The sequence below is a fragment of the Photobacterium panuliri genome (assembly GCF_059920555.1).
Genome location: NZ_CP197193.1, coordinates 57,672 through 115,342 on the forward strand (window position 1 = coordinate 57,672; position 57,671 = coordinate 115,342).

Consider the following 57,671-nt stretch of genomic DNA (forward strand, 5'->3'; position numbering starts at 1 on the left):
AGAGTACCTAGAGAAGGCCGGCAAGAAGATGGGGCTCAATGTCCATGTCGAGAAGCAAGGAGCCAATGGTATCGAGGGGCGCTTGACCGCAGAGCAGTTAAACAATGCCGTGGCCGTGGTTTTCTCCGCTGAAGTGGCGATTAAGGAAGTGGAACGTTTTGCCGGTATTCCTCGGGTCGAAACACCGGTAGCAGAGCCGATCCGCCATGCTGAGCGTATTTTGAATGATGCACTGGAAGCCTCCAAGCGTGGGCGAAGCGCAGATCGCGTCGCGGCAACGGAGGACAAGCCGAAAAAAGTCCCGCTCAAAACCGAATTGAAACAAGCGCTATTAAGCGGCATTTCGTTTGCTGTGCCGTTGATCGTCGCAGGTGGTACCGTTTTGGCCGTTGCCGTTTTGCTGGCTCAAATATTTGATCTGCAGGAGCTGTACGCCACTGATGGTTCGTGGCTCAACATGTACCGAAAACTTGGCGGGGGGCTGCTTGGCACCTTGATGGTTCCGGTGTTGGCAGCCTATACGGCCTACTCGTTGGCCGACAAGCCGGCTTTGGGCCCGGGCTTTGCGGCGGGTCTTGCTGCCAATATGATTGGTTCGGGTTTCCTTGGCGGCGTTGTCGGTGGCCTGCTCGCCGGTTACGTGATGCGCTGGGTAAAGGAGAACGTTCGCCTGAGCCCTGCTTTTAACGGTTTCCTTACGTTCTATCTCTATCCGGTGATCGGTACTTTGGTGGTCGGTAGCCTGATGCTGTTTGTGATCGGTAAGCCGGTAGCGATGCTAAACCAAGGCCTGACAGATTGGCTTAATGGCTTGTCTGGCTCTAATGCCCTGTTGCTGGGGGCTATTATCGGTGTCTTCGTTTCGTTCGATCTTGGCGGTCCGGTTAACAAAGCGGCTTATGCGTTTTGCCTTGGCGCAATGGCCAATGGTGTATATGGCCCCTATGCCATCTTCGGTTCGGTAAAGATGGTTTCTGCCTTTACGGTGACAGCATCGACGATGTTGGCTCCGCGTCTGTTCAAGGATTTTGAGATTGAAACGGGCAAGTCAACGTGGCTGCTTGGTTTGGCAGGGATCACCGAAGGCGCAATTCCGATGGCAATTGAAGATCCTATCCGGGTGATTGGCTCTTTCTTGGCGGGCTCTATGGTGACAGGTGCCATTGTTGGAGCGGCGGGTATCGGACTGTCAACGCCGGGTGCAGGTATTTTCTCTATGTTCCTGTTGCATGACGCCGGTATTGGAAGCGTGATGGCGGCGGGTATCTGGCTGGGCGCAGCATTGATTGGAGCGGTAATTTCCACAGTAACGCTTATCGGTTGGCGGGCTCATGCTGCAAAAAAGGGTACGTTTAAAGTGACCGCTGAAGCGTAATCGCAGACAAGATTCAAACAACGATTATTAGATTTTACGTCACAGTATCGATTCCATCGACGTCTCGGTGACACCCTAGCTTTGCCGGGTGAAGTAGATTGCGCCCGGCAGTGACAAGACATTTATTAGGTACATCATTATGGCTATTTCTCGCGTTCATATTACTCCTCACATGCATTGGGACCGTGAGTGGTATTTCACTACCGAAGAATCCCGTATTTTGCTGGTGAACAACATGGAAGAAATCCTGACCCGGCTGGAGTCGGATCCGGATTACAAGTTTTATGTGCTGGATGGCCAAACGGCAGTGTTAGAAGATTATTTTGCCATTATGCCGCAAAACAAAGCGCGGGTTCGCGAACAAGTGCAGGCGGGCAAGTTGATCATTGGTCCTTGGTATTCGCAGACTGACACCATGCAGGTCTCTGGCGAGTCGATTGTTCGCAATATGATGTATGGAATGCGTGACTGTCTGAGCTTTGGCGAGCCGATGAAAATCGGTTACCTGCCTGATTCGTTTTCGATGAGTGCGCAATTGCCGATGATTTATAACGGCTTTGGCATTGATCGGGCGATGTTCTGGCGTGGTTGTTCTGAGCGTCATGGTACCGATAAAACAGAATTTGTCTGGCAGAGCAATGATGGCAGCGAGGTAACGGCTCAGGTATTGCCGTTGGGGTATGCCATTGGTAAATACTTGCCGCAAGACGAGGAGGGATTGCGTGATCGACTGGATAAATATTTCCCGGTATTGGAAAAGCCATCGGTGACCAAGGATATTTTGTTGCCGAATGGCCATGATCAGATGCCGATTCAGGAAAATATCTTCGAGGTCATGGACAAACTGCGCGAGATTTACCCTGAGCGTGAGTTTGTCATGAGCCGTTATGAGGAGGTCTTTGAGCGTATTGAGGCTATGCGTGATCACCTCGATACCGTTAAAGGCGAATTCAATGATGGCAAGTACATGCGAGTTCACCGCACGATTTCGTCAACCCGTATGGATATTAAGCTTATTCATGCTGAAGTTGAGAATAAGATCGTTAATATTCTTGAGCCGCTGGCATCTATTGCTTGGACGCTGGGTTTTGATTACCACCATGGCCTGATTGAGAAGATGTGGAAAGAGAGCATGAAGAACCATGCCCATGACTCCATCGGCTGCTGTTGCTCAGACAAGGTTCATGCCGAGATCCTTGGCCGTTACATTCTGGCTGATGATATGGCGACGAACCTGATTAACTTCTATAAGCGCAAGATTGTCGATCATATGCCGGACCGTGACGGCTGCGACAAATTAGCCCTGTTTAACCTATCGCCTTACGCCCGTGATGAGGTGGTAAATACGACAATTACGATTCGCGCCCAGTCGTTTAGCCTGTTCGACGAGCATGGCAGTGAAGTGGAGTATTTCATCCAGGATCAACGTGTGATTGACCCTGGTAAAATAGACCGCCAAATTGTTCATTACGGCAATTATGATCCTTTTGTTGAATACGATATCCAGATTAAGCATCCGGTTCCGGCGATGGGTTTCACCACCTTGCATATTGAAGGCCACCGCAAGGGGCTTCAGAAGGTTGCCGAACATAAAGAGTACCTGCTGGAAAATGAGTTTTATCGGATCAATGTGAATGATAACGGCACCTTGACTATTTTCGACAAGGAGACGCAGCAGACATTTGATCAGGTCTTGCGCTTGGAAGAGGGATCCGACGACGGTGATGAATATGATTACTCGCCGTCCCGCAAGGAATGGCTGATTTATTCTGACGAGTTTGTGGCACAGACAAACATCAAACATGAGGGATTCCAGTCAGTTGCCAGTATCAAGCTGCGGATGGATGTACCGAATAACCTGCAGGCACGTGAGGAGCGTACTAACCAGGATGGCTATGTCGATGTGGATTGTCAGGTTGTATTGAAAGCCGGCTCTCGCAGGATTGAAGTGCGGATGGTGCTGGACAACCAAGCTGATGACCACCGGGTGCGAGTTTTGGTTCCGACACCGTTTGTGTCTGAAACGGTTGTTGCCGATAACCAGTTTGGCTTGATCACACGCCCGGTTGATGACCCGGAAATGGCAAATTGGGAGCAGGATGGTTGGAAAGAAGCGCCAGTGCCTGTCTATCAGTTGATGAATTTCGCTGCGTTGGAAAATGGAACGGGCGGGATGGCTGTGATGAGTAACGGTTTGCGTGAGTTCGAGGTTATTTCCTCTAAGGATAATGGTGAGCGGGATACCTTGGCTTTGACATTGTTGCGTGGTGTAGGGGTACTGGGCAAGGAAGAACTGCTGCTGCGTCCTGGCCGTCCTTCGGGGATCAAGATCCCGACACCGGATTCACAGGTGCGCGGCAAGCTGGTTTGCGAATTTAGCCTGTATGGTTTTGCCGGTAGTCATATTGAAGCCAATGTGATGGCTGCAGCTCGAGATAACGTTACGCCAATCGCATGCTACAACAAGATCCCTTACAACGCGATGAAGCTCAATGTTGGGGAAAAGAATTTGCCGTTAACCTTCTCCTTGTTGGAAACGAATATGGAAGGGTCAGTGCTGAGCGTCCTTAAAAAGGCTGAAGACGAAGATGCCTTGATTATGCGAGTTTACAACCCGGATGAGCAGGGAGTTATTAGCGATGCTATCCGATTCTCTCGTCCTATTACGGAATGGGTTGAAACGGGAATGGATGAAATTGTGCGTCATGGGGATGAGTATAAACCGGGGGATTGTGGCGAGTTGCGAGCCTGTCAGGCCAAAACTTTCCGGGTGAGGTTTACGGATTAAGATAAAATTCCAACTATCATAGTAATAGTCATATTTGCTAACAAAAATAAACAGGCAAAGAGACTGTTTTTGAATCTAGACGCCACCGAATAGGGTGGCGTTTTTTTCTCTCAGAAAGGTGATGGTTAAATATTGAGCTGTGTATTTGTGTTATGAATAATGGTTGTATTGATCTTGGTTCAAAATATAGCAAGTTCAATGATGATATTTTTTTATCGAACTAATAAGAGCGTGATTGATTTATAGTCGATTTATTGGCACAGTCGAGATTAATTATTAGGGTTTTGTTTTTATAATTTTGATTTTAAAGATATATTTTTGGTTGCGATGACGTATCTTTGACAGTGGTTTGTATGATTATTACCAATGAGTGAGGGGCGGTAATAGAAAGGTTGTACATAGCTAACCGCTATGCGGCAGAGCTTATATTGCAAAACAGCATAAAAGGTTATACTTGGAAAGTTTAAAATGTTCTTTAAAGACAAGTATCCATTTAGCGTATGACACTATCATCCTGATATGTTGATTCGTTAGTTTATATTTCTTCATTATTCTTCATAACTGTTTTGAAATGAATTAGCGTTGCTGTGAAATGGTTATATAAACATTCACTGCGATAGTGCTGTGCTACGTGTTACTTGTCTTCGAATAATTACAATTTTCCTTGAATAAGAATAAAGCTCAACGTATGCATAAGAAGTTAATACTATCGACGCTGGTCACATTAGCCCTGGCCGGCTGTCAAGATGATAGCAACCATACATCAGGGCCTGATATTCCCGTTATCCCTGAATCAAATAACCATGCGCCAAGTATTTCATCCATTTCTGAGGTGAAATTGCTTGTGGGTGAAACAAAAGAGATACAGATCCAAGCTGCAGATAAAGACGGTGATGTATTGCAATATGCCTTGGATGGTAATCCTACCTGGGCGAAAATAAATCAAAGCGGCATGCTAACACTATCTCCGTCAGCGGAAGATAGCGGTACATATACATTTGCCATTACGGTATCTGACGGCAAAGTAGTTTCCAAAGCGAATGTTGTCGTTAAAGTTTCCATATCGATGACGCCAGTTGATCCGGATGCGGTAAATCACGCACCGGTGATCTCGCCGTTATCTAATGTGCATCTTGTTACGGGGCAAAGCCATAAGGTGCAAGTTAGCGCATCGGATAAAGATGGTGACGAGCTGACTTACGTATTGGAAGGAGACCAGAACTGGGCCTCTATTGACCAGAACGGAACACTTAAGTTATTCCCTCAGGCGAACAATACCGGTACTCACAGATTTACCGTTTCCGTATCGGACGGTTCAATGTCTGCCAATACTAGCATGTTGGTAACAGTATCCGACTCCACGATGCCAGACAATAACCATGCACCGGTGATCACGCCAATGCCTGACGTGGTGCTTAAAGCTGGAGAGACTGTTGAGCAACAAGTTACCGCAACAGATGCAGACAATGATCCACTAACCTTTACATTGAGTGGTAACCCAAGTTGGGTGGTAATCGACAACAAGGGTATGTTGACGCTGAAGCCGACTGAAGAGCATGTTGGTACGGTATCTTTTGTCGTTATCGTATCAGATGGTTATCTGTCGCAAGAAGCTACGGTGCGAGTAACCGTACAGCAGCCTATGCTGCCTGTATTCCCAATTCAAACCTACGAAGGTTCTTTGCTTTCTTCTGGCAAGGTGATCAGTGGTGACGTGTCCTGTAATGGCGAGTCACTGCAAAATGGCAAGTTCATGATCAAGCAAGGCACGCCATTTACCTGTGATTTTGGCGGCACGACGCTCGGTGAGTTTACCGCGCCGTTTCCTAACTATGATGAAGAATTTAAAGACGAAATCGTTCCAGCATCATTTGATTTAAAAGATCAAAAAGGCGAAAACGCGACCAAGGTATTGAGTAGCATTAGCACGTGTGATGATACTCAAGTGATCTGCTTGGATGAGTTCTATGAGCTGGATATTGCTGCAGTCTATAGCCAACTTGAGAACCAGAAGGAAGTTGATGACTTCTTGAAAGCTCAAGAGGCAAAAGCGACTGATGAAATCGGCAAAGCGCCGAGTTCACACGTCGACAACAATATCGTGCCAGCAGTATCGGGCGGCAGCAATGACCTCAACAGTGGGTTTGTTTCTTCTGCGGCTGAAGCAAGCCTTGCCTATAAACCAAGTGCTGAAGCCAAAGTACTGACCACCAGTGTATTGACTGACGCAAATGGTATGCCATTAAGCGGCATTAGCTTTTTCTCGGCGAACTCGGTCGGTGTAACCAACGAAAGTGGTGAATTTGAATACCTGTGGGGCGATAAGATTTCCTTCGGTATCGACACCTTTGAATTTGGCAGTGTTACGGGCAACAAGATCGATTTCAAACTAACGGATGTGACCGATAACCCTGTTGCTAAGGCTAACATCCAAGCGCTCTTGAACCGTTATGGGACGGACAACGGCAATACGTTGGTGATCAGTGACAAGGTGAAGAATACATTTGCCTTGTATCCTAACGTGATCAATGAGCTGATTAACCTCAATTTGCCAAATGGCGGTAAGCTGGAAGGAACGGAGTTCCTGCTGCCGGATGAATTTGAAGCGCAGTTTAGTCATGGTTTGACCGCCATTATTGATGCGGAGCTACGCAAACCGATGCGTTTACTTCGTTCGGCATCAAACGTCTTCAACCTTAATGATGGCGCGTATGTGACCAATTCGCTGAATGCGATTTTTAAAGGGGTGACCAGTTTCCACGTCTTTAATGATAACAGCAGCTTCTATGGTGCGACGGGGTATACCCGCGGTATGCGTGCGTTGAACCTGTCAAACGAAGCGTTCCCTGTGATGATGCCGCGTACCGACATCAACCGTGAACTGCCTTTCGGTGAAAAGCAGGCATGGACCCGTGAAGGCAAACCGTATTTGGCTGCATTCCCTGGCTTTGAAATGACGGAAATTCCTACCGTTTCAAAAGACAATGCGACCTATGGCTTCCCGTTTGTAACGGCGGGTCTGCTGGGTAAAGGTAAAGTTGTCTTTATGGGCAATAGTATGTACCCAAGTATTTTGTCTTGTCCTGAGAATTACTGGGCCGACAATCAGCTGCGTATTGATAGTGCCAATAAGTCGTGTACAACGGCGATTGATATGGTCAATGACCCGCAAGATGATCACGGCAGCATGAAGCGCTTCTTTGATAACTTGTTTGCATGGTTTGCCCCTGCGGCAGATGGCCTGCCAGTCAATGTGGCGACCAATATCGAGACCGCAACGGCAGCTCGTCGTCATTGGGGGAGCGGCCAGCCGTATGATTTCTTTATTAGTCCGGATTATGGCTTAGGTACAGTCACCCCGTTGGCGAAAGACGGTTTTGCTGGCTTGTCAGCGAAAGATACGCCAATTTTGATCCTACAAGCCTACCAGACCCGCACCTTGGGTGATGGTATGACGGTGCGCTTTATTGCGGACACCGAAAACCCGAACTTGAGCCAGGACGATATCACCGCATTGATCCGCTACATCAATGAAGGCGGTAATGTGCTGTTTATGGATGCCATTGACGGCAATGCCAACCCAGAGCCAATTGGCCGCTTGGCCGATGCCGTAGGTGTTTCATTGGGCGGCAGCAATGTCACGCCGACCAATCAGGCATTCTGTGGGTCTTCATACTATTGCCAGACTATGTATCCGAATTTGCATGTATCGAGTCAGTATGATTTGGTGGTACTTGAGCGTTTCCCTGATGTAAACGGCAAACCGCCATTTACTGTCGTTGAGGGGGAAAATGGTAAAGGTGTGGTTCAGTGGGCTCCGCCGGTCGATATGCCGGATCTGGAAGTGCCAAAATATGACTGGCCGCGTCTAGATGCAAACGGTAACCCTGTTCTGGATAAGAATGGCGTGCCAATTGTTGATAACAAGTACGCTCACCATTTCGTGAAGAGCGAAGCGGAGAAGCTTGAGAAAATCAAAGAGCTTCAAGAAGCGTTCCCGGGTACGCCTGTTTGTACCCACAGTTACGAGTATGAGTTTAACTGTATTGAAACGCGTAAAGGTGATGGTGTTCCGGTATTTGGTAACTACCACCGTGCGAATTTCGACCGCTATGAAATGAGCCCGGATGTGGTGACCAGCATGGTCAAGGCGGCCAACTTGGGCAGTAACGTGACGGCGTTGATGGAGCATGAGTTGTACTACCGTACTAAGGGTAAGCAAGGTACACGACTATCAACAGTAGAGTTGAACCAGACTTACGACAACTTGTCAGTATGGCTGTGGAACGATAACCAGTACGCTTACAACCCTCTGGTTCAAGATGAGCTTGGGTTTAAAACCTTGGTGGATATGCTGAACTGCTATACCAACAATGCGCATGGTGGCGGACTAACTTGTTCTGATGAGTTAGCGAGCAAGTTGATTGAGCATGGAATGATCCATAGTGAGGGTGAATTGGCAGGCCAAATGAACCCGAGTTACCCACTGAATTATATGGAAAAGCCACTGACTCGTATCATGCTTGGCCGTTCGTTCTGGGATCATGACATTGTGGTTGATACCACGAAGTATCCGGGTCGTACGAGTGGTTCGGGCACTGCAGGTTCAGCTGTGATTGAAACATCCGGTAAAGCGGTAACCTTCTCGGCCGGCAATAATCAGTCGACGGGTTTCTGGGCTCCTCAGTTGCAAGAAGTGACCGTGGATGGTGGCGTGAAGGCGACCATTACGGTGATGATGGCGGATGATCTGACCGGTAAGCCGCAGCATGAGACCCGCTTGAACCGTCCGCCGCGTATGCAGATGAGTTTTGCCCATGATGGTAGTTCAACGTCGTTCAAAGTACCGTACGGCGGCCTGATCACCATTAAACCGCATGAAGTAGCGGCTGGGGGGAGCACTCAGGTTACCTTTACACTTAGTGGTGTAGAGCGTGCGGCATGGTGGAAAGATGGTGCATGGATCCATTCACCAGCGGAGGCAACGGCCCCGATTGCAGAAGTGGATACCGGAACATTTATCTATACTACGGCAATCAATAACGTTCGAACGGCAGATTTGGCTAAGTTTAGCCAGGAGATGAACCGTTTTGCGAATGCTGCTAGTGATTTCTATGGGCGTGATGAGGTAACCGAGAATGGTATGCACCGTCGCTTTACTTACGATGGCCTAAAAGACTTCCGCCATCGTTTTGTGAACGATGTGCAGATCTCGATTGGTGCCGCTCACTCGGGTTATCCTGTGATGAACAGCTCCTTTAATGCTCAATCAACGACGATTCCGACCAATGCGGTGGATGATTGGTTGCTATGGCATGAGGTTGGGCATAACTTGGCAGCAGCGCCGTTTAGCGTGGCGGGTTCGACCGAAGTGACCAATAATATCCTTGCGCTATACATGCAAGAATTGGAAGGCCGAAATGACAATCCAGAAATGGATCGCATTAAATTTGATATTCAGAAGGCCCCACAATGGTTGAGTAGCAACAGTGGCCATGCATGGGCACATGGTGATGCGGGCATGCGTTTGGTGATGTTTGGTCAGTTGAAGGTATGGGCTGAAACCCACTTCAAGATCGATGACTGGTATACCGAAGCGGCTAGCAAACCAACCATCTATAACCAAGATGAAGGTTGGAACATGTTTAAGCTGATGCACCGTAAAGCACGTGGCGATGTACAGGGTGATAAAGGTGGTATTAACTACTGTAGCGCAAGTGATACGAAGCTTTCCGGCGAAGATTTGCTGATGGTATGTGCATCGTATGTATCGGGCTACGATTTGAGTGACTTCTTCACGCAGTGGAACGCCGGTGAGTCCAGTTCAACCAGCGCCGATGGCACGAAGACGTATTCAGGTGGTGTTGTTGAGAGCAGACTTGGTCTAAATATGCTTAATACTATGAAGCTACCAAAACCTGACTCAGGTCCGGAGTCGGTTAGCCAATTACGGTAATACTGTTTAACGTTCAATAATATGAACAGAGCAAAACGGGGTTCTTTGGAGCCCCGTTTTTTTGTATCTCAGGAATGGCATTTTTCGATCACGTCAGCATTACGCCATACGCTGAGCTTGCCGTTTCTGCCAGCGCGGGATGAAGGTGTTGCTGAGGTTGGCAAGAACAATCAGACTCAGCCCCAGTATTTTATCCAGACCGAAATCGGTATCGAAAAAAGCCAATTGCCAGATTAGCGCAAAGATAAGATTGGTGAAAATCAAGGGGGCAAGTTGTGAGCCTGTTTCGGCCAGCCGATAGGCCATGGATCTGAACATCTGGGTGCTGACAATGCTCAGGGTCAAGATAATCAGAAAGGCGATTGTCGCGGCTAGGTTATAAGGGCTATCAGGCAAGATGGTTGAGCCGCTACTGACGGTGTGGAATGTCGCGAAGGGCAGCAGGATGATGGCTGCCAGCATAAAACACCATCCGTTTAGGGCTGCGGGCGGGATGCCGGATTTTGCTCCCTGAAATAGGGTGACCTGCGACAAGGCATTGAATAAGCCCGCGGCAATACCGATAAACAATTCCGGCCGCAGTGAAAAACCTACAGGGCTTCCGGCTTGGAGAATGACACCAGTAAAAGTCAGGCAGAGGTTCAATAGCGTGAGGCAATGAAAGGGAGTTTTGTATAAGAGTTTTTCTAACAACGGGATAAAAAGTGGCCCGGTGCTAAATAGCACAACGCTCTCTACGAGTGTGAGATGACGAAGGGCGATGAGAAAACAGATTTGACTCCCCACAACGCATAGGGCTCGGATGACAATTGGGCGGGATGATGTTTTGTCAGGAAGGGCCCAGCCGCTGATCCTCAGCAGGCCTAGCATTATGGCTGCAGGGAGAAAAAAACGCAGGAAACCGAGCGTTTCTGTGGCAAAGCTCTCACTGAGTAGTTTTCCCATCAATCCATTGAGTGAGAGGCTGAATGTCGATACCAGCATAAATAGAGTCGGTCGAAGATTGCTGGGCTGGGGCATGGTGCATTATTCCTCATAGAGTGTTCGATATGGGCTGTCGCGTTAGCTGATTTTTTTCCGCTGTTTTACAGGTGTTAGTTGAGGTGCTGTGACATTATCAATGTCATCAGTGTAGGAAGCTTGAGCCTTGGAAAAAAGCGAGTAATACTGACTAAATATGTTAGAAAAACTTACAGGTTATCAAGGATGAGAAAGCTTGTTCCATTGAAGTCTATATATGCGTTCGTCGCGGTAGCCGAGATGGGTAGTATGACCGAGGCGGCTGCGGTGCTCAGTGTGAGTCATTCAGCGATAAGTCAATCAATAAAGATGCTGGAAACCCAGCTAGGTGTTGTTCTGTTCCGGCGGGTTGGTCGCCGTGTCGAGTTGAATAATGATGGTCGCCGGTATTACCGGAAGGTGGCGCCAGCTTTGACACAGATAGTCGAGGCCAGCGAGTCTTTGGCTCGGCGTCGCCATGGCAACCGTCTTACGCTAAATATGGTGAATACACTGGCGCTCCATTGGTGGATCCCCAGGGTTTCGGATTTTCAGCAGTATGCCCCGGATATAGATGTCCGTATATCTAACATTATCCATACCTTCGATCTTGAACTAGAGGGGGTGGACGTCGCTCTTTTGCATGGTGATGTGAATGATTGGCAAGATTATTATTGTGAGAAACTGGGCGACGATCAGTTGATTATGGTGTGTAGTCCCTATTTGCTTGAGGAGGCTGCACAACGTAATCCTCTATCCAATGGAAGCTCCCCTTCTCCAGATACCCTGTTGGCTCGTTATCCTGCTATTTTTGCGACCAATCCCCGCCGCCAAAATGATTGGCAGATATGGTGTGAGGCTTATCAGTTTCCGGTGCCAAGCCAGCAGAAAAATTTGTCATTTACCTCTTCGCTGCATGCGTTACAGGCGACAGTTCGCCGTTTGGGGGTGTTGATCACCCACAAGCAGTTTGTGCGGGATGATATTCAGCATGGGATGTTAGTACAGATCGGTGAAGCGGTTTTGAATCCTTATCAGGCATTTTATTTTGTTTGCCGGCCGGAAAAGCTTCGTGAAGAGAGCATCATCGCTTTGCGAAATTGGTTCCACCATCAATTTTCTGGTCAAGGATAGGTGCGGTGTGAGGGACTGAAACACATGATCAAAAAAGCCCTTACAACTGAGTAAGGGCTTGGTATTTATGTCTGGTGCAAGCAAACCTTATTTACAAGGTACTTCATTCCAGAACCAGTTGCTGGCTGTTGGTGATTCCCATACGCCAGGGTTGTTCTTGGCAACGAAGCATTTGCCGCCATTGGTAACCATATCGCCATTGCTGACTTTGGTCTGGCCTGCAACCCATTCAGTGACGCCTGCTGGTGGCTCTGGATTCACTGGCGGTTCAACCGGTGGTTCTACAGGCGGTTCCGGATTTACAGGTGGCTCAACGGGTGGTTCAGGGTTTACCGGTGGCTCAACTGGAGGGGTTGTCCCTGAAATTTGTTTCCACGGGCCGCCTTGGGTTGGCTCGTTGCCTTGAGTCCACCACTTGGCTTCGTAGTTGCCGCCTTTATAGCTGACTTTGTCACCACCGGTGTAAACTTTGGTCGCTTCCCAAGCTGGGAATTCACCTGGTTCAGGGTCTGGATCTGGGTTTGGACCAGGGCCAGGACCTGGGCCCGGTGGGACATCATCAACGACACGTACATCAGGCCAGCTGATTTGGGCATCGTAAACGTCAGTGACACATTTCTCGTAGTCGCCTTTTACCAATGCCGAGTAGGCTGTCTGGTAACCAACGAGCTTACACTCGAAAGATACGCCGCCAGGACGGTCGGAGTGGTATTTGTAATCGGCTTCCCAGTTGGTGTAAAGCACATCGGTTGCGCCGTTCAGGTTGAGGCTGCCGTAAGGCGTTTGTTGCCAACAGGTGTTGACTTCATCAGGCTCAATAGGGATCTGGTAGTGGCTCTGCAAACCTTCCCAGTAGCGAATACGGTTAACGGGTTGGCCTTTGTCTTTGTTTTGCTCGCCACACTCGATACCACCGTTGATCACGTTGATTGTGGTACCGAAGCCGAACCCAATACCTGCATCTTTTTCACGCTGTGATGGTGTCCAAGTACGGTCGATAACGTGCAGCATTGCTGGCTTTGGAGCCTGCGGAGTCAGGAAGAACCAGATTGCCGAAGCGAGGTTCAGCCAAGAGTCGGCCACTAAGCCCGGGTTATTCAGCAGTACGGTCGCATCGCCATCGTACATGGCTTCGGAGAATGCGCCGTAGTTGAAGTGGTAAGACAGCTGCTTGGCACCGCGGCCGAAGTAGCCTTGGCCGTCAGCACATGGCCACTTGCGGTTTTGCCAGTCGTTGCCGCCACAGCCGGTGGTATAGCCCGGTTGGCCTTCAGACCAGCCCATTTCACGAACGTGAACCAAGGCTTGCTGCCACTCTTCAAGCCCCTTAGGGTTGTCCCAATGGTTGTCTACGGCAATGTGGCCGCCTGTTTCTTGGGCAAAGTGGGCAAAGGCTGTGATGATAGACTTTTTACAGATGGCATCGGCATCTCGGCCATCGGTGTAATCGCCACAAAAAGCAGGGAACTTACCAATAGCACGCAGGAAGCGGGTATAAGTGTATTCCGGTGCTGCCATGTCGGTCAGGAATTTCCACTCGGTTTCAGGGAATACCTTTTCGGCGCGGATAACGTTAGACGGGTTCGAGGCTAAGCCTGGCAAAATGGCTTCGACTTTATTGTTTGGCAGTGTTTCCAATGCTTTTGCCCAGACCGCGTACATTGGATCGGCTGTTTTGGCTTTTTCTGCCGCTTCGATGTCGGCGCGAGGGATGATGTAGCCACCTGGATTCTCAGGGTCTGGCTGAATGTTCATCGCAAAGCTGTTGGCGGCAAGGGTGCAACCAACAACGGCGACTAGGCGTTTTAGTTTCATAAGAGTATTCCCTTAACGAGCATTTAAGACCTTTTTGATGTGCTACCACCTTCGTGGCTGACTAATGTTGACAACTAGAACTCTTTTCTTTTTCGGTTCTTAAAAAAAGTGTGTGTAAACGAAGCCAGTTGGCAGCGCACATCGTACGTTACCGCCTAAATATATAGCAATTTGCATTGGGTGATTGCTGGGACTAAGGTCACTTAAAATTCTGCCAAGTGGCTATTTTTCGTGGTAATTCGCTAAATAACCTCGGCGTTGTTTGCTCTGTTAGTTAAATATCTTGATATTTCGGGCGTTGGCGCTTGCGAGTGGAAAAGCGGGCTTTTTTAAGGAAATTGAATAAGTGCGAGGAGGTTCTTTTTGTTGTGGAAATCTTGACAAAAGGCGACATTGATTTTTTAACGGTGATTCCAATGTTTATCTTTACGGGTCGCTCGGAATAGGTGATTGAGCGTTATTGATACCTTTTGTAAAAAGAAAAATCGGAGTTGCTCCGTTATATCGGTGTAAATGTCGGTACCTGCCATAAACGATCATGCTGTCTCACCGAATGTGACCGCTTTTGTTTTTTTACCATATAAATATCGGAAAAAGAGGTATCTATTGACGTTGTCATGAATAATGTTTCACCGCAAATAGTGACAATTTTGCCAATAGGCAGAGGCTGGCTTGCTAGGTCAGGGAAGAAAACAAGGTATTGAGGTGTATGACAGTGCAGACTGAAAAACAAAAAATGATCACAGGCCAGATGTATCAAGCTTGGGATGAGGAGTTGGTGCAAGATCGGATGCGGGCAAAAAAATTGTGTTTTTCCCTCAACCAGACTTGCCCTACAGAGAGGCCTGCGCGTCAGGCGCTGATTAATGAACTGCTAACACAGCCTTGTGATGCTTGGGTCGAATCGCCATTTAACTGTGATTATGGTTACAACATCAAAGTGGGCAGCGGTTTTTATGCCAATCATGGCTGCACTATTTTGGATTGCGCGCCTATTACTATTGGCAATAATTGCTTGTTGGCCCCCGGGGTGGTGATTGCAACGGCAGGACATCCGTTGGATCCTGTTGAGCGGGCTTCTGGCGAGGAGTTCGCCAAGGCCATTACGATAGGTAATGATGTGTGGTTGGGGGCCAATGTCACTGTTTGTCCAGGTGTGACGATTGGTGACAATGTCGTGGTAGGGGCTGGTAGTGTCGTGACTAAAGACTTGCCGCCAAATACGGTGTGTGTTGGTGCTCCTGCTAAGGCTGTACGGGTATTGACGCCGGACTCAGATAAGTTATCACTTCTGTCTTCAGCCAGCGTAGCTATCTGAAAAATAAAAGAACTATGCAAAGAAGGGTGAAATTTAACCTAGTTTTTGATGTTGTTGAGGCGAATTATGCGACACATCACAAAATCGCTAGTGATTACAGTTTTATCCTTTAATTAACGGACTTTATAGAGATAATAAATCTACCTTGTTAGTTAATTCACGGTAGATATAACTATGCTAGAGCTTATTTTCCCATTTATTTTTCTAACCACAGTGGTGGGATTTAGCTTGTGGGGTTGGTGGCAGGCACTGCGGACTGTGTTTCATTTCTGAGTGATTGTTCGCTTGCCGTATAGTGTTACCACTTGAAGATGTCAGCCAGCCTTTAGGGCTGGCTTTTTGCTATTAGGCGCTTGGGTATACATCATTTGTTGGCGAATTTCTGTCTATATTGATCTGGCGTGCAGTGGGCGTGCTTTTTAAAAAGGGTAATGAAAGGGCTGGCTTGGTGGTATCCCAAGGTGAGGGCAATCTCTTTTACCGATACCCCGTGGCGAAGGAGGTGGAGCGAGTAGAGAAACTTGCGGCGTTGGCGCCATTCTGTATGGCTCATGCCTAATTTATCCTGACAATGACGGGCGAGGGTCCGTTCCGTCGTGTGCAATTCGTCGGCCCACTCTTTGAGTGTTTTGGTGGACGTTGGGTTACGTTCCAAATCGGCCAGAATAGGCCTTAGCATTTTGTCGTCACTGCTTGGCAAAAACTGTTCATGCTCTTTGGCTTGATATACCTGATCCAGCAGTACGCTGACGAGTCGTTGATCTTGCTCGGTTTCGGCGATGGTGAGTTGCCGTTGTTTGAGATTATTGATGATAGCTTCCATGATCGGGCTGACTTCAAGCAAGCAGGTATAGTGCGGTAGGCGATCAGCCAGAGGATGTACGATATTCATCGAGCAATAATTGAGGCTGCGGCGCATGTAGCTTTCGTGCTCGACACCAGCAGGAACCCATACCGCATACTGGGAGGGTGACAGAAAGCGTTTGTCTTGGGTTCTGAGTTCTAAAATACCGCCATTGATAATTTGTAATTGCCCCCAAGGATGGCTGTGGCTGGATGTTGTTGTTCCGGGAAGGAAAACCTCATGGCCGAAGAAAATATCGCCGGGAGGGTTGTTGTTATCAAACAGTGGGGTATAGGAGGATTTCATCGCGTAGTTATCGCCGGGGGATCGTGGCTGTTACGGTAAGCGTGATGCTATTGAAGTGCAAGTGAAAGATTGCCTAGCAAAAACGGTCAACATCAGGCTGGGTAAAGAGTGCAGCAAGGCGACTGGTTAATTTTGTCAGGTGTCTGTGAATTTTCATTCAGCGATATTGATAGAGTAATCATTGGCTGGATATGATGCGGATAAATGTTGGAGAGCATCATGACAAATTATAAAACGATCCCCGTATTGGTAGTGGCTGGTTTGCTGTCGGCTTGTGGTAGTGATACTGCGGACGATAGTGCCCCGAAGACAGCACAGGTCTCATTTAGTGTTTCAGACGCGCCGGTAGATTCGGCATCGGAGGTCGTGGTGGCCTTTGATAAAATTGAGTTGAAACATGAAAATGGCCAAACATATATCATTAATGTTGATCAAGACGAAGCAGGGAATAGTTACCAGCAAATTGATTTGCTGAAGTACCCCGGTACAGAGGCTGCGTTGATCATTACCGATGAAGAGTTGCCGGTTGGCACCTACAAGGAAATGATTGTCCATACAAAGCCAGGTGATATGAATTGGGTTGAGGATAATGGCCGCCATGATCTTAAAATTCCAAGTAATAAACTGAAGTTGGGTGGCTTTGTCGTCGACAGTGAAGCTGTGCAGAGTTTTACGATTGAATTTGATCTTCGTAAATCATTGGTGATGCGAGGAAATAGTAGCAATAACAATGGCTATAACCTGAAACCGCATGGTATCACTATTATCGATAATGGCTCTGCGGCTTCTCTTTGGGGGAATGTTGACCCTGCTTTGTTTACAGCTGGTGAAGGCTGTAGCGGTGATAGTGGTAATTTTGTTTACTTGTATGCGGGTCATGGCCATCAGGCCAGCACGTTAATCGATAATATTGATCCGTCTGATATTGAATACGATCAGTCTACGGTATTGCCAGAAGGTTATGTTGCACCATATGCTTCGGCAGGGGTTGAGCAGAATGGCCATTATGCCTTTGGCTATCTGCCTGCGGGTAATTACACCGCGGCCTTTACTTGTAATGCAGTATCGGACGACCCAGTGCAGTACGATAGCGGGATAAAGATTGTCAATCCGAATAATCAGCGTCATGAGATCACGCTTGATAAAACACAGGAAAAAATCTTTGATTTTACCGAGATCGTAAATTGATTGCTGTCTGGAGGAATCCGGTTGGTGGTGTATGAATAATCTGTACTGACTCATACACGACCTGACAATGTTGATTATGTAGTGTGACTTAATCATACAATCTGGACTCAGCATCACGTAACTTACTTTTGGACATTACTGAGTTATGAACCATACAGAGCCCTGATTTTTCGGATTACTTCTAGTATTGTAACCAAGCGACCAGCCTACATGTAGCAGGCCAAAATTCCCTTATTCACTACATTTTCCATCGTTTAACCACTACTCATTATTAACTGACTCTGACCCAATTTCTTCCTTTCGATTGCAGACAAGTAAGAACAATAATCAACCAAGCACATAATGTGGTAATAGTTATATTTGGTCAAACAGAAGTAACAAGGAATACTAAGAGTAAAAAATAGTTCCAGTTTATACGCCTTCGTACTGTCAATCCCAGATAGAAATGTCCGCTTTTAGGAGAAAAGAAATGGAGTCAACGTGAGTGCCTGGCGGTGAATTGGTCGAGTTCTAGAAGGAAAAGGCTCGCTAATGCGAGCCTTATATCTATCAATTGATAGGGACGACGAGCTTACCACTTCTTGCTAAAAGCACCTCGTCTTTAACAACAAATGCCTCTACGAAGTGATTCCCTTTATAAGAGGTTGTTTCTTCTTTGATTTTTCCACCGATTTCAAACCCACCTCGTAATTTACCTAATCTACTCGCTTCCTCTCCAGTGTTAGTAATTTGCCAATATACATCTGAGTCGGGAGGAATATCATCTGTAACCGTGAACTTAAGCGAATAGTTCTTACCAAAAATAATTTGTTGGACAGCTCTAGCGAACGGATTGACGCTATTTTTATTACGGTACTCAACATCTAAGTTGATACTACCAACGTTCTCCACTTCTTCCCATCGATGGTGCGCGCAGTGAGGAGGAATAGGGAAGTTAGGCTGACTTGCTTCGTCCAAAATTTCATCATAGGTAACTGCTGTGGCTGATTTCTTTGTAACAGAATGAAAACTATCTCCGAATACACGGCGCCATTTTTTAATAGATTCAGTTCGATCTGTTTCATCAAATGCATCTTCTATCCAAGTTCTATAATCGCCGATCTTTTTTTTGAAAATCTTATACTTTTCTTCATTCCAGTGACGAGTAAATGTTTCTTCGGTTCGTACTGGATTGACTATTTCTGGCATTGAATCGTAATAACTTAAATAATCATCCAAGCGGGTAAAAATTGTCTTTAAGGTGGTAGCAATATCTTTGAAGTGATCACTATTAGATTCGTAGTCTTGAACCATATTACAAATCAGAGTGGTTAAAAGTATTGATTTACATGAAAACGTAGTTTTTATGTCACGAAGATACTTGATAAGGCGAATACATTTAATTAGGTTGTTGTTACCTACCACTGAATTCTTGTTGGCGACCCACTTCTTGTATGATTCAGGGTCAGTAAGTTCAAACTCATTGGTGTGTCTATTCGCAATCAAATATTGTGTATGATTACCGAAAACGGTTTCTGTTACTCGTACAATACATGGAACAACATCGATGTGAAAATCACCTGAATAATCAAGATAAACACAACGAGTGTTGTAGTGAACCATATCTTTATAGATACTTGACCCCTTAAAAGCCTGATGAAGTTTTGTTATGTAATCTTTAGGCTCCCAACTATCATTTTCGTCCATAAAGAAGACTATATCAGCGTCAAACTCTTTGTTTTTAACTGGCTTGATAATCGTCCTATGTCCATATGACCCCTGAGGCGAAGTGCTCCTAAAAATACCTTTAAAATCAACGTGATCTTTTACATGCCTCTCAACAGCCGCCGAAGTGGTAGTAACCTTGTTAATTCGAGCTTGATTGAGATTGACCACTCCTGTTAGGAATTCAGTAAATATTTTTTGATGTCTCACATGGCTTCCTTACTTACTTAATTAAATAACTAATTTCTTGGTCTTTGTTTATTTGTAATGACCAAGGGTAACCAGCACCATCGAAGTGGTGTACGTTTATCTGTTGACTAAGGTGATTTTGATTAAACTCCGCCCCTATGCGCATGATGAGCGAGGCTTGAGCCATAAGGGTCAAATGAACTTCAGTAACGTAGGGGTACTTCTTAAGAAGGGTGTTATTTATTTCGGTTCTAAGGGAGGCAACAAAGTTTGATTGCTCTACATCTGAGAACATATTTCCAACTTTTCTACTTTCAACTCTATAAGCAATAGCGCGATCTAACTCTAGATCTTCAAAAAAGGTCTTTAAGTCATTATCAAAAGAGACTTCTATCGAAATGCCTAGCTTTGTTACCTGAGAATCTAGGACCTCCGGCTTTTTCATAATTTCTGAGCACTCTAATTTTTGACCTCTACTTCTAGCATCTCGACAGTCTAACCATCGTTCCTTATGCTGCTTCTTGTTATCACGATTCCAGCAGTAGTAATTTACCAGACGCTTATTTCCAACCAAGTAACCTAAAGTAAAGCAATGCGGAACATGAGCTATAGCTCCTAAAGCGAGTGGCTTGTTTGGTTCAAAGCCATTTAATTTCTGAAGTGATTCGTCGTAAAACTTCTGAAGTTTGGCGCATGATTCTTTTAACCAGTCCTCAAGAGTCTGCTTTCTAGACTTCCACATGAAAAGGTCATCATGTAACCCAGCTGGTTCGATTGTGGAACTAAAACTGCTGCACAGGGTTGGAGCGGCAGCCCCATCTAAGCTTCTTAAATCGATACTCTTTGCTCTGTTCTTTGAGGCTGACTCACCAAATAGCATTGAGTAAACTTCAAAGAAGAATCCTACGACGATCATTACTATTGAGACATAAACACCTACCAACGTCGCAATTTCATATGTTGAGTCAGACGCTGTATCAATGACGAATGAGTATTCACCATTGCTAAACTGAAATGCAAGTGAGCCAATAGCCGTAAGAGTAAAGAGCTTTATTCCTAAGCCCATAAGATAGCGCGAACCTGAAAGTCGGCGCTGAAAAATCACATAACCAAAATCAAGTAGTTTATCTATCCACTTCAAACTTCAAGTCCTATATATCTAGAAAGTAATTGATTCTAACCTATAAAACACATGTTGCGCATTGATATATGTGTATATGCATATTTATATTTGGTTATCTATTCGTTTGTACAGACTTTCACCCCGTATTACATCTCGGGGATTAACAGCGAACAGCATGAGAAGAAAGGATAACTTTTAGTATTGCAAAAGCCCATGAACAGGGTGTGAATGAGTAAAAAGTCTAAGCAACTTTGGGGCAAAAGTGTGTTTGCCTGATCGGTGCTGCCACTAACAAGTCTTTCTCTGTAAGCTGATTACTCGTATTTTTCACATGTGTAAATCAAAGGACAGAAGATCAAACATCAAAAAACTGCCCAGTATTTCACTGGGCAACGTAGTTAAAACACAATGCTGATAAACAAATCCTAACTATTACAAACTTAACATCAATCTTTGTTACTCGCCTTACATGGATTCATCGAATATCTTTTCCCTCCAGCAAAACAATTGTTAAGTTTCGCTGGAGCGAAATTTCCACTACTCAGCGAAGGCGTTACCACTGGATTTTCTTTCACTATCATAGGAGGTAGTGCGTCAAAATTGGCGGCGGCCTGTTGGTGACCACTGTCCGCAAAACCAACATAGATAGCACCATCACTGCCTTGTTCTAAAGACTCTGATGTATTGATCTCAGCCAGGATATTATACCAAGTAGAGCAATTACTTGGCGGCGTTGCTACCTTAGTCAACGGAGTATAGTTCATCGGAGTAAATACCTTATTGAGCTCAGCTACAAACTCTTCCTCACTAAGCATTCCTGGCTGATAGTCAAATGGTACTGTCGAATAAAAACAATCCTCACCATCATCGATATAATAAGAGAGACTTGTCAGAGTAAAAACATAGTAACCATCCGTAGGGTAGTAAGCATCTTTCTGGGTATGCTTATATACCGCACCACTAAACTCTTCAGCCATAGACTCAGACGCCATAATGTAACTTAGCAGCTCATTCATCTGATCCTTAGTCGGCAAATTAATCCCAATGCTTTCACTTACAGATGTAGCATTGAAGCTAGAGTAATCATACTGCATCACTTCACTTATGATCGTTTCAAAGCCTTGAAAAACTGTCGAGGTGGAATTAGAGACCAGCAGATGGGAATTATCAGACCAAGCTTGATTTTCAAGGTTTAATAAACCGCTGTTAAAATTATCTTCCCATGCGAGTTGAGACTCTTGTAATTTACGTGCTAGCACTTCATTAATGTTATGCAGCCTTTTGTTAAAATTCGCTTCACGCGGGTCAATATCCGTTTTACTATCAAGAAAGTTACCTTGTAGTAAAGGAATATAGTCATATTCCAATTCAGAAGCAGAAGTATAAGTATAGCTAAAAGATTCGTGTTGCAGCAGTGTTTGAAGCGTTTGTTCTAATACATTATCTGCCGATTCACCACTCACCGCCTGGCGAAAATGGATATAAGTTGATAGTGGTGAGATAACTATCTGTTCATGACTCGTATCGGCAGCTTTAAGCACGTAGTCATAAAGTACCTGACCATTCTCATAATCACTATCAGAAGACTCCGCCTGTCTGACATCAGCGATCAATGGGTATTTATCCATTTCCTCTTTACTACCAATCTTCAAGTTAAACTCACCGCCAGCTTGAGTCGTAGTGTAGTTATCAATTGTTGTGCATTGACTGTCCAAATTTTTATCTAGGCAGACTCTGGCTTGGAGAATATGACCATCGAGAACAACGCCCTTAACATTTATTGTCTTTGTCGTAGTTTCACCTCCACCACTATCATCCCCACCGCCACATCCAGTCAGCGCGACAACTATCAGCAATAGAGCATAATTTAACGTATTCATATTCGACTCCTTAGTGAAAATGTCCTTCATCTCAGTTTTACTTCATATTCCATTATTTCGAATCACCCAAATGGGTGATAAATCGACCGGACCATGTGCGATATTTATGCTTGGAACAAAAAGGCGTTAAGAGTCATCGCAAGATGATGGGTTCTTTTGGGGATCTATCATCTGTTGCTCTTATTGATTCTTGCTGATGGTTGAATCATGGGCGAATTTTGTTGATAGAGAACTTATTTTTCTGAGTCGGTAAGTAGCTTGGGTGGATCTCGGTTGCTATGTATGGGAAGTTAGGTCGGTCAAAATTAGCAGTAGATAAGGATGCAGTAAGTGGAACAGCTGACCCCCGTGATTGAATATTTGATGAACCATAAGCTTTTGTTGAGTGCTTTGGTGATTTTTACCATTGTGCTGATCCGGCAATTTGCATTAAAGCAGATCCGTGGCGACGTTGCTTTTGTTTCAGAGAAGCAGCGCAAATGGATGTCGCTGACCAAAAATGGCACCTTCACCCTGATTGTATTGACGTTGTTTATCCTGTGGCAATCGGAGATCAGCGAATTCGCTCTGTCGCTTACGGCGATTGCCGTTGCCATTGTGGTGGCTTCAAAAGAGATTATTTTGTGTTTTACGGGGTCTATCCAGCGTGCCAGTGCCCGGTCATTTAGGATTGGGGATTGGATTGAAGTGGGGTCGTTGTGTGGCGAGGTGATCGAGCACAATATGATGGCAACGGTCATTCAGGAGATAGACCTGCACCATGGTAACTACCACTTCACCGGTAAGACGGCGACATTGCCCAACAGCATGTTTTTTACCTATCCGGTGAAGAACCTCAATTTTATGAAGCGATATGTTTACCATAACTTTTCAATCACAGTACGAGATTTCGTTAACCTGTATTTGATATTCCCTGAGTTGATAGAGCAGATTGAGGGTCACTGTGAGGAGTTCATCGAGGTCGCCCGGCGTTATAACAGCATGATCGAGAAGCATGCAGGGGTCGATCTGCCAGGCTCTGACCCGCATATTCATATCACCACGACGTCAACCGGTGAGCAAGTCGTGCACATTATGCTGTTCTGCCCGACCGAGCAGGCGGTGCATTTAGAACAGCTGATCCGTGAAGATTTCATGCAGATCTATCATGAAACTTTCAGCCAGTCAGCGGCCACGGGGGCGATGAGCCCATCATTGCCGTTTATGTAATATCAGCCTTTTTGTTGCGAGATGTAGGCTTGAGTTGCCAAGTGGTGATGGTGCACATTTTGGTGTTCAGTCAGTGAAATGCTATTCTTCGTGCCAGTTTAACTGAGATTTCCGGAAGTAAGATGAATTTTAACCGTATTGTCTGTTTTGACCTCGAGATGTGTTGCTGGAATGATGGGCGTGAGCCCAGAACGGGTGAGATCATTGAAGTGGGTGTTGCCGAACTGGATCTGACAAACGGTGAAATTGTGCGCCGTGCGCAATATTTCGTGAAGCCTGAGAATGATGAAGTATCGTTTTTTTGTACCGAGCTGACAGGGATCAAACCTGAAGTTATCGAGAAGAACGGTAAGCCGTTGGCGACTATTATGAAGTCGATGGAGCAGAAATTTGGCGGACGTCATAAGATTTACGCTGCTTGGGGACGTGATGATCTGATTTTGCGCAAGGAATGCGATGAAAAAGAAATCAAGGTGCCATTTGAGGAATTTTTGAATCTGGCAACAGTATTCAAATTGCAAAAGCATGTTAAGAGCAAGCGTTGTGGCCAGCGTGCCGCGATGAAAATTGCAGGGCTGGAGTGGGAAGGGCGGCAGCACTCTGGCTATGATGATGCGTACAATCTAGCCCGCTTGGCAAAAACCTTGTTCGTTCCAGATGTAGAAGCGTAATCGCGTCAGCTCGCGCATCATTGTGGTGCCTATTCCTGTGATAAATGCCTACGGTTGTCATATCTCGTATGATATTGGAACCGTAGGCATTTCATTTTTTCCTGTAAAAACTTGTCGTCGTACCAAGATTCATGTTTAGAGTGGTGAAATAAATGTGAAAAATTGACATGTTCAATTTGTATCATATTATTTCTGTTTTAATGAATAATCATAAAATATTGGCTATGGACAAGACAAAGTGTGGCATTCCTATCAAGAATGCGCGGTATCAGGAGAGATTCCCCGTTGGTGATACGTTAAATGAAAAGCGGTCGGCGAACGAATTGCGTCGATGGTGGAATGTACTTTTCATCGATGAACTTCATTACTTTGAAAGCGGCAAGATCAGTGTCTGCGTGCTTGATAGTGAAACCTGGGACGAGCCAAGACAGATCTCGGAACATGAGTGCTTTGACGAAGCTGTGCGGGCTGCTAATTTTTATCTGAATCACTCTGATGTCTGGCGTCGTTACGATGCACCCTATCAGCCTATTGTGAAGTTGGGCCATTTAACCGAGGTGGAAGAATATTTGGATGGTTCCTTCAAAAAGCCCACTGAGCAGGAACTGTTTGAGCATCTTTACTACTGGTTACCCAAAGCAGAAAATGTGGCCGAGCAGAGATGCATCTGTGATGCTTGAAACACGTATTTGGCGTAACGTTGGAATACACTCTTTCCTGATGAGAATGAATGGGAGTTTATTTCGGTGGTAAGTCTTTTTAATCTATAAAAATCAATGTGGTAGGCTTCTTTGGTGATATGTGACGAGTATCATTTTAAATCATGATGTCTGACTATCGACCCATGGTGTCTTTTTAGAGATATGTATCCGTAATCTGACGTGTCAGAATATGAGCAGGATGATGTTTTCATCACATATTTCGAACCAATAAGGCAAACCATGTTCTATTTATTTCCTTTATTGACAGTTGCTATCTGGTCAGGAAACGCCATTGTCAACAAAATGTCTTACAGTGTGATTGATCCTGGGGCGATTTCCTTTTATCGCTGGTTTGTCGCCATGCTCGTGTTGACTCCGTTTGTTTTGCCGTCAGTATGGCGCAAACGCCATGTGATTAAGCCATATTTGGGGAAGCTGGCTTTCTTGGCGTTATTGGGGATGGTGTTGAACCAGTCTTTGGGTTATTTCGCGGCGGCGACGACCACGGCGACCAATATGGCTCTGATTATATCCCTTGTTCCCCTTATGAGTATGTTCCTCAGTGTTCCGTTGCTTGGGCAGCGTTTATTGCCCATTGCTCTGGTCGGCGCTGTTTTGTCGCTTTCTGGGTTGGTGTTTATGCTCAGTCATGGGGATATCAGTCGGTTGGCTCAGCAGGGGATCACCCAAGGTGATGGTTTGTTGTTGATTGCCGCGTTTGTTTACGCGCTTTACTGTGTGTTGCTCAAGCGTTGGCAGATGCCATTGAGCAACTGGCAATCTGTGTATGTGCAGGGTGTATGTGCAATAATCATGTTGTTGCCAATGTTGCTCAGTAGCGAGCGCGTTGCGATTACCGCAGAGTCCTGGCCATTGATTGCTTATGCCGCATTAGCCGCATCGGTTATTGCGCCTTGGTGTTGGCTGAAAGGGATAGAGGCTTTGGGGGCAGATCGCTCGGCAATTTTCATGAATTTAATGCCGGTGATTACTGCGCTGATCGCCAGTGTCGTCCTTCATGAGAAGCTGATGGCCTATCACTATATCGGTGGGTTGATGGTTTTGTCAGGGGTTATTCTGGCGCAGCACAAACCGAAAATCCTGCCGAAGCAGGAAGAGCTGGCATCAGCTGCCTAACTGAAGCTGATGGTATTGATAACGGCAGCACAACGAAAGTTGTGCTGCCGTTTTTTTATAGCTCGATAATTAATTGCCGCCATTTCAGGGCGCTGTACTAGATTTTATGTATCTAGCCATGAGCAAGGAGTGCGTAATGAGCCCTGGACAGCGTTTCAGAACGATGGTGGCGGAACAGTCACCGTTGCAGATTGTCGGCGCAGTAAATGCTTACTGTGCGATGATGGCAGAGCGGGTCGGCCATCAGGCTCTATATCTTTCAGGTGCAGGGGTAGCTAATGCCTCGTTTGGTTTGCCCGATTTAGCCATAACGACCCTCAATGATGTTGTGGAAGATGCAAGACGGATCACGTCAGCCAGTCAGTTACCCCTATTAGTAGATATTGATACCGGATTCGGTGGCGAGTTGAATATTGCCAGAACTATACGCGAGCTGGAGCGTGCCGGTGTCGCAGCTGTGCATATTGAAGATCAAGTTAGCCAGAAGCGTTGTGGTCATCGACCAAATAAAGAACTGGTCAGCCAAGAAGAAATGGTTGAGCGAATAAAAGCCGCTGTTGATGCAAGGCAGGATGATAGCTTCGTTATTATGGCGCGTACCGACGCTCTGGCCGTTGAGGGCATGGAGGCTGCGATTGAGCGGGCGCAGGCCTACGTTGAAGCCGGGGCGGACATGCTGTTTCCCGAAGCGTTAGCCTCTCTAGATCAATACCGCCAGTTAACCCATTCCGTTGATATTCCTATCTTGGCCAATATTACTGAGTTTGGCCGTACCCCTTTGTTTTCTGCCGATGAATTGGCCCAAGTTGGTGTGGCTATGGTGCTCTACCCGTTGTCGGCCTTTCGGGCAATGAACAAAGCCGCTCTCAATGTGTATCAGCATATTCACCAAGACGGCCACCAGCGGGCCGTTGTTGAACAGATGCAGACTCGTGAAGAGTTATATCGCTTTTTGGATTACCACCAGTTCGAGGCCAAGCTCGATCAGAAGGGGTGAGTGCTGTGTTTTACAGTGTCGTCACGTCATCGGGGATGCGCCATGTTATTGGTGTCGCCTGCCAACTGGATTACAGAAGGAATATTAAATGGAAAGGAATGTCGATATTAACGAACGTCCACAACCGGATATGCTGCTAAAGCAAATTGCTGAGTATGTAATGACTACGGAGATCCGCTCTGAGCTTGCATACCAAACGGCCCGTTACTGTCTGATGGATACGTTAGGTTGCGGAATGCTGGCTTTGCGTTTTCCTGAGTGTACTAAGCATTTGGGTCCTATTGTCCCCGGCACAACAGTGGTTAATGGGGCAAGGGTGCCGGGAACATCACATGAATTGGATCCGGTAACTGCCGCGTTTAATATCGGCTGCATGATCCGCTGGTTGGATTTCAATGATACCTGGCTGGCGGCAGAGTGGGGGCACCCGTCGGATAACCTTGGCGGGATCCTCGCTGTCGCTGATTACCTTAGTCGGGTGGCCGTGTCGCAGGGTAAACCGCCACTGACAATGCGTGATGTGCTGACGGCGATGATAAAGGCCCATGAGATCCAAGGTGTTCTGGCTCTTGAGAACAGTTTTAACCGTGTCGGGTTGGATCATGTCTTGCTGGTGCGGGTTGCATCAACGGCAGTACTAACCAAGATGCTGGGAGGCAATCGGGATCAAGTCATTGATGCGCTCTCTCAGGCATGGGTTGATGGTTGTGCCTTGCGAACCTATCGCCATGCGCCCAATGCCGGTTCTCGTAAATCGTGGGCGGCGGGAGATGCCACATCACGGGCTGTGCGGCTGGCGATGGTCACTATGAAGGGAGAGATGGGGCTGCCATCGGTGCTGAGTGCAGACAAATGGGGATTTAGTGATGTGCTGTTTAATGGTGAACCGTTGAAATTAAGCCAAACCTTCAATAGTTATGTGATGGAAAATGTGTTGTTTAAGCTATCTTACCCGGCAGAGTTTCATGCTCAAACCGCAGTGGAATGTGCGGTAACACTTTCGGCCTATGTTCAAGAGCGGTGGGATCGTATATCACGGATCGTGATCACCACCCATGAATCGGCCATTCGGATCATTTCTAAGTCGGGCCCTTTAGCGAACCCCGCCGACAGAGACCATTGTTTGCAATATATGGTGGCTGTGCCTTTGTTGTACGGTACGCTGGCAGCTGAGCATTATGAAGATTCGTTTCATTACGCTGATCCCCGAATTGACGCCTTGAGAGCGAAGATGGAGGTTGTTGAGGACGAAGGCTATAGTATTGACTATCTTGATCCAGATAAGCGATCGATTGCCAATGCTGTCCAAGTCTATTTTGATGATGGTACCGCAACAGATAAAATTGCGGTTGAATATCCTATCGGCCACCGTCGTCGCAGAGAGGAGGGAATGCCGGTTCTTGAAGGCAAGTTCAGGGATAGTTTGTTGACGCGTTTTCCACAATCTCAATGTGAGCGTATTTTACGATCATGTACTAATCAGTCAGCACTTGAAGCCATGTCCGTCCATGAATTTATGGATTTGTGGATGATAAATTAGATATAGAGCAAGTGCGGAGTACGAGTGACTTTTCTGTGACGTTGATCATATTTATGAACTGAGCTAAAGATACATGAGATTGTCATGCAAAAAGGGAGGTCGCATGCAACTCAATCTCGTGGTGTGTTTTGTCGCTCTATTGGCTTTGGTTGTTGATAAATGGTCGTTGTTTGATGACTCAACGGCTCGTTATGCCAACACGCCGGTTTATGATCCACCTGCAAGGAAAAGTATGGCTGATTCATCTGAGAGTGTTTATCCGGATGAAACTCCGAGTACGCGAAGAGTGGCAGAGAAGCAGCCTCAAGAACTGAACAGTCGTGATGAATACGAACAGAAGATGTTCCCGACTCAGAATCGGGTTGTATTGGGGCATATGACGATTCCAGCCGAGCCGTAGGCTAATCTAGCCGAAGCCGTATGAAAAAAGCCGCGTTATGCGGCTTTTGTGTATTCCTTCAAAAAGGAGAGTTTAGCTTTGCTAATGGCGGACTGACTCCGCTCTTTTAACTTTTTCCTAACCAATTTGGCGTCCTTACTCATCGTAATGACCTCATGCATTCCTTGCACGTTTTTTACCAACGTTGCATTGTGGTTGAAAATAGCCAACTTGCACTGATATGTGAAGTTGGGCACCAACAGGTTGGAATATAACGTAATGGATATGAAGAATGTATGCATAGAGTGGAAAACTCAGGTGTAAAGATTACATTATGCGACATGCTTCATATTTAATGGGTGAGAACGAAGCTAATTATTTAATACGAGGTTGAAATGCGACCAAATCTTCGAAAAAGACAGTAATGTTATCCTTTACATGGCGTTATTTCCTATGAATTTGATACAAATAGGATTATTGCCTGTGGTATTTAGATGAGCGGTCAAACAATTATCACCATTGAGATACGGATACCTTTTCGCTTCAGCAGGGATCTGGGTATACAATTATCGCCGTTTTAAGGACAAATAATATTCAAACACCTCAATGTGAATGGAAATGTCTTTCCTTCACCCATTTGTTGAATCAATGTGCTGAAAGCAGACTGAGTTTGGCATCTTGAGGTAATTTGGGTATGTGTATTTGGCAGGGAATGCTGAGTCGATATCTCAGATTTAGTGTATGAAGGCAGCTTCCATGACAGTTTCTCAGTATATGGCCGATCTTTGGCCAGGCCAGCCCGTGCAGAATACCTTGGCTGCCCAGTTTGACTGGCTCCATCAGTGCCTGCCCTTCCTTCGTTTGCAAACTGCCGCCGGGGGGACGACGTTGTCCCAGTGGATCCCCAGCAAGCTTGATCCGGCCATAGAATCATTTTGTAATGCGAAGGATGTTCGGCATTCCGTAGGGGCCTCGCTATGGCTAAAAAGTTTTAACGCTCACTTATTTACCGGGCTGGCAGCATTGAGGCTTAAATTTAACCGTGTGCCAGCGTTGACGGAAGATGCGATTATTGTCGATATTAATGCTGAGGGTAAGGTCAAGCAGCTATCGATACTCGATAGCCAGCCATTTTACTGTTTGGCAGATGATAGTATGGCAGAGGAGCCGCAAGCATTGGTGGTTGCCAATGAGGCTGAACTTGATCGTTGTCTGGCCGAGATCCTTACGGGTCTGTTGTCTTACCTTGAGCCTGAGTTCAAGCGTAACAATATTGGTCGGCAGCTTTTTGTTGGCAGTGTTGGCTATGCGCTCGGTACGGTGTTTGCGAAATTGACCGAGAAAGGGTATGACCGTGATCAGTTAGCCCGCTTACTGCCCGTTGCCGATAATTGGTTGAAAACCGTATTGCCTGCCGCAGCAGCGCTGAATACGGTTACTCAGGCTACTCAGTGTAATCGAGCGATATACTATGTTCGTCGCGAAACCTGCTGCCTGAAATACAAATTAGCAGGCAAAAAGAATTGCGGCACTTGCCAGCTTACGGATGCCGCTGAGCAGCTCGCGTCTTACCAAACGAAGGTGCCTACTGAGCTGGCCCAGGGTTAAGCAAGGTAGATTGGTCTGGATAGAGCACTTTGTCCAGGCCATCTCTTAGATCAATAAGCGGTTGCTGGCTGATTTCGATAATGCTGCGTGTTGGGCGATCCAGCTCGACAATCAATGTTAATACCAAAGAAAACGCAAGCGCAAAAGGGAGTGCAGCAACCAGAGCCCTGCCTTTGTTTTCGGCCCCGACTTGAATACCGTTTAAGGCGATGGTTAAGAAGGTGAGCAGCCCCAGAGTGAACCAGATACTGGCGGGGATCCTGCCGCGGATGCCTTTGTTGGCTCTTTCGGCATGGATATCGATAAGTTCATTGAGTGAGTTGATATAGAGCAGCAATAATTCAGGCGAGGTTGTTTCATGTGAGGCGATAGCCTGACGCCACAATTCTAATTGTAAGTGTTCGCTGCGTTTTATGACTTGGTTAACGACCTTCTTGCGTGTTTCTTTATCCTCCACCACTCGGATGGTGACATATTCCCTGAGCAGTGTTCGGCTGCGTTCCCTAAAGGGCTCTGCCAATAGTGAAGACCGTAAAATGGTGGTGCCAATGATATTCGCTTCTTCGAGTACCAGTGCTTTGCGATCGGCTGATTTTGTCGCCGCCATACTAAAGGTGATAGCAAGGATAAAGGCCAGTAGGCTGGCAAGTCCGGTAGCCATTGGGCCGATAGAGTGGCTGATTTGTTTGGAAGGGAAGCGAATCGCCAATTGGTAGCCTATCTCGAACATTATGGCAATCGCACAGAATATCAGTACGAGAATGAGATAGATGGAGAGAGAATCCAAGAAGGTTTCTTGATACATATTTACGGCCCGGCTTGTTGGCTATAGGTGAATGTCGCCTTCAATTTCAGTATAGAGTGATTGGAGTGTTGCGTTTCTAAGACTCATGGAGGGAAAACTAATGGCGTTTCAATGGTGCCAAAACAGTTACCCCGAAGAGAGGGCCCTTCACCTGAAGATAACTTAGGTATATTCGTCTAGGCTTTGCATAGTAGCTGTGGGTGGAGAATACCGTCATGGGATACAAGCACGTTCTGTTGGCCGTAAATTTTGATGATGATGCTGAATACTTGGTGAAGAAAGCCGCAGAGCAGTCCCGAGTTAATCATGCACTGTTCAGTGTTATTCATATCGATCCTGATTTTACGGATTTGTATGAGGGGGTGAGGGAATTTGATTTGGAGGCGGAGGGGGATGAGATCCTGAGCGCATCCGTACAGGCCATGTGTGGCTTGCTCAAAGAGGCGGATTACCCCATTTATAAGCACATTTTCTATGCCGGTTACGTTGAGGATCAGATCATCAAGGCCATCGAGGAATTTGATGTTGATCTGTTAGTCTTGGGGCACCATAAATCCAATTTGTTCCGGCAGTTGGTGCTTTCTCCGAGCGAGCCGCTGTTACGGAAAATGCCGTGTGACATATTGTTTTTGCGGTTGAGAGAATCATAGCCAGAGGACCACTGATCTCTAAGTGGCCTCCTGATATTTGTTTGCGTGAAGCTATAATGGTTCGAATCATCATATCTTCTGGTTTGGGCCAATAGGTATACGGGCGTGCCGAAAGGGTAGGTATTTTTGCCAAGGCCCAAGGTACCAGTTATTGAGATTATCTCGTGATTAATTGTTGAAGCTGCTTGTACGTATCGCTCTTTTGGTCGTTGGCGATACAAATATTCAGCAAATCATCAATGAAATAATGAAGGGCCCGACGCTCGATAGCCATGATTTTTTGTTGTTGCTCTTCAGTGAGCATGTGATACATGGTGGCCGCACCAAAGTCGCCGAAGATGATATTAGCCTCATCGTCAAATAAGGTGTTATGGGCATAGAGATCGCCGTGGCAGACTTTATTCTCATGTAAATGCGCAAAAACATCCTGCATCTGAACAACGATTTTCTCTATGTGTTCAATCGACAAGGTAAAGTTCGCAGGAAACGTGTCACGGGTACAGGTGCTGAAGGTTGGTGGCAGGCCTAAATTACGGTAATGGTTCGGGATCAAGTTCATGATTAAGGCTAAGTACCCCTCTTCATTCACTTGAGCTAAAGATTGCACCAAGTTGGGATGATGACCGACTTTCAAGCAGGCTTGCAGCTCGTCTTCAGGGTAGCCGTCACTCGTCACTTCTCCTTTAAATACTTTTACTGCAATTTCAGTCGGCAGGTTGGCTTGCGGTTGATTCCAGATCGCTTTTGAAATAACGCCCGAAGCCCCTTGGCCAAGTACATGCTGCAGTGTGAAGCTGGTGGATGGGACACAAGGGACGGTTTGAACCTTGGTGCTTGATTGGCAAAACGGGTTACCTGAAAACGCGAACCACGCAAGTTTCGGCAGCCCCAGTAATTGGTCTGGACATTGGATGAGGTTGTTTGCGGAGATCCGCACTAACTCGAGGTTATTCAGTTGATCCAATGTTTTCGGTAGGTGTGTCAGGCGATTGCCTGCTAGTGCCAGTTTTTGTAGGCGAGGGCGCTCACCCAGTGAGTCAGGCAGGGTTTCAATCTGGTTATCGGTTAAGATCAGCCAACGAAGCCGGATTGGTAATGACTGAGCTGGAACATGTTTGATCTTGTTTGATTTCAACCCGACCATCTCTAAGTCAGGGCAGCGCCCGAGGACTTCCGGTAAGGCTTCGAACACGTTGTTGGATGCAAAGAAAATTTTTAGTTTTTTCAGTTGTGAGAATTCATCAGGTAATTCGGATAATCGGTTGTCTGACAAATCAAGAATTTCTAGGCTATCAGCCAGAGACAGGATCTCTAGGGGGAATGACGTTAAGTCTTCAGATAATTTTAAGCGCGTAATGCCGGCGAGTTCGCCAGATTTTAGTTGCGAAAGTGTCTGCAAAATGAGCAACCCGAGGTGAGTGTGGTACAAAACGGCGGGTAGTGTACTGAAAATCTCGGCTGACACCCAAATTCAATTTTATCGTTGGGCGACTTCTTTTGAGTATTGTTCCGTGTTTTTGCTTGATGGCATGCCATCCTTGGCAAGGCTAACTATTCGATACCGAATATGTTATTTGAATTTATATTGAACGCCGACACCCCCAGCAACCTCTGAGCTTGAATATGTACCGGCATTTTCATAATGGAAGGTACCGGACACACTCCATTGGTTATTGAAACCATATGCTCCGCCAACGGCAAGCGCTTCTTTGCTGCCAGCAAACCCGACGCCTGCGCCGATTGCAAATTCACCATCGGTGACAAATGGTCGGGCGTTGGTAACGGCATGAAAGCTCGCGCGGATACCATCCATTTGTTCATTGTGTTCTTTGACTTGTTTTTCAAATGCTGTTTCTAAGGCGTTTATGCGGTCAGAGTCAGACTTTGGCGTGACGCCAAAGCTAGGATCTACAGGCTCGGGGCGATCCGGTATTGAATTATCTGGTTGTGGACGATCCAATGGTGGTTGGAGACCAAAATTAGGATCGGTTGGTTCAGGTCGATCTGCGGGTAAATCGGGTTGCGGGCGATCAAGCGGTGGCAGTACGCCTGAATCTGGCGTGCTAGATGCATTGGCATGTAATGCCGTGGCAGATAGGCTTAGAATAATTGTTGCGGACAATATCGACTTTTTCATAAAGGGCCTCTTGGCGAGATTGCGAATAAACTTCTACGGGTAGCGGTGGTTTTGAGCTATCCCTTGAATGAGCCCAGTGTAAAAAATGCCTTTTAATTAAACTAATTAGTGCTGTTGATAATTGTTATAAGCGCAGTTTATGGCTCTTGGTTATGTGGCGAAGCACTTATCTAAGTCGGTAATAGTGGTGGAATTATAATTAGTACCAAAGTCATTAAAAGTCCGCACTGACTATGATGATGTTAGCAACTCAAATCTTGCGGACTCACTGATGAGATGTGGGGAAAGTAAAGTTTCTTCCTTTACCATCCGTTCATCGTCAGCTTTAAGAATGGTGGGAACCGAAGAGATGCATGTGAGCGTTGAGCCTGAATTCACGAATAGCTTAGAAACAGGCTGTCCTCTCTTAATTAACAGTATTTGTTATGGTACTGGTTATAGGAACATTAGCATTGGTCACATCAAAGGTGGGGATATAAAGTTATGCACACTATAGACAAGAAATTCACCATGAGCGATACGTTCGCTGAGCTCGTTAACCATATCTTCCCGTGTTCTATGATTTTGCAAAGGTGTTGGATGAAGTTGATGATAGAGTTTGAGTAGGTCGAAGCGATAACCCCATCGGTTGGAATGTGATATCAGCAGATGTCTTGCCCAATATTTATTTCTGAATTGCGTTTTGGCAAGGTTAGGGTCGCCCTCAAGAGGGCGACTTGCCGGAGTGATAACAAAACATAAACCTACAGGACTAACCAGCAATGTCTGGTTAGATTTTGCATTAGCAAACGCATGTTCAATATTCACACTCAGCGTCCTTACCATTTGTGCTTTATATGACTGATTTTTATCTTTTTTTATTTAATAAAGTGGTCAGTTTATTTTTTTTGCATTTTCAACTTGAGCAAATAGCTCGTTAGCTTCTTTCATAGCTTCATTAGCTGAGCGTCTTTTTCCTAAACGTAAGAAGCTGTCAGAAAACTTAAGGTACCGGCTTGCCATTGAAAGACGAATTTGAACCAGAGGTGAAAAATCTTCCGGTAATGATTTTGCTAGCGTATTAACTTCTTTGTTTAGTTTCGCCAGTCTTCTTGTAGTCGTGATTTTTTTGAGGATATTGTCAAACTGTTTAAATTGGTTGTTATAGAAAACTGTGGCCGCTTCGTATGGATATGGTGTTGTTTCATCTTTTTCAACAGTGGTATGGTAGTCATCCATTTTCTGTATTGATTTTTTTAAGGCACTCGCGGATGCAAGCAATTCTTTTTGCTGTTCGCTATCAGAGAAGAATGTCCTACCTACCCCAAGAAGGTAATCTATTTTTGCTGAATTAAGAGAGTCAGTGGCACGGTTAAGAGTGGTGGTATAAATTTTTTGAGCTTCTTGACTAGGATCTACAATGTAGTCTTTGTTTAGCGAACGTAAATCACTTAATAGTAATTCAATATCATCGCCATTTTCTTGAGGGAAATAGAGACCTTTTTCTAGAAGTTTATTAAGTCTATCCTCAAGCATATCAATGGTTGATTGCCAACTTTGCGTAATGCTTTCAGAAAGAGTACTCAGTTGCTGTGAATCAGGATAGAGAGATTGAGCAGAGATGAGTTCCTGCTCAACAGCATAATAATTAGGAAACCGGCTATCACGCTGATTAAGTATGGCATTAATACGTTTTTCATATAATGCGAGAATCTGAGGTTGTTGATAGCGTAATAGGCCTTCTTTAAGTATTGTTTTTTCTTCAGGCAGCAAAGCTATAGTATTTATTAGCTCTGAGGCAGGAAGCTGAGATAGTTGATTATCTGCTAGTAACCCTTGCTCAATATGAGTAAGTTTTGTTTGTAATTGAGTAATTTCGATATTTTTTTGCCAGAAACCATAGCCAACTACGCCGGCAAGGCAGCATGCGCTAACCAGTGAGGTAACCACAGGCCATGTACGTTTGTGAAGTTTTTGATGAAATTCAGGAAAACTGTTGATTCGCTTTGCTGCCTGAAACTCAAGACCGCAGCGAAGTGTACGCCATTGTTGGCTATTTAGGTGTTTTGGTTTGCTTGCTGACATATTTTCTTTTTGTGCTTTGTCAGCAGGCTTACGTTGGAATGGGTGGAGGCTAGTGAGTAGTTCATAGGCAATACAGCTAAATGCAAAAATGTCATCTTTGAGCTCTGGTTTTTCGCCGAGAAGTAAATTTGGTGATGCGTAGGTTGGCGTATATCCACTCAAGGCATTAGTTTCGTCTTGTATTTCTGCTGCATAGTAATCTGCATTGAGTTTCAAAGCTCTTGATACACCAAAATCAAAAATCTTTATTTCACCTTTACGGGTGAGCATGATGTTGCTGGGTTTTAAATCAGCGTGAATAACACCTTGCTCGTGAGCGTAAGTTAGCGCAGAAATCACTTGATTGAGGATACTCATGGCTTTGCTGAAGCTCAGTCCACTTGGCCGTGAGCGTTGAATGACTTCTTCAAGAGTTTCACCATCAATATATTCCATCACTAAATAATGTGCATTTTTTTCAACGCCAAAGTTATACACTCGGATAATATTAGGATGGCTAAGTTGTTGGGTTTTCTGTGCTTCTCTGATTAGACTCTTAGCTGCATCAGGTTGATTGAGAAATTCCTCCTGAAGAAGCTTGATAGCTACGGTAGCGGAGTTTGAACCAGCCGCCTGGAGAAGTAGGTCAGTAGCCCGATAAACATTGCACATACCACCATGACCGATGAGGGCTTCAATCTTGTATCGACCTTTGATGATTTTGCCTTCAATACCGTTAATGTCAGAATGCGAAGCTTTTGCGTTCAATTCAGCATCGAGATGGGGCTCAGTATGATCTGACGGTATTTTAAGTAGCGTTTTATCTGAAGATTCCAAGTCACTTTCATGCTGGTTGACCGAATCCGAATTGTTTTCAGAAGAGTGTTTGGATTGGTTATGTTTATGGTCGTCCATTCAGATTTTAACTCCAACTATCAATAACGTTGCAATGACAATGCTTAAGTACCAAGATTTTTGTATGAAATATAGAGTAAGAAGACGAGATTGCGGTCAGTCACAAAAATATTAGCATCAAATGCAAAGAAATCTTGTCATTTCCATGATGTGAGCTGGAGAATTTAATTCTGGATATCGTTTTTTTATTGATATTTTAGAGTTGTATTTTTAACATACTCTTGCCCTAATTATACGCGGCATGTGAGCTTATTGAGTGTTTCATTATTATTTTATTGGGCTTACTTATTTTGTTGTGTTTCAAGGCGGGTTTATTGGTATTTCTCTAGGTATATAAATCGCAAAATGGATTATGTTGGTTATGGAATTAACACTCTCAATCGTGAGTTACCACCGCTTTACGTCTGACTTAGAAGTAGAAAAATCATTTTTAATGCATGAGCATGATATGCCAAAAGGGTATATTATTGGCCGATCTCCGCAGTGTGACTGGTGTTTACCTGATCATGAGCGTGTTATTTCCAGTATGCATGCACGAATTGATTGTGGATCTCATGGGTTTACTATTACCGATATATCAACTAATGGTGTGTTTATAAATCGCTCCGTTACTCCATTGGGAAAGGATAGCTCACATACATTTAGGGATGGTGATTTTTTTGCATTTGGTGAATATGAGTTTGAAGTATCAATTAGAGAAAGTGGAACCCTAAATGGAGACGTTCTTTCAGAGGATAGCGATTTATTCAATGATCATAGAGGGATAGAAAAAAATGAATCCAATAGTAAAAGTAGCCCAATTGTACCTGAAGAATGGGACTTTGGTATTTCTACCCGTCAATTAGATCCTACTCCGATGGCAACGCCTGTAAACCAACAGGAAGAGGCAGAGATTGATACGCTGGCATCTAATGTATCTGCGTCATCAGAGACGGACGCCCCATCAGTTATTACTTCTAGCAATATTGAAGATAGCTTTATTGCTCCAAGGAGTGTTCATTCTCATCACAATGAAGAGTTGGCAATCCCTGAAAACTGGAGTGCTAATTTACTTGTTGAGCCAACGTCTAATATTCAGCCACAAGCCACAGAAGTCTCTGAACCAGCAGCTATTTCGAGTGAAGTTGTAGGTTCCCGAAATGGAAGTCAACAACGAACTGACGAAATTAAGATTAAAGATTCTCCTGCAAGTCAGCCTGTAGCATCTATGACAACATTGAGTTCGAATACTTCAGAACAAGCTATTCAGGCTTTTATTCAGGGTTTGGGGATCAGCAATACGATGGTTCCTTCCGAGCATGATGAGCGGTGGTGGTTTGAGCTAGGCACTTCTATGCAATATTTAATGACTGGTTTGATGGATGCCTTACATCATCGGACTGAATTCAAACAAAGTAACCGTTTAAATCAAACTCTTTTTAAACGTCAAGAAAATAATCCGCTGAAGTTCTCTGCTTCTCTTGAGGATGCCATTCATAACTTATTTAATCGTAAAAGTGCCAGTTTTTTACCTGCGGGTAGGGCGATAAAAGAAGCATTTTCTGATCTAGATAGCCATGAGCAAGCGTTGTTAGCGGGGCTTGATGGTACGGTAAGCGGTATGATGAAGCTCCTTGCCCCTGAATCAATCGCAATGAAAACGGAAGAACAAGCCTTTTGGGGGCGTTTGAACCCTGCACGTTCTAAGGCCCAGAATTGGGCTAATTATGAAGCGATGTACCAGCGATTAAATGAAGATTTACAAAGCGCAAGCCAATCATTTTATTTGGATGATTTTGTTAAAGCCTATGAGGCCCATTTAAAGTCTCACAAAGTTAAGGGGTAAAGTCGAAATGGTATTACGAATAATTATGTTTGTTGTGGTGTCAATAATTCTTAGCGGTTGTACTGTTGCGAATTATGTTGTATCACCTTATACAAGTGTAAAGTTTGAAATAACAGAAGATGTTAATCCTGATTTGAATGGACGAGCATCTCCAGTTGTAGTTAAAGTATTTTCATTGTCATCACGGACATTATTTGATAATCAAGATTTTTTTTCTATTTACGATGATCCCAATAAGGTTTTAGGCCCAGATCTTATTGAAACAAATGAGTTTGAGTTTTTGCCCGGGTCTAACTATCAGTATGAAATTAATTTGACTCCAGGTATTCGCTATGCGGGAATTTTAGTTGCTTATCGCGATATTGAAAATGCTCGTTGGCGAGAAGTAATTGAAATAGATATGACTGATTACAAGACCTATGATTTGGTTATTGGTGAGCTAGCCGTATTTGTTGATAATCCTTAATTATTAGTATCACTTTTCGGGAATGTAAAAATGAGTGATTTTAGCCGAGTTGCCTGGTGTGAAGGGATGTTTTTGCGTCCACAGCATTTTCAGCAGCAAGAACGTTTTCAATTATATGAACTGACTCAAGTTGTGAGTCAGATATCGTCATATCTTTGGGGAGTTAACGAGCTACAGTTAGATGACACTTTGCTTAAGCATGGGCAAATTGGTTTGAGTAAAGTCGCGGCCATTATGCCTGATGGCAGCTCGGTTGTTAGCCCGAAACGTGAGAAGTTACCGCAAGCATTACAGTTGGATAAAAGCGTGCATGATCAGCTAGTTTATCTGGCTATTCCTGCCGATAAAGCTGGTGACGTAAACATTAGCGCCCCTGGAAGTTCTCAGATAACGCGGTATTGGTTTGATGATCATGAAGTGGCGGACTCTGCTATTGGGACGGATGCAACGGAAGTCTTGCAACTCTCACAGTTAGCTGTAGTACTAAAACTCGCTAGCGAGAGTTTATCCGGCTACATTACGTTGCCGATTGCTCGTATACATGAGGTGACGGATGAAGGCCGGGTTATTCTCGATGAAAAATATATACCGCCTTGTTTGAATGTGCAGAAAAATCCTGTTATCAAGCGTTTTATTACTGAGTTACGGGGGATGGTTAAGCTGCGTGCTGACACCATAGCCAGTCGCTTGAGTCAAGGACAAGGTACCGCAAGTTCAATAGCTGATTTTCTGATGTTACAGATACTGAATCGTTATGAACCTGTGCTGTGTCATTTTGATATGTCGGAAGGACTACATCCAGAAGCACTGTGCCGCCAATTGTTCTCAATGGCCGGGGAATTGTCAACATTCTCAACTGAAAATAAACGCCCGCCTGAACTTCCCGTATATCTGCATGATGACCTAACGTTGGTGCTCGGAAATATCATGGTTGTGCTGAATCAGTTTATGAGTGCAGTACTTGAGCAAACGGCAATACAGTTACCTATTGAGGCAACGAAGTTCGGTATCCGTATTGCGGCTGTCGCGGATAAAGTATTGCTAGAGCGGTCAACTTTCGTATTAGCTGTGAAAGCAGATCTACATCCAGACGAATTGCGTCGCAGGTTCCCTGCCCAGGTGAAAATAGGCCCGGTAGAGCATATTCGCGATTTGGTGAATAACCAGTTACCAGGTATCGCGACAACAGCATTACCTGTCGCGCCTCGTCAAATTCCTTATCATGCGGGGTATCATTATTTTCAACTAGATAAAACAAATGATTACTGGCATCGGTTAAGCGCAAGTGGTGGCATCGCCTTACACTTGTCAGGGAAATACCCAGACTTGGATATGCAATTGTGGGTGATAAATAAATAATAATGATGAGTGAATCAAGGATTGATGGCTATGTCTGAGTCAACGCTAATAAAACCCCGCCCCGGAATTCGAGGTAAGACAGAAGAGGATAAGCGTGCAGTTAATCCTTCGATTAAGCCTTCGGATCAGACCCTTGTGTTGGCGAAGAGCAATAGTGGTGGTCAAGCACATAGATTGCCACCGTTAGGTCAAAATCCATTAATAGAAGAGGCGAGTTATTTACTCTCTATGGTGGGGCAGATTCGTAGTACAACTTATCATAGCGATGTCGCGTTTTTGCAGCAAAGCTGCATTGATAGAGTACGTGAATTTGAAACGCGGTTGCGGGCGCAGTCGGTAAGCGCTGAAAAAATTGAAGCAGCGCGGTATTGTTTGTGTTCGTTTATTGATGAAACCGTGTTGAATACAGTTTGGGGGGGGCAGTCACTTTGGTCGACGGAAAGCCTCTTATCGACATTTCATAGTGAAACGTTTGGTGGTGAATATTTCTATACTCTTTTAGATTCAGCACTTGCCGATCCACGTTCCAATCAGCATTTACTTGAGTTGCAATACTTGTGTATGTCATTAGGTTTTGTTGGCAAGATGCGGGTGATCGAGCGTGGTATGGATAAGTTCGAAGATTATCGGGAGCAGGCATATCAAGCTTTAGTTAGCTTGACCGGAGATCCAGAACAAGAACTTTCGCCAGGTTGGAAAAATGGAGTACTACACGGTACTGAACCACGCAACGAAGTGCCGCTATGGGTGATTCTATCAATGTTATTGGTGTTTGTATTGGGCATTTATATGGCATTTAGCTATCACATTAATGAGTATTCAAATAAAGTTTTTAATCAACTTAATACTCTTGCAAGATGGGAGGCTCAAGAACAGTTACAACCCGGTTCAATTGCGCCTGCCTCGATACGGTTGCAACAGCTGTTACAGAGTGAGGTAGCGCGAGGCACAATTGAGTTGGTAGATCTGCCTGATCGTGTACGTATTATTTTGAAATCCAGTGAGTTATTTTCATCGGGTAGTGCGGAGGTTCAGGAAGCCTTATTACCAGTGCTGTCTAAAATAGCTCGCGCATTAGAATCGACAGAAGGGCGTATTCTAATCGCGGGGCATACTGATGATACTCCGATATTTACGAGTAAATATCCATCGAATTGGCATCTATCGCTCGCTCGTGCAACGGCAGTTGCTAACACTATGGCGATGGGGACAGATTTGCATGGACGTTTATGGCCGGAAGGTTTAGGCGAATCAAAACCTAGGAATGAAAATAATAGTCAAGAAAATCGGGCGCGTAATCGCCGGGTTGAAATAGATTTACTTATATTGAAATAAGGGAATAGGGATAAGCAATGTTCAAGAATAATTTTGTTAAGCGCATTGGACCTGTTCTCTGTTCGAGGTGGGTAGTGTCTCTAGTTGGGCTCTTTGCTATATCATTATTGATTTGGTTTGGTGGCCCGTTAATTGCGATTGCAGGGACTGAGCCGTTAGTCAGTGAAGTATCTCGGCTTGTTGTGCTATTAGTGCTTACCTTGTTATGGGGCGCGATCAATATTGCTCATCAGGCAAGAAATAAGCATCAGAATGCTAAAGCAGTAAAAACACTGTTAGATGGCAATGATGAGGCCTCTTTGTTAAATGAGGCGACCCAGCGTGAAATTGAAACACTACGTACGCGTATTGTACAGGCACTTACGGTGTTAAATGGTTCAGTTCTTAAACGAGGGAAAAGCGTCTATCAATTACCTTGGTATATCCTTATTGGCCCCCCTGGAACGGGGAAAACGACAGCATTGCATAATTCTGGCTTAGAATTTCCGTTAAAAGATAAGTTAGGTGATGATCCGTTAGCTGGTGTTGGTGGCACTCGTCATTGTGATTGGTGGTTTACTAATCAGGCTGTATTAATTGATACGGCAGGGCGTTATACCACACAAGATAGTAACCGAGAGCAAGATTCCAAAGCGTGGTTTGGTTTTCTTGGTTTGCTTAAAAAGCACCGTACCCGCAGGCCGATTAATGGCGCAATTGTGACCGTAAGTCTTGTTAGTTTACTAACGCAAACTCGTACAGAAAGAAATCTTCATGCCCGTGCAATCAAGCACCGTATCCAAGAGTTGAAAAACCAACTGGGTATGCATTTTCCAGTTTATGTCATTATGACCAAAGCCGATCTTGTTGCGGGATTTAGTGAGTATTTTGCGGATCTAAGTGCAGAACAGCGAGAACAAGTGTGGGGGATAACCTTTCCGGAACAAGCTGATGATCCTGAACGTGGGGTTGTTGGAATGTTCAATAAGGAATTCCATCATTTGCTTGAGCGGTTGGTTGGCCGAATGAATGAGCGTATGCAGCACACTCGGGATATCGATAAGCGGACGTTGATTTATGAGTTTCCCAAACAGCTTAGGTTGATTCAAGCTGCAGCAGATGATTTCCTCAAAGAGATTTTCTCACCTAATTCATTTGAAGAAGCACCGATGTTACGTGGTGTTTATATTGCGAGTGCAACACAGGAAGGGGTGCCTATTGATCGCGTGATGACAGAAATGGCAGGAGGTTTGGGGTTAGGTTCTGTGCCATTGAAACAACCGGGAAGTGAGAGTAAAGGGTTTTTTATTAAACGTTTGTTTGAGGATGTGATCTTCCCTGAGCAGTATATAGGTACCGTCAATCGCCATCATCAAAAGCAAAATTTATGGTTAAAACGCGGAGTGCTGGGTGGATGTTGTGTCTTGATGGGCATTATGGGGGGATTGTGGCTGACGAGTTATAAATGGAATAAAGACTTGGTTGATGAGGCAGCTATTGCTGTTGCGCAATATAAGCAGGTTGTGACTCCGGAGCTGACGAGTAAAACAGATGTGATTACGTTGGCGAATGCACTAGATTTGTTAGAAGATTTGCCAGCAGGTTATAACGGGAAAATGCTGGATTCAGATGCAGTTAAACACGTTGGTTTGTATCAGGGGGATAAAATAGGTCAGCCAGCTCGAGCGGCATACGAGCGTGGGCTACAAGGTTTCTTTGCTCCTTATTTGATTCATGCACTCCAACAAGACATGAAAGAAAATAGTGCTTATTTAGAATATTTGTATGAGACGCTGAAAACATATTTGATGCTGTTCGATCATTCTCACTATGAGGAAGAACAGGTACTGAGTTGGTTTGCATTGTATTTCGAACGGACATATCCCGGGGAAATTAATGAGCCGATACGTCAGTCCTTGATGGGACATACTACTAATTTATTAGAATTAGGGATTGTTGGCGTACAGCAAGATGATGATGCCGTTGAGCTAGCTCGTGGAGTGCTAACACAAATGCCGTTGGCTGAACGGGCTTATCAACGATTGAAAATGGACTTTATGGATAGTCATATTCCTGATTATAGACTGACCGATATTTTGGGTTCACAAAGTCAGACAGTGTTTCAGCGTTTAAGTGGTAAATCATTAAGTGATGGGATCGCAGGCTTATACACTTATACCGGTTTCCATAGTGTCTTTCAGCTAGAAAACAAGCGTATTGTTAAGCGATTGATGGAAGATAGTTGGGTATATGGCGATAAGTTGCAACTGGGTGAAGCAACTAAGCAGGAGGTCATGACGGCGGTTAATGATAAATATTATCGAGATTATATTTATTATTGGAATCAATTGATAGGGGATATACAGCTTGTGCCGTATAGCAGTGCAGCAGAGGGCTTATATCAGATGAAGGTTTTGTCAGGGTCAGAAAGACCGTTGCAGAGCTTGATTGTCAGTATTCAAAAACAGCTGCGTTTGACCGAATTACCTATAAGTGAAGAAGCTAAAGCAGCTGGTGAGGTAGCTGGCCACGCTGCTGGTGTTGCTATGCAACAGAAAAAAACACGTATTACTCGTTACTTACCATCGGAGATGCCGGAGCTTGAATCGGCTTTGCCGGGGGCTCAGATAGAAGAAGAGTTTGCTGATATTTTAGCGATAGGTGACGTGGAATTTAATGCGCTGAATGAATCATTAACATTGTTGCATAACTATTTGGCGAAATTGAATTCAACGGGGGATAACGACAGAGTTGCCTACAAGAGTTTGCTTGGTGAAACAAGTCACGACGATTTGGATGCTAATTTGTCGCAAGTCGGTGATGTAATACCCGCTCCTTTCAATCAATGGTTGGGGGAACTAAAAAAACAAACGACCAAATTGGCTAAGCAAGGGTCTAAAGTACATCTGAATACAATTTGGCAAGATGCTGTTGTTAGCGAGTACAAAAAGTCTATTAAGGGAAAATACCCATTTAATCGTCGTTCTAAAAGGGATGTAAAGATCAAGGATTTTGGCCGTTTCTTTGGATATGGCGGCATATTAGATAATTTCTTTATTACATATCTAGAACCGTTTGTTGATACATCGAAAGGGCAATGGCGTTTTACCAAGAATGTAGGGGTTAGCGAAACGTCGCTACAATTATTCAAACAGGCTCAACGTATTCGTGAGGCATTTTTTGAACCAGGCAGTAAGGTTCCACATGTTGAGTTTGGTTTGAAAACGGTATTTTTGGATCAACATATTAGTAATTTTCGGTTCGAATTTGGTCCTCAAGCTATGATTTATCGCCACGGTCCCACTCGAGTGTCATCGTTCTCGTGGCCGGATACGAGTCAGACTGCACAGGTACGATTAGTATTTACGCCACCGCAATCAGGGCATGCTATTACCAAGACATATAAAGGTAGTTGGGGACTTTTCCGTTTGCTGGAAGAAGCAGCGCGTAAAAGGTCAAAAACGCGAAAAGATAAAATGGTAGAAGTTGAACTGAAAGGAAATCGAGCAACGGTGCAGTTGTTACCGAATAGTGTTGTACATCCATTCTGGTTGAGAGATATAGAGAGATTTTCATGCCCAATGACATTGTAGCGGCACAATTTGGATATTTCGGAAAAGTACCAGTGCGAGGGGACTTTATTCAGGACCATTTACCACTTGACTTCCTTGACCCTTGGAATGAATGGCTACAGGCTGTACAGGCAGTGAGCCGTGAGCAACTTGGTGAGCAATGGTTGGAATGTTATCTAACCAGTCCCGTTTGGCATTTTTCATTGTCTCCGGGAGTCTGTGGTGATAGTGGAATGGTAGGTACTTTGATGCCAAGTATTGATAACGTTGGTCGGCATTACTATTTTACATTGGCTACAAGTGTCGAAAATCCCCCGGTTGCATATTGGCAATCTCGGCAGTGGAGTGAGAATGCCGAAGATTTAGTGCTGCAACTATTAGATGATGATATGGATTTAATTCAGTGGTTAGAGAACTTGAAAAATACAGATCTTTTATCTGATCTTGTTAACAATCCAAATTCGGCCGTGAAGACAGAAGCAGGGATGGGCAATCAAATTGTATTGCTTGGAGAGGAACACGTACAGGCTTGCGATTTGCTTCATTTGGCTTACAAAACACAGTTTGATCGTTATTGTATCTGGTGGACTGCAGGTTCGGAAAGAATGAAAAGTGCGACCTTAGTGACAAGTGGTTTGCCTTTAATTAGCCAGTTTGCAGCTATGCTTGATGGTAATTGGGAGCAATGGGGATGGTAATGCCGACGAAAGCAGCTAACTGGCATTTTTTCTCTTTTTCTCAGAGCCATACAGGAAAAGTTCGTACTTATAACGAAGATGCATTTCTAGATTGCCCCAATGAAGGGGTTTGGGTAGTAGCTGATGGGATGGGAGGGCATAAATCTGGAGATGTAGCTAGCCAGATGCTGGTCGATATCGTTCGTCAGTATATTAGAGCGTTACCGATAAAATCATTGACCGTGGAGTATTTAGGACGCGCACTTCAAGATGCCAATAGACAAATCTATGATTATTCCCAGCGTTATTTTAAAGGGGAGACAATAGGTACGACAGCAGTATTACTTTTCGTGAAGGGTGGCGAATACCACGTCTTATGGGTAGGGGATAGTCGTCTTTATTTGTTCCGCCATGGTCAACTCGAACAGAAAACACGTGACCACAGCCAAGTGATGGACATGGTTGAACAAGGACTCATTGCTGAGGCTGAGGCAGAGAATCACCCGTTGGCAAATGTTATTACACGAGCTGTTGGTGTAGGGGCTGATGTAGTGATTGATTCTGTTGTAGGTCAGTTGCAGTGGGGAGATTTGTTTTTGTTGTGTTCCGACGGCTTAACCAAGGAATTGCCTGATAACCACCTTGCTCATTGCCTGCAAGCTCCCAGTGTTTCAGATGCAGGCATGGCATTGATGCATTCTGCGTTGGTTCGTGGTGCGGCGGATAATGTTACAAGTGTGCTGGTTAAAGCGACGAAGTTGGATCTGGTAAATAGAGAAAACCAAAATACGAGTGATTTCACAATACCAATATTTAAGGGAGGAAAGTGTTAGACAGATTGTACTAATCGATGTAATCCCCATTATATAGCATTATGAAAAGTTTATAATCCATGTTGATAAAATGGCGTGTCACTCGCGTTATTTACCTAAAGACCTTATTTTCTTCTTATGGCGAGGAGTATAATAGTAAGCATATAAATACCATTGTCTTACTTTTAAGAATGATATTGTGCCAAATTTAAGAAGTGGTAAAGAGAAAGCCAAATTTAAAAAATAGGTCTGACAGTTTGAAATATGTTAGTTTTGCGAAGCATATCAGATTTATTGTGTATGGATTAGATTTATTGCTAAGGGACGATGGATGATAAATATGGATATTATTGATTTTGAAGCGTTGAAATCACCGATATCAGAGGAAAATTCATCAGGAAATGATCCGCGTAGTGATACTTCACCTTATTCTGCGTATTTTACGTTAAAGGATGTAAGAAATACTGCAAGGGCGGCAGAGCGGCGAGCATTGGTGGATAATGAACCACTATTTAATTATTCACATCAGTGGCATGAAATTCTCGAACAAGTACCATTGTTATTGACGACAGAGTGTAAGGATCTGGAACTCACGGCGTGGTTTATCGAAGCTTTGGTTCGTAACTGTGGTTTTCGGGGGCTTGAGATTGGCTTTAAAACCGCAGCGATCTTAATTGAGAACTTTTGGGATGATGTATATCCGATGCCCGATGAAGATGGGATCGAGACACGAATTGCTCCATTGGTCGGATTAAATGGTGTTGAAGGAGAAGGGACCTTATTGATGCCGATTGCCTGTGTGCCGTTGACTGAGAATCATGGCGAACAGGCATACTCATTGTGGGAGTATGAACAAGCATTAGAGATCGATCGCTTAGATGCGGAGAAGAAAAAATATCGCATTGATATGGGGGGGGTTGATCTTCAAGCACTTGAAGAAGAAGTTAAAATGTCTGAGCCGACATTTTATCGTCAACTTCATCAAGATATAGAAGCAGCGATTCAAGCGTATAGTGATCTGGTGAAATTAATGGATGACGCGTGCGGTTATCCATTGCCTAGTTCCCAAATCACCAAGCGATTACAAGCCTGTCTTAATGCAGTGACATATTTAGCCGAAGATAAACTAAAAGCTTTGCCTTCAACGGATCCTATAGTTGACGTTAATAATAGCGAATCACAAACTGATTTATCTTCAGTCTCTGGAATTAGCGTGCAATTGGAGACACGGCAAGAGGCGATTAAAAACCTGAAAATGATCGCTGATTTTTTTAAAAAAACAGAACCCCATTCTCCGATGGCTTATGCCATTGAGCAGGTCGTTCGTTGGAGTGATATGTCATTACCGGATTTACTCGAAGAGTTAATAGTTGATGGTGATGCAAGAAAAGGTTATTTCCGTCTTGTTGGTATAGGCTCAGAGAACAATCAATCATAGTCTATTTTGTGTAATACCGTATTGTAGTTAATCACGGTTAGAAGACTGAACTATCAGAGTTAGTAATTATAAATAGGGAGATTCTAATGGGAAGTATCCACGGGAAATTATCACGGGTACGTAAGCCAAGGGTACATATTACCTATGATGTTGAAACAGAAGGCTCAAGCGTTAAAAAGGAATTAGCGTTTGTTGTTGGTGTCATGGGCGATTTTGCAGGGCAAAATACAGATGCGATTAAGCCGATAAAAGACCGTCGTTTTATTCAGATTGATAGGGATAATTTTGATGATGTACTTAATAGAATGAGTCCAAAGTTAAATTTCCGTGTTGATAATAAATTGACTAATGACAATACCAGAATGGATATTAATTTAACTTTTTCATCAATGGCAGATTTTGAACCGGCCGCTATTGTTAATCAAGTTGAGCCATTACGTAAGTTGATGGAAACTCGTAATAAACTTCGTGATTTAATGACAAAAGTTGATCGTTCAGAAGAGTTAGAAAATTTGTTGGAAGCAGTGTTGAATAATACATCTGACTTACAAAAGCTATCTGATGAATTGCACAAAGGTACCAAGGAGTCGGCTCAATGAATACTCAAGCATTTGAACAGCTTGATGCCACTGTTGAAGAAAATACGGGATCATTATTGGCAAAAGCGATCTCTGCCACGAAACAAACTGAAAGTTCTCGAGCAGAAGAATTATTACGTACTTTAACAGAAGAGGCGATGAAAGGTACGGTTACGTGGAATAAGAATTTAACGATAACGTTCCGTGAGGCGATTGCTGCGTTGGATAATACGATATCAACTCAGCTAGCTGAAATTATGCATCAAGAACAATTTCAGAAGCTTGAAGGTAGCTGGCGTGGGCTCAACCACCTTGTAATGAATTCAGAGACTAGTCAAACGCTAAAAATTCGTATGCTTAGCATGACTAAAAAAGAATTACATAAAGATTTAAGCAAAGCGGTAGAGTTTGATCAGAGTCAGGTATTTAAGAAAGTCTATGAAGCAGAGTTTGGAACTCCTGGTGGAGAGCCCTATGGTGCGCTTATCGGGGATTATGAATTTACTAACCATCCGGAAGATATAGAAACATTGAGCTTGATGTCGAACGTGGCAGCGGCAGGTTTTGCACCATTTTTGTCAGCGGCTTCTCCTGCATTATTTGGTTTTGATCAGTGGTCTGAATTATCTAAGCCTCGTGATTTAGAGAAAGTATTTGAGTCTCTTGAGTATATAAAATGGCGTTCTTTCCGAGAAAGTGATGACTCTCGTTTTGTAACGTTGACAATGCCTCGAGTACTTGCGCGTTTGCCTTACGGTGAAGCGACTACGCCAATTGAAGAATTCCGTTACGAGGAGTTTAGCCTTGATCCTGTTACGGGATTTGCGCTGAATGCCGATCATGAAGACTACTGCTGGATGAACTCTTCTTATGTATTAGGTTCACGTTTAACGAATGCCTTTGCTAAGTACGGATTTTGTACGGCAATACGTGGTGCGGAAGGTGGGGGTAGAGTTGATAATTTGGCCTCTCATATTTTCGTAAGTGATGATGGTGATCCAGATCTAAAATGTCCGACTGAAATTGGTATTACAGATCGTCGAGAAGCGGAATTGGGTAAATTGGGATTTCTACCTCTTTGCCATTATAAAAATACGAATTATGCCGTCTTTTTTGGCGCTCAAACTTGCCAGAAACCTGAGATTCACAGTACACCAGAAGCAACAGCGAATGCGGCCATTTCAGCACGTCTTCCTTATATGATGGCGACATCGCGATTTGCTCATTATCTGAAGGTTATGGCTCGAGATAAAATTGGTAGTTACATGGAAGCGGATGAGGTCGAAGCTTGGCTTAACCGTTGGATTTTATCTTACGTCAATGCGTCTGAAGGCGGTGGTCAAGAAATTCGGGCAAAATATCCATTGGCAGATGCCAAAGTGAAGGTTAAAGAAATACCGGGTCAGCCGGGGGCTTATAATGCGATTGCATGGTTACGTCCATGGTTACAAATGGAAGAACTAACAACATCGTTGCGGTTAGTAGCTAAGATCCCTGAAATTGGCTGATAAGCGATAAGACAGGTAACTGGAAATACCAGTTACCTGTTTTGGACAGGATGTCGAGATGCAATCAACGCTTCGTTTTATTGATATTGAACAGTTAGAGGCAGATATTCAGCCTGCCACAGGTGACGCAGCGTGGTGTGCCCAGACAGATATTGTCGATCAGTTCCTGGATAATAAAGATGATTATTGGGCACTGCGGATTTGGCTGGAAAAAGAGGGGGATTTCTGTTGGTCAACGTGTAATCGTCAAAGTATCCGCTTGCTGCTGTTACGCTCAATTAAGGGTATTGATGCAAAAATAAATGAACAGCTAAATTGTATATTGCACGATGATTGTTTTCAAAAGTTGGAGGCAAGTTGGCGTGGGTTAGTATATCTAACTGACCAGATGGAAGAGTTTGATAGTGAGCTAGTATGTAAAATAAAGCTATTGAATTTAACATGGAAAGAGCTTAGCCGTGATATGGGGCGGGCGATTGAATTTGATCAGAGTGATTTGTTTCGTTTAGTTTATAATAACGAATTTAATATGCCTGGTGGAGAACCATTTGGATTGTTAATTGGCGATTATCAGGTTTCTCATAAACCTAAAGCTGGTATTCCAACTAATGATATTGATACCTTAATGGGAATTAGTAATACAGCAGCAGCAGCTTTTGCTCCATTTGTGACAGCGGCTGAACCAGCACTGTTTGGTGTTGATAATTATACGGAATTAGCAAGTGTCAGTGATATTCAGTCCCAGTTTTCACAGCCGGAATATAATAATTGGCGTAGCCTGAGAAAAATGGAAGATGCTCGTTTTTTGGGACTTGTCATGCCACATATTTTAATGCGTGAGCCGTATGAACAAGATGGTTCACGTAAGGAAGAGTTTTATTTTAAAGAGAATATTATAGATCCTCAGACAGAACATTTATGGGGGAATGCTGCTTATGGTTTTGCAAGTGTAGTATTAAAAGCATTTTCTGAATCTGGATGGTTTAGTCAAATCAGAGGGTTACAACCTGGAAGATATAACCGTGGGCTGGTATTTAATTTACCATCTGCCAGCTTTAATTTGACACGGCGACTTCGTCAGAGTAAGCCATCTGTAGATTTGCAAGTAGGTGACAGATTGGAAAAGCAGCTATCAGATTGTGGTTTTATCCCTGTATCTCCTTTACCCAATACTGAACATTTGGTTTTTTTTAGTAATGCCTCGGTTAATTTGCCAAAGCATTATGAGTCATTGGGAGCACAGGTAAATGCGCGCTTGTCTTCAATGTTACAATATATATTATGTGCATCACGATTTGCTCATTATATAAAAGTAATGGGGAGAGATAAGGTCGGTATGTATGCTACGGCAGAAAGTATTGAGACTGAATTTCAGCGTTGGTTATTTAATTATACGACAGCGTCAGATGAAGCATCCGATGAAGTCAGATCTCGCTATCCATTGAATGAAGCGCGTATACAGGTAAAAGAAAAGTCTGGGCGTCCAGGTCATTATTATTCGATTATTCATTTACGACCACATTTTCAACTTGATCAGATGGTTTCGAGTATTCGTCTGATTACTGAACTCGCACCAAATCAAAGTAATACTGGGTGATAATATAATGAAGACATTGCATACATTAATTCAACAAGCAAAATTAAGCGAAGCACTAGAGTTACTGGCTAGTCAGCTGCAAGAAACTCCACAAGATATTGATTTACGGAGTAGCTTTATTGAGCTCTTATGCATTGATGGTCAATACGAAAGGGCTGATAAGCAACTTAATTTGTTAATTAAGCAGAATCCTGATTGTTTGATTGGAGCCACTAATCTAAGGCAGTTGATCCGTGCAGCTCAGGCTAGGCTTGATTTTGACGGTGGGGCCGCGACTGCTAATTTGGTTAAAGATGTTGATGAGGCATTTACATCATTACTGCGAATGCGTCTTGCGTACAGAGAAAATCACGTTGAAAATTTCATCCAAAGCGCAGAACAACTTGAGAAAAATCGTGTAAATATACCTATGGAGATAGATGGGGAATATCGTGACACATTACGCGATCTTGATGATACATTGGCTGGTTTTTTAGAGCTATTTGGTACTGATGGAAAGTATTATCTTGTTCCATTTGATGCTTTGATACGTTTAGAGATGATGCCTGTGACATCTCTAATTGAACATGTGTGGCGTAAAGTTGATATCGAAATTGATGGTGGTTTATGTGGTGAGGCATTTATCCCAATGACATATATTAATAGCCAAACAGATGCCGAAAAATTGGGAAGAGAAACTGATTGGCGTGAAATTTTTGGAACAAATATTTATTTTGGTGTTGGGCAGAAGATGTATTTGTTTGGTGATGAGGCAGTGGTGTTATCACAAATTCAGCGAATAAATAAGACTGTTCCGCTTGTCGTTTAACGGTTGGCTGAAGAATGAAAGCTAGCCAAGCCTTAGTTCCCTCTTTGTTAGATCGGCTGTTAGATGATGCACCTGAAAATATGGCTAACACAAATAGGCCGTTTACATGGAGGGATATGCGCCATAGCGTGCGACGTGATTTAGAAAATTTGCTAAATGCAAAGGTGCATTGGCATGTGTGGTCAAAGTATTATCCTGAATTGAATTGTTCGCTATTTTCTTACGGTCTGCCTGATTTTTCCGCCATGCCTCTGAGTTCTTTGGATGGTCGTCAAGCCCTCTGCCATATAATCGAAGATACTATTCGAAAATTTGAGCCCAGATTTGCTGATGTAGCGGTAACAGTTGTCGGGGACGATGAACCGGTTGATCGAATTCTTAGGTTGCGGATCCATGCGCTATTTCATGCAACACCCGAGGCAGAAGAAGTCACTTTTGATTCAGAGATTGAGCCAATTTGTTTAGGTATTCGAATTAGTGAGCCATAACTATGAGTGATGAGATACTCAAGTACTATAACCGCGAACTTTCCTATATTCGGCATATGGGGGCTGATTTTGCAAAGCGTTATCCAAAGGTCGCAGGTCGATTAAAGCTCAGTGATGAACATGTGGAGGATCCACATGTTTCTCGATTAGTTGAAAGTTTTGCATTGCTGACGGCGCAAACTCGGCGATGTCTGGATGATAGTTTCCCGGAGTTAACGGAAGCACTTATTGGACAGTTATATCCAGATTACCACGCAACAATTCCTTCTATGGCAATTATTAAAATGACGACCCAGAATATCAATGATCATGGTTTTATATTGCCCCGTGGTAGCGAAGTTCAGAGTCATGTAGATGGATACAAATCATGTCATTTTACAACTTGTTACGATACGGAGTTATGGCCTGTGGAGGTGACGAAGGCGGCCTTTGAAAATGCGCCCTTTAAAGCGCCGTGTGCAAATTTTAAAACACAAGCACAATCGGTACTGAAGCTCACGTTAAGCGGTGAATTTGAAAGTACTCCACTCTTTAAGCTGGGTATCAGAAATTTGCGCTTTTATCTCAATGGGCAGGCGCAGCTCAGTTATAGCCTTTATCAGTTGTTGTTTAGGTCAATGGTGGGTATCGCTATCGCTCCGAAAGGATCGTCTGAAGCGAGTCACTATCTTCAAGGGCGTCACGTTGTGAGTGTCGGTTTTGAAGATGAACATGAAGTGGTGCCCTATCACAAACGGAGCTTTAGTGGTTATAGGCTGTTAGTTGAACATTTTTTGTTTCCGGAAAAGTTTTTATTTTTTGAATTGCGGGATCTCGAACCTGATTGGCTAGGCGATGATAATGAAGTCGATATTTATATCTACTTTAATGAAAGTAATGACTTTTTACCAAAGCAAGTAACAGCCGACAATGTATTGTTAGGTTGCACTCCGATTATTAATTTGTTTGAGCAGCAACTTGAATCATTTACGTTGCAACCTGTTCAGGATGAGTATCAGTTGATTCCTCAATACGGGGATGCTGATATTTGTGAAGTGATTCGGATCAATGAAGTTAAAGCATATGATAAAAATGACAACTGCGTGAATGTTGCTCCATTTTATGGCGTTGGACAAGCTAACTATTTGACAGAAAATGACATGTACTGGACTCTGCGGCGTGAGCATTCAAGTTGGGCTAGCGGGCATGATGAACCTGGTTGCGAAACGTATCTATCCATTGTGGATACTCACACGAAACCGGTAGATGTGGATGAATACGAGCATTGGTTAGTTACGATTAATGCATTGTGTAGTAATCGTAATTTACCAGCTCGCTTACCTTTTGGCGGTGGGCAACCTGTAATGGATGTGAGGTTACGTAGTGATTCATTGAAAGAGGTACGCTGTCTTACCGCATTGACTCAGCCGATGAGACCTAAATTGCTTGAAAGTACCCGTTGGCAGTTTGCCAAGCATCTAACTTTAAATCAATTTTCTGGTGAACACGGCTTGGAAACGCTCAAAGAAACGTTAAAGCTGTATGATTTTGAGCAGACACCGCAAAGTAAGATGCTGATTGAAGCCATCACTGCGATGTTGGTGACACCTGCTAGTGCGCGTGTTGTGCAGGATGGGCGTGTTGGATTCTGTCATGGTAACGATATATTACTAGAGTTTTGTAACAATGAACTCTCTGGTGCCAACCTGTTTTTCTTTGGTTGTATCCTTTCCCAATTTTTCTCTCAATTTACTGCAGTAAATAGTTTTACGCGGTTAAGTGTCAGCTTTAGAGGGCAGCTTGATTGGCAGTATCGTTGGCCTGCATGTGCTGGCGGAAAGGTGTTACTGTGAATATAACGCAATTAATAGGATATATAGATCGTGATGACTTCTATCGCTCGGTATATTCGTTGCAGCGGCAGATGTCAGAAATTGGAGAGAGCAATGAATTGGGCACTGATACTTTGCCTAATAATGAATGTATTCGTTTTAAGGCTTGTCAAACTTTAGGGTTTGCGGGCACAGCGATTGAATCCATTCGCGAGACAAGCAGCGATAGTGGCGTCAAACGATTGGATATTAATATAAACTTCATGGGATTAACGGGGCCAAGCGGAGCATTACCTCGTCATTATACTGAGTTAGTGATGCAAAGAGCACGTTTAAAAGATGTCGCGATCCGTGAGTTTTTTGACATGTTTAACCACCGTTTAATTGCGTTGCAGTATAGATCTTGGGAAAAATATCAATATCCCATTCAGCATGAACGGTATTTAAACGGTAAAGAGTCAATTATTGATTCGGTGTTACATGCACTGACAGGGGCTACTCATAATTTGGATGTATTTATGGGAGGGCTATTGGCTAAGACTATACGCAATAGCCAGAGTTTGCGTCAGATTTTGACATTAATCGGCGGCTGTCAGGTAGAAATAAAGGAGTTTGTTGGCCGTTGGCTGCAACTTTCTCCATCTGAACAGACCTGTTTAGGGTCTCGTCTACAGCCTGAAGGGCAGCACGCACAGCTAGGCGTGAGTAGCATGCTGGGGCAGAGGGTATGGGATTTGTCATCGGCAATAGATATCGAGCTTCACGTTAACGAGCGTGAAAAAGCTGCGATGTTGATGAACCAAGGACCGTTATTACAAACAATGAAGCAGATTGTAAGCCACTATTTATCACCCTCGATTCATGTCAGTTGGCGTTTGGTAACTGCTTATCAAAATTTACCCGTAGCCAGTTTGAATAATCATGGTGTAGGCCTCGGTTTGGGAGTGGCATTAATGAGTAGTCATCATATAAAGGATAAGGTTCTTAAGATTCCGGTAGGTTAAGTGTCGTTGTAACGGCATGGAAAGTTTAATACCCAATCGATATTACGATATTCGTTTAGCGAGAATGTATTTAGGGTATTAGTTGAAATTTATTCAAAATAAGGGATGTTACATGTCAACGATGACGTTGAAATCACTGGTCGATAAACTCTCACCACACTGTCAAAAACAGCTCGAGACGGGAGCCGCGCTGTGTAATAGCCGTAGTCATTTTAGTGTTGAAATCCAACACTGGTTGTCTGCTATGGTAGAAGAACAAGACGGTGACTTAGCGGTTATTGCAGGGAGCTTTGATTTTTCGTTACCAGTGTTACACAGTGAACTACAGCTTAGTTTGGAAAAACTGAAAACGGGAAATAGCGCTACACCAGGTTTATCTCCGCATCTTGTTACGTTATTGCGTTCGGCATGGCTTGCAGCATCGATTGATTTTGGTGATCAACAGATCCGCACCGTACATATTATTTATGTGTTACTCAAAGATGATAGTTTAGGGTCTTTGGTATTACGCGATGCTCGCTCGTTAGAACATATAGATCCCGCTCAATTGCTGTCTGCTTGGCCAACACTTGCAGAACGTTCTGCTGAGTCAGTTGTCGCAACTAGTGATGATGTAACGAATACCTTATCGTCAACATCCGCCCCCGCTTTAGCACAATATACGATAGATCTGACGGAGCAGGCTCGGCTAGGAGCTATAGACCCTATTTTAGGGCGTGATAATGAGATTCGTCAGATGATCGATATTTTGACGCGTCGGCGTCAGAATAATCCGATTCTTACAGGGGAAGCTGGAGTGGGTAAAACCGCGGTAGTGGAAGGTTTGGCCCAACGGATTAGCCAAGGTGATGTTCCTGATGCCTTAAAAGCTGTTTCCATTCGTGTTCTTGATCTCGCTCTACTTCAGGCAGGTGCCGGGATGAAAGGGGAATTTGAAAATCGCTTGAAGGGTATTATTAAAGAAGTTAAGGCATCTCCTGAGCCAATAATTCTCTTTATTGAT

General features: G+C 44.3%; 42 protein-coding genes (2 of these 42 cut by a window edge). 31 read left to right on the forward strand and 11 right to left on the reverse strand.

Annotated elements, in window-relative coordinates; all coding sequences use genetic code 11:
- From mngA to ACSF8X_RS16420, 3 genes are all read left to right on the forward strand, one after another.
- A protein-coding gene (gene mngA, locus ACSF8X_RS16410) for a PTS 2-O-a-mannosyl-D-glycerate transporter subunit IIABC (RefSeq protein ID WP_500851679.1) crosses the window boundary here: on the forward strand, positions 1-1,375 show its 3' portion. Its footprint begins 566 nt before the window's first position; only the last 1,375 of its 1,941 coding nucleotides appear in the window; the start codon falls outside the window, past its left edge; the stop codon is at positions 1,373-1,375.
- Between the two features lie 139 nt (positions 1,376-1,514).
- A complete protein-coding gene (gene mngB, locus ACSF8X_RS16415) occupies positions 1,515-4,163 on the forward strand; it encodes a mannosylglycerate hydrolase (RefSeq protein ID WP_500851680.1) in 2,649 nt (882 codons plus the stop codon).
- A 688-nt stretch (positions 4,164-4,851) separates the two neighbouring features.
- Positions 4,852-10,119, forward strand: coding sequence for an SslE/AcfD family lipoprotein zinc metalloprotease (locus ACSF8X_RS16420; RefSeq protein ID WP_500851681.1), 5,268 nt, complete (start codon positions 4,852-4,854; stop codon positions 10,117-10,119).
- Between the two features lie 99 nt (positions 10,120-10,218).
- Here the strand turns inward: ACSF8X_RS16420 and ACSF8X_RS16425 are convergent, their stop codons facing one another.
- Complete coding sequence (locus tag ACSF8X_RS16425; protein WP_500851682.1) at positions 10,219-11,139, reverse strand: DMT family transporter; 921 nt, start codon at positions 11,137-11,139, stop codon at positions 10,219-10,221.
- 186 nt (positions 11,140-11,325) lie between these two features.
- Between ACSF8X_RS16425 and ACSF8X_RS16430 the strand changes: the two genes are divergently transcribed.
- Positions 11,326-12,252 (forward strand): LysR substrate-binding domain-containing protein, encoded by a 927-nt coding sequence (locus ACSF8X_RS16430; RefSeq protein WP_500851683.1) that lies wholly within the window; start codon positions 11,326-11,328, stop codon positions 12,250-12,252.
- An 87-nt stretch (positions 12,253-12,339) separates the two neighbouring features.
- Here the strand turns inward: ACSF8X_RS16430 and ACSF8X_RS16435 are convergent, their stop codons facing one another.
- A complete protein-coding gene (locus ACSF8X_RS16435; protein WP_500851684.1) occupies positions 12,340-14,067 on the reverse strand; it encodes a chitinase in 1,728 nt (575 codons plus the stop codon).
- A gap of 709 nt (positions 14,068-14,776) precedes the next feature.
- Here ACSF8X_RS16435 and ACSF8X_RS16440 point away from each other — a divergent pair.
- Positions 14,777-15,385 carry a sugar O-acetyltransferase gene (locus ACSF8X_RS16440; protein WP_500851685.1) on the forward strand — a complete coding sequence of 203 codons (609 nt, stop codon included), beginning with the start codon at positions 14,777-14,779 and terminating at the stop codon, positions 15,383-15,385.
- Positions 15,386-15,749: 364 nt separating this feature from the next.
- Here the strand turns inward: ACSF8X_RS16440 and ACSF8X_RS16445 are convergent, their stop codons facing one another.
- Positions 15,750-16,535, reverse strand: coding sequence for an AraC family transcriptional regulator (locus ACSF8X_RS16445; protein ID WP_047880336.1), 786 nt, complete (start codon positions 16,533-16,535; stop codon positions 15,750-15,752).
- 219 nt (positions 16,536-16,754) lie between these two features.
- Here ACSF8X_RS16445 and ACSF8X_RS16450 point away from each other — a divergent pair, with 219 nt between their 5' ends.
- The gene (locus ACSF8X_RS16450; protein ID WP_500851686.1) at positions 16,755-17,723 is read left to right on the forward strand and encodes a DUF4382 domain-containing protein; all 969 of its coding nucleotides are present in this window, start codon (positions 16,755-16,757) and stop codon (positions 17,721-17,723) included.
- Positions 17,724-18,272: 549 nt separating this feature from the next.
- On the opposite strand, the gene ACSF8X_RS16455 is transcribed toward ACSF8X_RS16450, so the two are convergent.
- From ACSF8X_RS16455 to ACSF8X_RS16465, 3 genes are all read right to left on the reverse strand, one after another.
- Positions 18,273-19,637, reverse strand: a complete 1,365-nt coding sequence (locus tag ACSF8X_RS16455) for an SMODS domain-containing nucleotidyltransferase (protein ID WP_500851687.1) — start codon at positions 19,635-19,637, stop codon at positions 18,273-18,275.
- Positions 19,638-19,650: 13 nt separating this feature from the next.
- Positions 19,651-20,757 (reverse strand): SAVED domain-containing protein, encoded by a 1,107-nt coding sequence (locus tag ACSF8X_RS16460; RefSeq protein ID WP_500851688.1) that lies wholly within the window; start codon positions 20,755-20,757, stop codon positions 19,651-19,653.
- A 428-nt stretch (positions 20,758-21,185) separates the two neighbouring features.
- Entirely contained in the window at positions 21,186-22,619 is a 1,434-nt protein-coding gene (locus tag ACSF8X_RS16465) for a hypothetical protein (RefSeq protein ID WP_500851689.1), read from the reverse strand.
- Between the two features lie 363 nt (positions 22,620-22,982).
- On the opposite strand from ACSF8X_RS16465, the gene ACSF8X_RS16470 reads away from it, so the two are divergent.
- The 8 genes from ACSF8X_RS16470 (at position 22,983) to ACSF8X_RS16505 (ending at position 30,861) form a co-directional block, all read left to right on the forward strand.
- The gene (locus ACSF8X_RS16470; protein ID WP_500852156.1) at positions 22,983-23,828 is read left to right on the forward strand and encodes a mechanosensitive ion channel family protein; all 846 of its coding nucleotides are present in this window, start codon (positions 22,983-22,985) and stop codon (positions 23,826-23,828) included.
- Between the two features lie 122 nt (positions 23,829-23,950).
- On the forward strand, positions 23,951-24,499 hold the full coding sequence (locus ACSF8X_RS16475) for a 3'-5' exonuclease (RefSeq protein WP_047880305.1): 549 nt from the start codon (positions 23,951-23,953) through the stop codon (positions 24,497-24,499).
- 224 nt (positions 24,500-24,723) lie between these two features.
- Positions 24,724-25,179 carry a hypothetical protein gene (locus tag ACSF8X_RS16480; RefSeq protein WP_500851690.1) on the forward strand — a complete coding sequence of 152 codons (456 nt, stop codon included), beginning with the start codon at positions 24,724-24,726 and terminating at the stop codon, positions 25,177-25,179.
- A gap of 261 nt (positions 25,180-25,440) precedes the next feature.
- Positions 25,441-26,337: a DMT family transporter gene (locus ACSF8X_RS16485; protein ID WP_047880307.1), complete on the forward strand. Its 897-nt coding sequence runs from the start codon at positions 25,441-25,443 to the stop codon at positions 26,335-26,337.
- A 136-nt stretch (positions 26,338-26,473) separates the two neighbouring features.
- The gene (prpB, locus tag ACSF8X_RS16490; protein WP_500851691.1) at positions 26,474-27,334 is read left to right on the forward strand and encodes a methylisocitrate lyase; all 861 of its coding nucleotides are present in this window, start codon (positions 26,474-26,476) and stop codon (positions 27,332-27,334) included.
- Positions 27,335-27,422: 88 nt separating this feature from the next.
- Entirely contained in the window at positions 27,423-28,874 is a 1,452-nt protein-coding gene (locus ACSF8X_RS16495; protein ID WP_500851692.1) for a bifunctional 2-methylcitrate dehydratase/aconitate hydratase, read from the forward strand.
- 103 nt (positions 28,875-28,977) lie between these two features.
- Positions 28,978-29,274 carry a hypothetical protein gene (locus ACSF8X_RS16500; RefSeq protein WP_500851693.1) on the forward strand — a complete coding sequence of 99 codons (297 nt, stop codon included), beginning with the start codon at positions 28,978-28,980 and terminating at the stop codon, positions 29,272-29,274.
- Positions 29,275-30,009: 735 nt separating this feature from the next.
- Positions 30,010-30,861 carry a (2Fe-2S)-binding protein gene (locus ACSF8X_RS16505; RefSeq protein ID WP_500851694.1) on the forward strand — a complete coding sequence of 284 codons (852 nt, stop codon included), beginning with the start codon at positions 30,010-30,012 and terminating at the stop codon, positions 30,859-30,861.
- Here ACSF8X_RS16505 and ACSF8X_RS16510 read toward each other — a convergent pair.
- The gene (locus tag ACSF8X_RS16510; RefSeq protein ID WP_047880312.1) at positions 30,839-31,666 is read right to left on the reverse strand and encodes a bestrophin-like domain; all 828 of its coding nucleotides are present in this window, start codon (positions 31,664-31,666) and stop codon (positions 30,839-30,841) included. The two genes, ACSF8X_RS16505 and ACSF8X_RS16510, sit on opposite strands and share 23 nt — an antisense overlap.
- A 215-nt stretch (positions 31,667-31,881) precedes the next feature.
- Between ACSF8X_RS16510 and ACSF8X_RS16515 the strand changes: the two genes are divergently transcribed.
- Positions 31,882-32,316, forward strand: coding sequence for a universal stress protein (locus ACSF8X_RS16515; protein WP_047880313.1), 435 nt, complete (start codon positions 31,882-31,884; stop codon positions 32,314-32,316).
- Positions 32,317-32,473: 157 nt separating this feature from the next.
- On the opposite strand, the gene ACSF8X_RS16520 is transcribed toward ACSF8X_RS16515, so the two are convergent.
- The 4 genes from ACSF8X_RS16520 to ACSF8X_RS16535 form a co-directional block, all read right to left on the reverse strand.
- On the reverse strand, positions 32,474-33,715 hold the full coding sequence (locus ACSF8X_RS16520; RefSeq protein WP_500851695.1) for a leucine-rich repeat-containing protein kinase family protein: 1,242 nt from the start codon (positions 33,713-33,715) through the stop codon (positions 32,474-32,476).
- A gap of 171 nt (positions 33,716-33,886) precedes the next feature.
- Positions 33,887-34,453, reverse strand: coding sequence for a YadA C-terminal domain-containing protein (locus ACSF8X_RS16525; RefSeq protein WP_053062546.1), 567 nt, complete (start codon positions 34,451-34,453; stop codon positions 33,887-33,889).
- 456 nt (positions 34,454-34,909) lie between these two features.
- Positions 34,910-35,260 (reverse strand): hypothetical protein, encoded by a 351-nt coding sequence (locus tag ACSF8X_RS16530; protein WP_157037899.1) that lies wholly within the window; start codon positions 35,258-35,260, stop codon positions 34,910-34,912.
- Between the two features lie 66 nt (positions 35,261-35,326).
- Positions 35,327-37,411, reverse strand: coding sequence for a serine/threonine-protein kinase (locus ACSF8X_RS16535; protein WP_500851696.1), 2,085 nt, complete (start codon positions 37,409-37,411; stop codon positions 35,327-35,329).
- Between the two features lie 361 nt (positions 37,412-37,772).
- On the opposite strand from ACSF8X_RS16535, the gene tagH reads away from it, so the two are divergent.
- The 16 genes from tagH to tssH form a co-directional block, all read left to right on the forward strand.
- Positions 37,773-39,236, forward strand: coding sequence for a type VI secretion system-associated FHA domain protein TagH (gene tagH / locus ACSF8X_RS16540; protein ID WP_500851697.1), 1,464 nt, complete (start codon positions 37,773-37,775; stop codon positions 39,234-39,236).
- Between the two features lie 25 nt (positions 39,237-39,261).
- Positions 39,262-39,702 (forward strand): type VI secretion system lipoprotein TssJ, encoded by a 441-nt coding sequence (tssJ, locus tag ACSF8X_RS16545; protein ID WP_240478353.1) that lies wholly within the window; start codon positions 39,262-39,264, stop codon positions 39,700-39,702.
- A gap of 30 nt (positions 39,703-39,732) precedes the next feature.
- Positions 39,733-41,061: a type VI secretion system baseplate subunit TssK gene (gene tssK, locus ACSF8X_RS16550; protein ID WP_500851698.1), complete on the forward strand. Its 1,329-nt coding sequence runs from the start codon at positions 39,733-39,735 to the stop codon at positions 41,059-41,061.
- A gap of 30 nt (positions 41,062-41,091) precedes the next feature.
- On the forward strand, positions 41,092-42,396 hold the full coding sequence (gene tssL / locus ACSF8X_RS16555; RefSeq protein WP_500851699.1) for a type VI secretion system protein TssL, long form: 1,305 nt from the start codon (positions 41,092-41,094) through the stop codon (positions 42,394-42,396).
- Positions 42,397-42,413: 17 nt separating this feature from the next.
- Entirely contained in the window at positions 42,414-45,968 is a 3,555-nt protein-coding gene (tssM, locus tag ACSF8X_RS16560; RefSeq protein WP_047880317.1) for a type VI secretion system membrane subunit TssM, read from the forward strand.
- Complete coding sequence (tagF, locus tag ACSF8X_RS16565) at positions 45,950-46,645, forward strand: type VI secretion system-associated protein TagF (protein ID WP_047880318.1); 696 nt, start codon at positions 45,950-45,952, stop codon at positions 46,643-46,645. Before tssM ends, tagF begins: the two co-directional genes overlap by 19 nt.
- Positions 46,645-47,457, forward strand: coding sequence for a PP2C family protein-serine/threonine phosphatase (locus tag ACSF8X_RS16570; RefSeq protein WP_157037900.1), 813 nt, complete (start codon positions 46,645-46,647; stop codon positions 47,455-47,457). The genes tagF and ACSF8X_RS16570 overlap by 1 nt, the downstream gene beginning before the upstream one ends.
- A 319-nt stretch (positions 47,458-47,776) precedes the next feature.
- Positions 47,777-48,874, forward strand: a complete 1,098-nt coding sequence (gene tssA, locus ACSF8X_RS16575; protein ID WP_053062553.1) for a type VI secretion system protein TssA — start codon at positions 47,777-47,779, stop codon at positions 48,872-48,874.
- Between the two features lie 86 nt (positions 48,875-48,960).
- The gene (gene tssB / locus ACSF8X_RS16580; RefSeq protein ID WP_047880321.1) at positions 48,961-49,473 is read left to right on the forward strand and encodes a type VI secretion system contractile sheath small subunit; all 513 of its coding nucleotides are present in this window, start codon (positions 48,961-48,963) and stop codon (positions 49,471-49,473) included.
- A complete protein-coding gene (gene tssC, locus ACSF8X_RS16585; RefSeq protein WP_047880322.1) occupies positions 49,470-50,960 on the forward strand; it encodes a type VI secretion system contractile sheath large subunit in 1,491 nt (496 codons plus the stop codon). The genes tssB and tssC (ACSF8X_RS16585) overlap by 4 nt, the downstream gene beginning before the upstream one ends.
- A gap of 58 nt (positions 50,961-51,018) precedes the next feature.
- Positions 51,019-52,557 (forward strand): type VI secretion system contractile sheath large subunit, encoded by a 1,539-nt coding sequence (tssC, locus tag ACSF8X_RS16590; RefSeq protein WP_500851700.1) that lies wholly within the window; start codon positions 51,019-51,021, stop codon positions 52,555-52,557.
- A gap of 7 nt (positions 52,558-52,564) precedes the next feature.
- Entirely contained in the window at positions 52,565-53,365 is an 801-nt protein-coding gene (locus tag ACSF8X_RS16595) for a type VI secretion system accessory protein TagJ (protein ID WP_500851701.1), read from the forward strand.
- A gap of 14 nt (positions 53,366-53,379) precedes the next feature.
- On the forward strand, positions 53,380-53,853 hold the full coding sequence (tssE, locus tag ACSF8X_RS16600; RefSeq protein ID WP_047880324.1) for a type VI secretion system baseplate subunit TssE: 474 nt from the start codon (positions 53,380-53,382) through the stop codon (positions 53,851-53,853).
- A gap of 2 nt (positions 53,854-53,855) precedes the next feature.
- Positions 53,856-55,685 (forward strand): type VI secretion system baseplate subunit TssF, encoded by a 1,830-nt coding sequence (gene tssF / locus ACSF8X_RS16605; RefSeq protein ID WP_500851702.1) that lies wholly within the window; start codon positions 53,856-53,858, stop codon positions 55,683-55,685.
- On the forward strand, positions 55,682-56,668 hold the full coding sequence (tssG, locus tag ACSF8X_RS16610) for a type VI secretion system baseplate subunit TssG (RefSeq protein ID WP_500851703.1): 987 nt from the start codon (positions 55,682-55,684) through the stop codon (positions 56,666-56,668). Before tssF ends, tssG begins: the two co-directional genes overlap by 4 nt.
- A 112-nt stretch (positions 56,669-56,780) precedes the next feature.
- Positions 56,781-57,671, forward strand: the start of a protein-coding gene (gene tssH, locus ACSF8X_RS16615) for a type VI secretion system ATPase TssH (protein ID WP_500851704.1). The gene runs 1,767 nt beyond the window's last position; only the first 891 of its 2,658 coding nucleotides appear in the window; its start codon is at positions 56,781-56,783; the stop codon falls past the right edge of the window.

Coding starts and splice junctions, on each gene's coding strand:
- ACSF8X_RS16535 (WP_500851696.1), bottom strand. CDS start 37,411: ATGGACGACCATAAACATAACCAATCCAAACACTCTTCTGAAAACAAT.
- ACSF8X_RS16515 (WP_047880313.1), top strand. CDS start 31,882: ATGGGATACAAGCACGTTCTGTTGGCCGTAAATTTTGATGATGATGCT.
- ACSF8X_RS16480 (WP_500851690.1), top strand. CDS start 24,724: ATGGACAAGACAAAGTGTGGCATTCCTATCAAGAATGCGCGGTATCAG.
- ACSF8X_RS16435 (WP_500851684.1), bottom strand. CDS start 14,067: ATGAAACTAAAACGCCTAGTCGCCGTTGTTGGTTGCACCCTTGCCGCC.
- tssM (WP_047880317.1), top strand. CDS start 42,414: ATGTTCAAGAATAATTTTGTTAAGCGCATTGGACCTGTTCTCTGTTCG.
- ACSF8X_RS16570 (WP_157037900.1), top strand. CDS start 46,645: ATGCCGACGAAAGCAGCTAACTGGCATTTTTTCTCTTTTTCTCAGAGC.
- ACSF8X_RS16525 (WP_053062546.1), bottom strand. CDS start 34,453: ATGAAAAAGTCGATATTGTCCGCAACAATTATTCTAAGCCTATCTGCC.
- ACSF8X_RS16430 (WP_500851683.1), top strand. CDS start 11,326: ATGAGAAAGCTTGTTCCATTGAAGTCTATATATGCGTTCGTCGCGGTA.
- ACSF8X_RS16445 (WP_047880336.1), bottom strand. CDS start 16,535: ATGAAATCCTCCTATACCCCACTGTTTGATAACAACAACCCTCCCGGC.
- tssF (WP_500851702.1), top strand. CDS start 53,856: ATGAGTGATGAGATACTCAAGTACTATAACCGCGAACTTTCCTATATT.
- ACSF8X_RS16420 (WP_500851681.1), top strand. CDS start 4,852: ATGCATAAGAAGTTAATACTATCGACGCTGGTCACATTAGCCCTGGCC.
- ACSF8X_RS16465 (WP_500851689.1), bottom strand. CDS start 22,619: ATGAATACGTTAAATTATGCTCTATTGCTGATAGTTGTCGCGCTGACT.
- tssK (WP_500851698.1), top strand. CDS start 39,733: ATGAGTGATTTTAGCCGAGTTGCCTGGTGTGAAGGGATGTTTTTGCGT.
- tssL (WP_500851699.1), top strand. CDS start 41,092: ATGTCTGAGTCAACGCTAATAAAACCCCGCCCCGGAATTCGAGGTAAG.
- tssE (WP_047880324.1), top strand. CDS start 53,380: ATGAAAGCTAGCCAAGCCTTAGTTCCCTCTTTGTTAGATCGGCTGTTA.
- ACSF8X_RS16470 (WP_500852156.1), top strand. CDS start 22,983: ATGAACCATAAGCTTTTGTTGAGTGCTTTGGTGATTTTTACCATTGTG.
- tssC (WP_500851700.1), top strand. CDS start 51,019: ATGCAATCAACGCTTCGTTTTATTGATATTGAACAGTTAGAGGCAGAT.
- ACSF8X_RS16505 (WP_500851694.1), top strand. CDS start 30,010: ATGACAGTTTCTCAGTATATGGCCGATCTTTGGCCAGGCCAGCCCGTG.
- ACSF8X_RS16440 (WP_500851685.1), top strand. CDS start 14,777: ATGACAGTGCAGACTGAAAAACAAAAAATGATCACAGGCCAGATGTAT.
- ACSF8X_RS16510 (WP_047880312.1), bottom strand. CDS start 31,666: ATGTATCAAGAAACCTTCTTGGATTCTCTCTCCATCTATCTCATTCTC.
- prpB (WP_500851691.1), top strand. CDS start 26,474: ATGAGCCCTGGACAGCGTTTCAGAACGATGGTGGCGGAACAGTCACCG.
- ACSF8X_RS16450 (WP_500851686.1), top strand. CDS start 16,755: ATGACAAATTATAAAACGATCCCCGTATTGGTAGTGGCTGGTTTGCTG.
- ACSF8X_RS16495 (WP_500851692.1), top strand. CDS start 27,423: ATGGAAAGGAATGTCGATATTAACGAACGTCCACAACCGGATATGCTG.
- tssJ (WP_240478353.1), top strand. CDS start 39,262: ATGTTTGTTGTGGTGTCAATAATTCTTAGCGGTTGTACTGTTGCGAAT.
- tssC (WP_047880322.1), top strand. CDS start 49,470: ATGAATACTCAAGCATTTGAACAGCTTGATGCCACTGTTGAAGAAAAT.
- ACSF8X_RS16425 (WP_500851682.1), bottom strand. CDS start 11,139: ATGCCCCAGCCCAGCAATCTTCGACCGACTCTATTTATGCTGGTATCG.
- ACSF8X_RS16475 (WP_047880305.1), top strand. CDS start 23,951: ATGAATTTTAACCGTATTGTCTGTTTTGACCTCGAGATGTGTTGCTGG.
- tssA (WP_053062553.1), top strand. CDS start 47,777: ATGGATATTATTGATTTTGAAGCGTTGAAATCACCGATATCAGAGGAA.
- mngB (WP_500851680.1), top strand. CDS start 1,515: ATGGCTATTTCTCGCGTTCATATTACTCCTCACATGCATTGGGACCGT.
- ACSF8X_RS16485 (WP_047880307.1), top strand. CDS start 25,441: ATGTTCTATTTATTTCCTTTATTGACAGTTGCTATCTGGTCAGGAAAC.
- ACSF8X_RS16500 (WP_500851693.1), top strand. CDS start 28,978: ATGCAACTCAATCTCGTGGTGTGTTTTGTCGCTCTATTGGCTTTGGTT.
- tagF (WP_047880318.1), top strand. CDS start 45,950: ATGCCCAATGACATTGTAGCGGCACAATTTGGATATTTCGGAAAAGTA.
- tagH (WP_500851697.1), top strand. CDS start 37,773: ATGGAATTAACACTCTCAATCGTGAGTTACCACCGCTTTACGTCTGAC.
- tssB (WP_047880321.1), top strand. CDS start 48,961: ATGGGAAGTATCCACGGGAAATTATCACGGGTACGTAAGCCAAGGGTA.
- ACSF8X_RS16595 (WP_500851701.1), top strand. CDS start 52,565: ATGAAGACATTGCATACATTAATTCAACAAGCAAAATTAAGCGAAGCA.